The 57671-nt window shown below is 68.0% G+C and carries 46 protein-coding genes (1 of these 46 running past the window's edge); 22 read left to right on the forward strand and 24 right to left on the reverse strand.

Annotated features, from left to right (window positions below):
• Positions 1-610: 610 nt before the first annotated feature.
• Positions 611-1372: an alpha/beta fold hydrolase gene (locus HUW62_RS05915; RefSeq protein ID WP_240356294.1), complete on the reverse strand. Its 762-nt coding sequence runs from the start codon at positions 1370-1372 to the stop codon at positions 611-613.
• Between the two features lie 386 nt (positions 1373-1758).
• Here HUW62_RS05915 and HUW62_RS05920 point away from each other — a divergent pair, with 386 nt between their 5' ends.
• Positions 1759-2478: a hypothetical protein gene (locus HUW62_RS05920; protein ID WP_163864913.1), complete on the forward strand. Its 720-nt coding sequence runs from the start codon at positions 1759-1761 to the stop codon at positions 2476-2478.
• A 70-nt stretch (positions 2479-2548) separates the two neighbouring features.
• Here HUW62_RS05920 and HUW62_RS05925 read toward each other — a convergent pair whose 3' ends face one another.
• Positions 2549-3292 (reverse strand): SDR family NAD(P)-dependent oxidoreductase, encoded by a 744-nt coding sequence (locus tag HUW62_RS05925; RefSeq protein WP_176433832.1) that lies wholly within the window; start codon positions 3290-3292, stop codon positions 2549-2551.
• A 205-nt stretch (positions 3293-3497) separates the two neighbouring features.
• Between HUW62_RS05925 and HUW62_RS05930 the strand changes: the two genes are divergently transcribed.
• The 4 genes from HUW62_RS05930 to HUW62_RS05945 all read left to right on the forward strand — a co-directional run bounded on the left by HUW62_RS05930 (position 3498) and on the right by HUW62_RS05945 (position 7396).
• Complete coding sequence (locus tag HUW62_RS05930) at positions 3498-4082, forward strand: TetR/AcrR family transcriptional regulator (RefSeq protein WP_163864911.1); 585 nt, start codon at positions 3498-3500, stop codon at positions 4080-4082.
• Positions 4083-4395: 313 nt separating this feature from the next.
• A complete protein-coding gene (locus HUW62_RS48520) occupies positions 4396-4938 on the forward strand; it encodes a DUF418 domain-containing protein (RefSeq protein WP_368670351.1) in 543 nt (180 codons plus the stop codon).
• A 332-nt stretch (positions 4939-5270) separates the two neighbouring features.
• Positions 5271-6059, forward strand: coding sequence for a hypothetical protein (locus HUW62_RS05940; protein ID WP_163864910.1), 789 nt, complete (start codon positions 5271-5273; stop codon positions 6057-6059).
• 236 nt (positions 6060-6295) lie between these two features.
• The gene (locus HUW62_RS05945) at positions 6296-7396 is read left to right on the forward strand and encodes an alkene reductase (protein ID WP_176433833.1); all 1101 of its coding nucleotides are present in this window, start codon (positions 6296-6298) and stop codon (positions 7394-7396) included.
• A gap of 71 nt (positions 7397-7467) precedes the next feature.
• Here the strand turns inward: HUW62_RS05945 and HUW62_RS05950 are convergent, their stop codons facing one another.
• Together HUW62_RS05950 and HUW62_RS05955 are read right to left on the reverse strand one after the other, a co-directional pair.
• The gene (locus HUW62_RS05950) at positions 7468-7875 is read right to left on the reverse strand and encodes a nuclear transport factor 2 family protein (RefSeq protein WP_163864908.1); all 408 of its coding nucleotides are present in this window, start codon (positions 7873-7875) and stop codon (positions 7468-7470) included.
• A gap of 325 nt (positions 7876-8200) precedes the next feature.
• Positions 8201-8611, reverse strand: coding sequence for a hypothetical protein (locus HUW62_RS05955; RefSeq protein WP_163864907.1), 411 nt, complete (start codon positions 8609-8611; stop codon positions 8201-8203).
• A gap of 639 nt (positions 8612-9250) precedes the next feature.
• On the opposite strand from HUW62_RS05955, the gene HUW62_RS05960 reads away from it, so the two are divergent.
• Positions 9251-11344 (forward strand): PQQ-dependent sugar dehydrogenase, encoded by a 2094-nt coding sequence (locus HUW62_RS05960; RefSeq protein ID WP_176433834.1) that lies wholly within the window; start codon positions 9251-9253, stop codon positions 11342-11344.
• An 81-nt stretch (positions 11345-11425) separates the two neighbouring features.
• Here HUW62_RS05960 and HUW62_RS05965 read toward each other — a convergent pair whose 3' ends face one another.
• The 11 genes from HUW62_RS05965 to HUW62_RS06015 form a co-directional block, all read right to left on the reverse strand.
• Entirely contained in the window at positions 11426-12448 is a 1023-nt protein-coding gene (locus HUW62_RS05965; RefSeq protein WP_163864905.1) for a hypothetical protein, read from the reverse strand.
• A 258-nt stretch (positions 12449-12706) separates the two neighbouring features.
• Complete coding sequence (locus HUW62_RS05970; protein WP_176433835.1) at positions 12707-14128, reverse strand: hypothetical protein; 1422 nt, start codon at positions 14126-14128, stop codon at positions 12707-12709.
• Between the two features lie 81 nt (positions 14129-14209).
• Entirely contained in the window at positions 14210-16687 is a 2478-nt protein-coding gene (locus HUW62_RS05975; protein WP_176433836.1) for a carboxypeptidase regulatory-like domain-containing protein, read from the reverse strand.
• Between the two features lie 45 nt (positions 16688-16732).
• Positions 16733-17593 (reverse strand): EamA family transporter, encoded by an 861-nt coding sequence (locus HUW62_RS05980; protein WP_163864902.1) that lies wholly within the window; start codon positions 17591-17593, stop codon positions 16733-16735.
• Positions 17594-17911: 318 nt separating this feature from the next.
• On the reverse strand, positions 17912-18094 hold the full coding sequence (locus HUW62_RS05985) for a hypothetical protein (protein ID WP_176433837.1): 183 nt from the start codon (positions 18092-18094) through the stop codon (positions 17912-17914).
• A gap of 68 nt (positions 18095-18162) precedes the next feature.
• Positions 18163-20412: a hypothetical protein gene (locus HUW62_RS05990; RefSeq protein WP_176433838.1), complete on the reverse strand. Its 2250-nt coding sequence runs from the start codon at positions 20410-20412 to the stop codon at positions 18163-18165.
• A 142-nt stretch (positions 20413-20554) separates the two neighbouring features.
• The gene (locus HUW62_RS05995; RefSeq protein WP_176433839.1) at positions 20555-21163 is read right to left on the reverse strand and encodes a hypothetical protein; all 609 of its coding nucleotides are present in this window, start codon (positions 21161-21163) and stop codon (positions 20555-20557) included.
• A complete protein-coding gene (locus HUW62_RS06000) occupies positions 21160-21627 on the reverse strand; it encodes an SDR family oxidoreductase (protein ID WP_217911150.1) in 468 nt (155 codons plus the stop codon). The genes HUW62_RS05995 and HUW62_RS06000 overlap by 4 nt, the downstream gene beginning before the upstream one ends.
• Before the next feature lie 228 nt (positions 21628-21855).
• Positions 21856-22989, reverse strand: coding sequence for a hypothetical protein (locus HUW62_RS06005; RefSeq protein ID WP_255203265.1), 1134 nt, complete (start codon positions 22987-22989; stop codon positions 21856-21858).
• Positions 22990-23180: 191 nt separating this feature from the next.
• The gene (locus tag HUW62_RS06010; protein ID WP_163864898.1) at positions 23181-24086 is read right to left on the reverse strand and encodes an MBL fold metallo-hydrolase; all 906 of its coding nucleotides are present in this window, start codon (positions 24084-24086) and stop codon (positions 23181-23183) included.
• Positions 24083-24448 (reverse strand): cupin domain-containing protein, encoded by a 366-nt coding sequence (locus HUW62_RS06015; RefSeq protein ID WP_163864897.1) that lies wholly within the window; start codon positions 24446-24448, stop codon positions 24083-24085. The genes HUW62_RS06010 and HUW62_RS06015 overlap by 4 nt, the downstream gene beginning before the upstream one ends.
• A 53-nt stretch (positions 24449-24501) precedes the next feature.
• Here HUW62_RS06015 and HUW62_RS06020 point away from each other — a divergent pair, with 53 nt between their 5' ends.
• The 5 genes from HUW62_RS06020 to HUW62_RS06040 all read left to right on the forward strand — a co-directional run bounded on the left by HUW62_RS06020 (position 24502) and on the right by HUW62_RS06040 (position 38774).
• Complete coding sequence (locus HUW62_RS06020; protein ID WP_368670352.1) at positions 24502-25467, forward strand: LysR substrate-binding domain-containing protein; 966 nt, start codon at positions 24502-24504, stop codon at positions 25465-25467.
• Positions 25468-25552: 85 nt separating this feature from the next.
• Positions 25553-26326, forward strand: a complete 774-nt coding sequence (locus HUW62_RS06025) for a M57 family metalloprotease (protein ID WP_163864895.1) — start codon at positions 25553-25555, stop codon at positions 26324-26326.
• Positions 26327-26494: 168 nt separating this feature from the next.
• On the forward strand, positions 26495-28033 hold the full coding sequence (locus tag HUW62_RS06030; RefSeq protein WP_176433840.1) for a gliding motility protein: 1539 nt from the start codon (positions 26495-26497) through the stop codon (positions 28031-28033).
• Positions 28034-28220: 187 nt separating this feature from the next.
• Positions 28221-31496, forward strand: coding sequence for a hypothetical protein (locus tag HUW62_RS06035; RefSeq protein WP_176433841.1), 3276 nt, complete (start codon positions 28221-28223; stop codon positions 31494-31496).
• A 594-nt stretch (positions 31497-32090) separates the two neighbouring features.
• Positions 32091-38774, forward strand: coding sequence for an Ig-like domain-containing protein (locus HUW62_RS06040; RefSeq protein ID WP_368670353.1), 6684 nt, complete (start codon positions 32091-32093; stop codon positions 38772-38774).
• Between the two features lie 206 nt (positions 38775-38980).
• On the opposite strand, the gene HUW62_RS06045 is transcribed toward HUW62_RS06040, so the two are convergent.
• Positions 38981-39403 carry a helix-turn-helix domain-containing protein gene (locus tag HUW62_RS06045; RefSeq protein ID WP_163864892.1) on the reverse strand — a complete coding sequence of 141 codons (423 nt, stop codon included), beginning with the start codon at positions 39401-39403 and terminating at the stop codon, positions 38981-38983.
• Between the two features lie 122 nt (positions 39404-39525).
• Between HUW62_RS06045 and HUW62_RS06050 the strand changes: the two genes are divergently transcribed.
• The 6 genes from HUW62_RS06050 to HUW62_RS06075 all read left to right on the forward strand — a co-directional run bounded on the left by HUW62_RS06050 (position 39526) and on the right by HUW62_RS06075 (position 45798).
• Positions 39526-40302, forward strand: coding sequence for an SDR family NAD(P)-dependent oxidoreductase (locus HUW62_RS06050; RefSeq protein ID WP_176433842.1), 777 nt, complete (start codon positions 39526-39528; stop codon positions 40300-40302).
• A 191-nt stretch (positions 40303-40493) separates the two neighbouring features.
• Positions 40494-41804 (forward strand): general secretion pathway protein GspE, encoded by a 1311-nt coding sequence (locus HUW62_RS06055; protein ID WP_176433843.1) that lies wholly within the window; start codon positions 40494-40496, stop codon positions 41802-41804.
• 69 nt (positions 41805-41873) lie between these two features.
• Positions 41874-43157, forward strand: coding sequence for a radical SAM protein (locus tag HUW62_RS06060; protein WP_163864889.1), 1284 nt, complete (start codon positions 41874-41876; stop codon positions 43155-43157).
• Positions 43154-44122 (forward strand): aminotransferase class I/II-fold pyridoxal phosphate-dependent enzyme, encoded by a 969-nt coding sequence (locus tag HUW62_RS06065; protein ID WP_163864888.1) that lies wholly within the window; start codon positions 43154-43156, stop codon positions 44120-44122. Before HUW62_RS06060 ends, HUW62_RS06065 begins: the two co-directional genes overlap by 4 nt.
• A gap of 116 nt (positions 44123-44238) precedes the next feature.
• Positions 44239-45000 carry a hypothetical protein gene (locus HUW62_RS06070; RefSeq protein ID WP_217911151.1) on the forward strand — a complete coding sequence of 254 codons (762 nt, stop codon included), beginning with the start codon at positions 44239-44241 and terminating at the stop codon, positions 44998-45000.
• A 174-nt stretch (positions 45001-45174) separates the two neighbouring features.
• Entirely contained in the window at positions 45175-45798 is a 624-nt protein-coding gene (locus HUW62_RS06075) for a LysM domain-containing protein (RefSeq protein WP_176433844.1), read from the forward strand.
• 93 nt (positions 45799-45891) lie between these two features.
• Here the strand turns inward: HUW62_RS06075 and HUW62_RS06080 are convergent, their stop codons facing one another.
• Both HUW62_RS06080 and HUW62_RS06085 read right to left on the reverse strand, forming a co-directional pair.
• Positions 45892-46914, reverse strand: coding sequence for a deoxyhypusine synthase family protein (locus HUW62_RS06080; RefSeq protein ID WP_176433845.1), 1023 nt, complete (start codon positions 46912-46914; stop codon positions 45892-45894).
• Positions 46915-47109: 195 nt separating this feature from the next.
• The gene (locus tag HUW62_RS06085; protein ID WP_163864885.1) at positions 47110-47706 is read right to left on the reverse strand and encodes a TetR/AcrR family transcriptional regulator; all 597 of its coding nucleotides are present in this window, start codon (positions 47704-47706) and stop codon (positions 47110-47112) included.
• A gap of 91 nt (positions 47707-47797) precedes the next feature.
• Between HUW62_RS06085 and HUW62_RS06090 the strand changes: the two genes are divergently transcribed.
• On the forward strand, positions 47798-48187 hold the full coding sequence (locus HUW62_RS06090) for a DUF1304 domain-containing protein (protein ID WP_163864884.1): 390 nt from the start codon (positions 47798-47800) through the stop codon (positions 48185-48187).
• A gap of 64 nt (positions 48188-48251) precedes the next feature.
• Here HUW62_RS06090 and HUW62_RS06095 read toward each other — a convergent pair whose 3' ends face one another.
• The 3 genes from HUW62_RS06095 to HUW62_RS06105 form a co-directional block, all read right to left on the reverse strand.
• Positions 48252-49046 carry a hypothetical protein gene (locus HUW62_RS06095; protein ID WP_217911152.1) on the reverse strand — a complete coding sequence of 265 codons (795 nt, stop codon included), beginning with the start codon at positions 49044-49046 and terminating at the stop codon, positions 48252-48254.
• Between the two features lie 239 nt (positions 49047-49285).
• Positions 49286-50179, reverse strand: coding sequence for a hypothetical protein (locus HUW62_RS06100; protein ID WP_176433847.1), 894 nt, complete (start codon positions 50177-50179; stop codon positions 49286-49288).
• A 41-nt stretch (positions 50180-50220) separates the two neighbouring features.
• Positions 50221-51102, reverse strand: a complete 882-nt coding sequence (locus tag HUW62_RS06105; protein WP_163864881.1) for a hypothetical protein — start codon at positions 51100-51102, stop codon at positions 50221-50223.
• Between the two features lie 250 nt (positions 51103-51352).
• Here HUW62_RS06105 and HUW62_RS06110 point away from each other — a divergent pair, with 250 nt between their 5' ends.
• Together HUW62_RS06110 and HUW62_RS06115 are read left to right on the forward strand one after the other, a co-directional pair.
• Positions 51353-52090, forward strand: coding sequence for a class I SAM-dependent methyltransferase (locus tag HUW62_RS06110; protein ID WP_163864880.1), 738 nt, complete (start codon positions 51353-51355; stop codon positions 52088-52090).
• Positions 52091-52111: 21 nt separating this feature from the next.
• Positions 52112-52603, forward strand: coding sequence for a hypothetical protein (locus tag HUW62_RS06115; protein WP_163864879.1), 492 nt, complete (start codon positions 52112-52114; stop codon positions 52601-52603).
• Positions 52604-52670: 67 nt separating this feature from the next.
• Here HUW62_RS06115 and HUW62_RS06120 read toward each other — a convergent pair whose 3' ends face one another.
• On the reverse strand, positions 52671-54233 hold the full coding sequence (locus HUW62_RS06120; protein WP_163864878.1) for an adenosine deaminase: 1563 nt from the start codon (positions 54231-54233) through the stop codon (positions 52671-52673).
• 202 nt (positions 54234-54435) lie between these two features.
• Positions 54436-54741, reverse strand: coding sequence for a hypothetical protein (locus tag HUW62_RS06125; protein WP_176433848.1), 306 nt, complete (start codon positions 54739-54741; stop codon positions 54436-54438).
• A gap of 239 nt (positions 54742-54980) precedes the next feature.
• On the opposite strand from HUW62_RS06125, the gene HUW62_RS06130 reads away from it, so the two are divergent.
• Complete coding sequence (locus tag HUW62_RS06130; RefSeq protein ID WP_176433860.1) at positions 54981-55733, forward strand: serine protease; 753 nt, start codon at positions 54981-54983, stop codon at positions 55731-55733.
• 163 nt (positions 55734-55896) lie between these two features.
• Complete coding sequence (locus tag HUW62_RS06135) at positions 55897-57501, forward strand: LVIVD repeat-containing protein (RefSeq protein ID WP_163864876.1); 1605 nt, start codon at positions 55897-55899, stop codon at positions 57499-57501.
• A 59-nt stretch (positions 57502-57560) separates the two neighbouring features.
• On the opposite strand, the gene HUW62_RS06140 is transcribed toward HUW62_RS06135, so the two are convergent.
• Positions 57561-57671: the final stretch of an NADP-dependent oxidoreductase gene (locus HUW62_RS06140; protein ID WP_163864875.1), read on the reverse strand. It continues 795 nt past the right edge of the window; the window shows 111 of its 906 coding nt (coding positions 796-906); its start codon lies off the right edge, out of view; the stop codon is at positions 57561-57563.

Genomic DNA, 57671 nt, shown 5'->3' on the forward strand with positions numbered 1-57671 from the left:
ACCTTCGGCTGGGGCACGGCGAAGGGTGTCGGGGTGTCGGCGCGGCGAATCGGGGCCATGGACTCTCACTCTTCGGAGGCAGCCTGCGGTCGCGGGTAAAAAACCAATCGACCAATTTGTTTATCGGATTCTCCGCCCGTCCGGGTGAAAGTTGCTGCCAGTGGCCAATTTTCCGCCAGGGGCGGATGCCTTCGCCGTGTCCCGCGCCTTCCAGTGCGTCTCCCCCTGCTGTCACTGGGAACGGGCTGCGGCGGCTCGGAGCCAGTGGGCGCCCCGGAGGCAAGGCGCCCAGACGTGGAGCCTGAATCCCTCCAACACGGGGTGCTCAAGGGCGGCGTCAACGACTCCGACCACCAGTCCGCCACGCGCGTGGGCCTGCTCGCGAGCCAGGACGACCTGGCACGCTTCGACGAGTTCAGGGTCTACACGCAGGGGACGCGCGTGACGCCACGCCGCAGCCGTTCCGCTCCAGTTCGGTGTGGAACCCGCCCATCGGCCAGGGCGCGACGTACGCGGCCACGCCCAATGGCCCCGGCGCGCGCCGCGTGCCCATGGTGCCGGAGCTGGCGCCGCTGCCCTGACCTGAGCGAGGTGAGGCGGCAGTGCCGGCTCAGGGATGGTGCCGGCACTGCCCGAGGAAGCGGACGATCTCCGTGTGGAACCACTTCGCCGAGTCGAGCATCAGCCAGTGACTCGCGTGGGGCGCCACGGAGCGGGACAGGTCGGGACGCTGGCCCACCAGCGTCTCCGGGCCGGTGGAGGCCACCAGCGCGTGCGTGGGGCCCTTGAACTGCTCGAAGGCCGCGTCCGGGTCATGGACGAGCAATGACTCCAGATTTCCCGCGATGGCCTCGCGACGCGAGGTGCGCATCGTCTTCATCACCAGCACGCGCGTGGAATCCTTCGCGGCGAGGAGCTGGGGCGTGAGCCAGTGCTCGTGGAAGACGCCGTACTTCGCGGCGCTGAAGTTGTCGAGCCAGGCCTCCGCCTCGGCCTTCGGCATGCGGCGCAGGTCTCCCGGCGCTTCGACATACAGGAGGCCCGCCAGGCGCTCGGGGTAGTACGCGGCGAAGGCGCCGGCCACCGCGGCTCCGAAGCCATGCCCCACCAGGACGAACTTCTCGGGAGTCAGCGCATCGGCGACCGCGACGATGTCCTCCACCGCCGCCTCCACGCCGAAGGGGCCACGAGAGCCGCTGCTCTCACCCAGCCCCCGAAGGTCGAAGGCCACGCTGCGCGTCGCGAGGCCCGCTTGCGTCTCGGCCCAGTGCGTCCGGTCCGCGGCGACATCGTGCAGCAAGAGGGTGGGGATGCCACCGTCGCCCTCGACGGTCGCCATCAGCCGACCCGCCGGGCCATCGACAGACACCATCCTGGCTTCCTTGTGCTTCATAGGCTTGCTCCCGGCCCCTGGTACGGGCACTGCCCGTCCACCCACCGCGCCATCCGTGGCGCCGGGGCCCTCATCCACCGAGTCTGCCCTACTTCCCTCCCGGCCGCCCGACGTGTGGCCGCCAGAGGCCTGCACTTGTCCGCCATTGCATTTCCAGTGGGGGCAAGGAGACGGCAAGAGCAGCCTGTGACACGGCAGGACTTGCCGGCCGTCTTTGTCCTCGAGTGCCCCTGATTCCTCGCACTCCCCCTGGAGCCCGCGCGGCACGGCCGTTGCTCAAGGCATGGGAGCACGCCGACGGCGCGCGATTGAACCCAACCCCACCACTGGAGCAGCGCCAGGAGCGTTGCTCGGGAGAAGTCCCAATGAAGCGTTTCGTCCCTGGAGTCATGATGATGGTCCTCGCCGCGGGCTGCGGCACCGAGGGCGCCGACACCGCCGCCGCGGAGAAGGCGCAGACGCCCGCGTCGGTGCTGGCGCGCGTGGAGCGCGACAACGGCAACGTGGTCGAGTTCCTGGAGCTGGCGGACGGTGAAGTCATGGTCATGGAGGCCGGCATCTACCCGAACCCTCCGGCGGCCATCGACGGCGTGGGCCCCGCGGCGGCGTGGAGCAAGCTGACCGGCCGCGGCGACGTGCCCCAGGCGCTCGGCATCGCCCAGCAGCGCTATGAGCTGATGCGCACGTCCCCCGCCCCTCGCGACGCCGAGGGTGCGTCCGAGCGCGGTGAGTCCATCGTGAAGGACGGCCTGGCCTCCGGCAACACGAGCGCCGCGGCCTACGGTCCGTGCGACATCACCTGGTTCCAGGACAACTTCTGCAACGCGGCCTACGACTGGAAGATGTGCCTCACCAACTGGGGCGGTGGCGCCTACGCGCAGCGCGGCAACGTGGACTACCACAAGACCGCCGTGTGCCCGACCTCCGGCAACGTGACGCTCAACATCCAGAACCAGGTCATCCGCAACGTCGGCGCGGGCGGCTACCTCTGGTACTACCGCAGCGGCACCAACTTCGACTACCGCGCGGACGTGGATGACGCGTCCGGTGACACGTTCCACTTCGCGGTCAACCTGAACTACTGAGGTCTGTTCCTCCTGGCCTCGCGGCTCCGGGCAGGTCCCGGCCGCGAGGCTGGCTGGGATTCTGTCAGATCTACGCGATGCCTCCATCGACGAACAGCTCGACGCCGTTGACGAAGCTGCTCTCATCCGAGGCGAGGAAGGACACGACCTGGGCGACCTCATCCGGGCGCCCCAGGCGACCCAGCGGGATTCCGCTGGCCATCTCCTCCAGCAACTTCGCGCTCTGCTCTGGCCCTGGCGCCAGTCCGCTGAGCCCCGGCGTGTTGATGGGCCCGGGGCTGATGGCGTTGACGCGCAGCTTGCGGCCCTTCAAGTCGAGCACCCAGTTGCGCGCGAACGAGCGCACGGCCGCCTTCGTCGCGCTGTACACGCTGAAGGCGGGCGTTCCCGTCGACGACGTGGTGGACGCGTTGAGGATGATGGAGCCGCCCTCGCGCAAGAGCGGCAGCGCCTTCTGCACGGTGAACAAGAGCCCCTTCACGTTGGAGTTGAAGGTCTTGTCGAAGTGCTCCTCGGTGATTGAGCCCAGCGGCGCGAACTCCCCTCCGCCCGCGTTGGCGAAGACGATGTCCAGGTGGCCCTTCTCGCGCTTCACCGTGTCGTAGAGGCGGTCCAGGTCTTCGAGCTTCGCCACGTCCCCCCGCACGCCCGTCACGTTCTTCCCAATCTGCTTCACCGCCGCGTCGAGCTCTCCCTGCCGACGCCCCGTGATGAACACGTGCGCCCCCTCGTTGGCCAGTCGCTGCGCCGCGGCGAGGCCAATGCCCGAGGTACCGCCCGTGACGACCGCGACTTTTCCAGAGTGCTTGCTCATGACCCGTCTCCACTTCGTTCAAAAGAGCTGCTGGGAAGGAATCCCGTCGTCCACGGGCCCGACAGGCCGCCCGCTGCTTGCGGAGACCCTTGCCTGCCAGCCATAATAATGACGACCATCATTGAATCGAGACGATGAGTAATGAGCGGCATCCAACGCGTCAAGCGGACCCGCCGTGGACCCGCGGGGCTGGGAGGAGTGGAAGATGCGACTCACGAAGGAACAGGCGGCCGAGAACCGGCGGCACATCCTGGAGACCGCCGGGAGGCTCTTTCGTGAGCGAGGCTTTGACGGGGTGGGCGTCGCGGATTTGATGAAGGAGGCGGGGTTCACCCACGGCGGCTTCTACAACCACTTCGACTCCAAGGAGGCCCTGGCGGCGGAGGTCATCGCGGGAGCACTCGGGAGCGCCAACGCCGCGCTCGCCGAGGAGCTGCGGCAGTCGCGGGCCAGGGCCTGGAAGCGCTTCATCGAGCACTACCTGTCGCTCGAACACCGGGATGACCCGGCAAGCGGGTGCACCGTCGCCGCGCTGGCGGCGGATGCGTCACGGCAGGGCGCGGAGGTGAAGGCGAGCTTCACGGGCGGGCTCGAGGAGGTGCTCGGCATCATCACGGACCACCTGGCGGAGACGACGCCCGACGTGTCCTCCGCCGCGCGACGCGAGCAGGCCGTCAGACTCTGGAGCGAGGTGGTGGGCGCGGTGGTGCTCGCGCGCGCCGTCGCCGAGTCGAACCCCCGGCTCTCCAAGGAGATCCTCGACACGAGCCGTCGCAAGTTGCTCGGCTGAGGAATATGGGCAGGCGGGCTCAGGTTGCCCACGGTTTCTCCTGGCATGACGCCCTCCCCTTCCGAGGTCTCCACCCCCAGCGCCGAAGCCCGTCCCGTGGAGTCCAGCGAGCGACTGGCGCTGCTCGACACACTGCGTGGGTTTGCCCTGTGCGGCGTGTTCATCTCCAATGTGATGGTGTGGTTCAGCGGCTGGGCGTTCCTGCCGCGAGAGCAGGTCCTCGCGAAGCTGAACGACGCGTCGCTCGTCGACATCGCCACCTGGCAGGCGTTCTCCCTGTTGGTGGCCGGGAAGTTGCCGCCTGTTCCACGACGTGCCCCGACACCTGCGGCTGTTCCGCCAGTTCCTCGGGTGGGGGCTGGTGGCCGGGGTGATTGGCAGCGGCAGCGGCCTGGTGCTGCAGCAGCTCATGCTGAAGAAGGTCTTCACCCCAGAGACGCTGCCGACGTGGGTGCCCTTCGTCACCGCGCCGCTGCGGAACCTGGGCGAGCTGGGCTTCGCGGCCGTCTACGTGTCTGGCATCACCCTCCTCTTCCAGCGAGCCACCTGGCAGCGCTTCCTCGGTCTGCTCGCGCCGGTGGGACGCATGGCGCTGACGAACTACCTGTCACAGTCAGTCATCAGCGCGCTGTTCTTCTACGGGTACGGCTTGGGCTTCATAACGAAACTGGGCCCCGCGGCGTGCGTGGCCTACTGCCTGACGGTCTTCTCCGTCCAGGTGGTGTGGAGCCACCTGTGGTTGTCGCGGTTCCGCTTCGGCCCCGCGGAGTGGGTGTGGCGGTCACTGACGTATGGGAAGGCCCAACCGATGCGCCGTGATGACGCCTCAAGCCAGCGCACGACGGCGTCGGCGTAGCGCCCGCCTGTGACGACAAGTGAGCCCGCTCAGAAATACGGGGTGTACATCTCGGTGCGCTTCCAGAAGCTGGCGCTGTAGGTATACGGCTCATCCGCGAAGAGGCACGCGTTTTCCAGGGACGCACCTGCGTTTGCCTGAAACGCAAACCGCACGACCCTCCTCTCGCGACTGAGCGAGCCCGGACCTTCGAGCTCTCGGACGGCCCCGCCATCCCCCGCGTGCGGCCTGCTGGCCGCGCAATTGCAGGCTCGCAGCCTCGCCATGAGCCGCGGGGAGGGGCTGCGCTCGTCAGGCCCATCTCGCCCTCAGAACCCGGAACAAGCCAACCCATGTTGACCGGCCCGACCTACGGGGATTTGCTCTCGCAGAACGCCAATGCGTATCACCCCATGCGGCAGCGAGAGCACAACGGTGGGAACCTGTGCTTCGCCTTTGCCTGTCGATGGGCAAGGGAGATCCTGTCGGCGGATATCTGGATGAAATGGTCCCTCAAGCAGACCTCCGCTCAACGAATCGGCAAGATCCTCCTCGACCTCCCAGAAGTGACGAAACAGCATCGGGACTACCAGAACCAACTGGACTCCGATGCACACAACGTCAGGCAACTTCAGTTCTCGAGACACTCCGCGCAGCTGAATCGACGCATCGACTCCGAGGAGTTCGAACCTGGAAAAGACCCGGACAGCCTGAAGATCAATGCCATCACCAGGGGCCGGTTCTTCGACAATGGCGCATGGCTGACCCCCACCGAATCCAAGCTCGCCCTCGCGTTCAATCTTCACCTTGCCGGGGTCGGACACTGGGATTTGACACCCAACTCCCTCCCCGGCCTGGTCACCTCCTTCACGGACATCTTGTCCCGGGTCGCCAAGCAGACGGCCTACCTCCTCTTCTTCGCGGAGATGAACACGACCCGGGCGCACGCCGTCGGCATCTACCGGTCCCATGGAATGGCCTGGCAGGACTGGTATGTCTTCGACCCGAACCACGGCGAATTCAAGTACAACTCCTACACATACGGCCACGCGGCGCTGCTCGCCATCGCCACTCAACTGGGAATGGACTCCGTCCGCCTGATGCAGGTGTCGCCGCACACCTCGAAGGTGTTGGAGGTCTGAAGCACCGCGGGCGGGCGCGGACGATGAAGGGCACGTCGACGTCTTTGGAGCCCACTGCAAGCCAGTTGCCACCGCGCCCCTCGGGTCCATGCAGGCTGGCGGGCACGGAGCCCCTCGGCCCTCCGACTCGCCCTCGCGGGCCCGGGTCGCGACGAATCCCAGCACACTGGTCTGGTGGCGTGGAGGGCGGCTCGTTACGGTGGGCCGCCTCTCCCCCTCGGACTCACGACACGCACATGCCTACCCTCTTCGACCCGACCACCGCGGGTGACCTGCGCCTCGCCAATCGCATCGTGATGGCGCCGCTGACGCGCAACCGCTCCCCCAACGCCATCCCCCCGGACATCGCCGCCACCTACTACGCCCAGCGCGCCTCCGCCGGGCTGCTCATCAGCGAGGCCACCGCCATCAGCCCCCAGGCACAGGGCTACGCCGACGTGCCCGGGCTGTATGCTCCCGAGCAGCTCGCCGCGTGGAAGAAGGTCACGAGCGCCGTGCACGAGGCCGGTGGCCGCATCGTCACCCAGCTCTGGCATGTCGGGCGCGTGTCCCACACGGAGCTGCAGCCGGGCAACGGGGCGCCCGTCGCACCGTCGGCCATCGTCGCCAAGACCCGGACCGTGCTGTTCAGGGACGGAGTCCCCACGTTCGAGCCCACCTCCGTTCCTCGCGCGCTGGAGGCGGCGGAGCTCCCCGGCATCATTCGCGACTACGCCCGTGCCGCTCGCGACGCGGTGGAGGTCGCGGGCTTCGATGGGGTCGAGATTCATGGCGCCAATGGCTACCTGCTCGACCAGTTCCTCAAGACGGGCTCCAACCAGCGCACGGACGACTACGGCGGAAGCCTCGAGAACCGGGCCCGCCTGCTGCTGGAAGTCACGCGCGCGGTGATTGACGCCGTGGGCGCCGGGCGCACGGGCATCCGCCTGTCCCCCGTCACCAACGCCAACGACGCGTTCGACTCCGACCCGCAGCCGCTCTTCGAGTACGTCGTGAGGGAGCTGGCGAAGCTCGGTCTCGCCTTCATCCATGTCATCGAGGGCGCCACCGGGGGGCCGCGTGAGATGGAGGACCGCCCGTTCAACTACGCCGCGATGAAGAAGGCGTACCGCGACGCGGGCGGCAAGGGCGCGTGGATGGTCAACAACGGCTACGACGGAGAGCTCGCGCGCAAGGCCGTCGAGGCGGGAGAGGACCTGGTCTCCTTCGGCCGGCTGTACATCTCCAACCCGGACCTCGTGCGCCGGTTGCGTGAGAACGCGCCCCTGACCCCGCTCGACAAGAAGACGCTCTACGGCGGTGGCGCCAAGGGCTACATCGACTACCCCACCCTCTGACCCGAGCAGCACACCGGAAGGACCCCGCGCGGAAGCGACCTTCGCGCGGGGACTGTCCGGCAGGGCCAGCGCTATGAGGTCGCCGCCGCGCCCTGCTGGAGCTGACGGGCGTACTCGTTCGAGTCGTAGCTCCCCGTCGCTTCGATGACGCGCCCGTCGTCTCCGAGCGTCCACGCCTCGAAGCCAGAGATTCGGACGGGCCTCCCGGTGCCGCCAGGCCCCGTGTTCGTGCCGGTGAGGGTCCAGTGGAACTCGACCGTCTCTTCCTTCACGATGACGTCATCCATGAACACCTGGATGTCGGGAAACGCGTCCATGAACGATCGCGCCGCCTTCGTTATCTCCGTGCGCGCCCCACCATTGATGGCAATCACCCCGCCGGGTACATAGTGGGCGGCGACTCTCGTTGGATCGCCGCTGCACCACGCCTCCGCGTACCTGCGAGCAAACTCCCGCACCCGATCTTTATCAGACGTCATCCATGCCCTCCCACGTGGAACGTGCCTCGTCGTGAGAGCCTATTGCTCGGGGCACAAGCCAGACAGCGTCCGCATGCGAGAGCGTTCAAGAGTCTTCGTTGAGCAGCGCCCGCAAGCGCTGTCGCGGTGCGGGCCGCCGTGGGAAACGGAAGGCCTCTCGGGCGGGAATCCCTCGACGGCCGGGTTGGAGATCCGCGCCACGCGTCTCTGTCAGCCCACGAGCGCCGGGGCCGCGCGAACAGATGACTGTCCGCGCGGCCCGCGTCGTACCGAGGCCGTCCGTCACCGTCGGCCCTGGATGGAGGTCAGCAGAGCCTCGTAGGGCCTACGGGTCCTCGTTGGGGACGGTGCACGTCCAGACGTTGCTGGTGGTGCACTGGCAGTTGCCGAAGGGCTCGTCCCCGATGCAGCACTTGCGCCGGGAGCCCGGGGGCGAGCAGCCGGTGCCCAGGACGTTCACACAGGCCTGGCTCGACCAGCTACAGTCGATGGCAGGCGGGGGCGTGGTGGGGCAGTATTGATAGACGCCGTCACACTGGACGTAGCTGTTGTTGGACGCCGAGCACGAGTTGCCCCAACAGGAGAGCGACGGGCCCGTCGAGCACTCCGTGGAACATGAAACGAGGGCGCTCGAATCCTGACCGAGCGACTCGGGCGCCTCGACGGGCGCCGTACCGCCACAGGCCACCAGGGTCGAGACGACAAGTGCCGCGAAGACACCAAGAAATTGCTTCATGACGGGCTTCTCCTTCGACAGGGATTACTGGTTGCAGCAGACGCCGTGGCCACCGCGCCAAGGGTTCGAGAAGGCGGAGTGAAAGCAGGGCCCCACGTATTCGACGCCGCCCAGGCTCGCGCAGAACTGCTCTCCCTGAGACCGGGCCATATCGCAGGCATCTTGTTGAGAGACGTAGGACAATGCGTCGAAAACCTGGCACGTCTGCAGGCCGTTCTCCGCCTGGGAGAGCTCCTGCTCTCGCGGGTCCATCGGTCCGCACGCCACGAGCCCAGCTGCCGCCAGCGCGAAATACGCCGCACGCTTCAACGAAATCATCGGGCCACCCTCTGGATTTCGCCTCCATCCGTTGGAGGCGGGTTGGAGAGGAATTGAAACACGCCACGTCCCAGAGACGCCATGGCATTGCGAATGCCTTCACATTGCCATATGCCCCCGCCATATATTTATGGCGAAACCGCCCCCTCCTCACCGAAGCAGATCCGCTCCTGACGAAAAGGTGCGAGCTGGCTGCGGGGTGCCGTGCGCTCGCGGGCTCCTGCTGATTGGGTTTCAACATCCGTGGGTGTCGGCGCGGAAAGTTCACTTGAGCCGAATCCGGAATACCAGGAAGGAGATGGAACACCCAGGAGCGTGTCAATGCACCTTCGTCACCTGCCCTTCGCAGCTCGCCGCACAGCCCTCGCCCTGCTCTTCGTCACCGCCGCTGCCTGCGGGGAGAAGGCGGGGAGCGACTCGGAACTCTCCACGCAGACCGCCGCGGTCACGGCGGGCACCCGGCTCATCGGCGTGCAGTCCGGCCGCTGCCTCGACGTGTCCCAGAACAGCCAGACATCGGGGCAAGGGCTCAACATCTACGACTGCCACGCGCAGGCGAACCAGCGGTTCCTGTTCACGCCCGAGGGCGAGCTGCGCGTGTTCGACGGCGCCTGGTGCGTCCAGCCTGCTACCGCCAGCGCGGGAGGCCGAGCCGTCATCAGCGCCTGCACCGGCGCGGCGAACCAGCGGTGGGTCCGCAACTCCAACGGCACGGTGGTCCATACGGCGACCTCGCTGTGTCTGGATGTGTCCGGTCAGGCCACGGCCAACAGCTCTCCGGTGGCGGTCTGGAATTGCAACGGCCAGACGAACCAGCAGTGGTCGCTGCCGCCCGACACCCAGCCTCCCACCGTGCCCACGGGACTCGTCCTGTCCAACGTGACGTGCGACTCGGCCACGCTCACGTGGTCGCCCTCCACGGACAACCAGGGGGTCGCCTTCTATGACATCTACCACGACGGTCAGCACATGAAGGCCGTCTCCGGCGCCGTGGTGTCCACCGATTTGACGGTGGTCCCCGGGGCGACGTGGGGCCTGTATGTCAATGCGCGGGATGCCGCGGGCAACGTCTCGCAGGGCAGCGCCACGCTCACCATCACCCCTCCGCCGTGCCAGGTGGACACCCAGGCCCCCAGCATTCCGACGGGCGTCACCGCCACCGCCCTGGGCACCAGCGTGACGGTGAGTTGGAGCGCGTCGACCGACAACGTGGGCGTGAGCGCCTACGACGTGTTCCGAGGGGGCGTGAAGATTGGAACGGTGTCCGGCGCTCCGCCGGGGACGACGTTCGTCGACAGCGGCCTCTCCCCGAACACGGCCTACGCGTACACCGTGGTGGCCCGTGACGCGCAGGCCAATGCTTCGGCCCAGAGTTCGGCCGCCACGGTCACCACCGGACAGGCCTGCGCGAACGACGTCTGCTCCGTCGCCCAGGTCGCCACCGACACGGACATCCCGTGGGGACTGGTGAACCTGCCGGACGGGACGGTCCTCTACGGCCGCAGGGACGCGCAGAACATCGTTCGCCTGGACCCGGCGACGGGCCAGAAGACGTCGGTGGGAACCGTCCCCAACGTGCAGAGCACCGACGGCGAGGGCGGGCTGATGGGACTGGCCTTGTCTCCCACCTTCTCCACCGACCGCTGGCTGTACGTGATGCACACCTCTCCCACGGACAACCGCATCGTGCGCCTCAAGTACGAGAACGGTGCCCTCACCCTCTCCTCGCTCCAGGTGCTGCTCTCGGGCATCGGCCGCAACAAGTTCCACAACGGCGGGCGCCTGCGCTTCGGACCGGATGGGAAGCTCTACGCGTCGACGGGCGATGCCCAGAACGGCGCCTATGCCCAGGACCTCAACAACCTGGCTGGCAAGGTGCTGCGCCTCAATGCGGACGGCACCATCCCGTCCGACAACCCGTTCGGCAACTACGTGTGGAGCTACGGCCACCGCAATCCGCAGGGGCTGGCGTTCGATTCCCAGGGCCGCCTGTGGGAGCAGGAGTTCGGCAACTCGGTGATGGACGAGACGAACCTCATCCAGCGGGGTGGGAACTACGGCTGGCCGAACTGTGAAGGCACGGTGTCCCAGGGCGGCTCGGGCTGCGCGACGGCCGGGTACATCGCTCCGAAGCGGACCTACTCCACGGCGGAAGGCTCCTGCTCCGGCATCGCGGTGGTCCGCGACGTCCTCTACGTGGCCTGCGCCCGTGGCACGCGGCTCTACCGCGAGGTCATCAGCGGCACCGAGCTGACCAACGTGCAGCAGTACTTCGTCGGCACCTACGGCCGGCTGCGCACCGTCGAGCCGACCCTCGATGGCAACCTGTGGATGACCACCACCAACCAGGGCGACAAGGACAGCATCCCCGACAACAGCAACGAGCGGATCTTCCGCGTCGTGCTCGGGCAGTAGCGAGCGTTCGATGCCCCCGGTGCCCAGGAGGCGCCGGGGGCATGGGCCGGAAGGAGTCGCCCGGCTCCGGGGCACTCGCGGCTACTTCTGGTGGATGCGGATGAAGTTGAGCTTGTTGTTGGCGGAGCCTGGCGCGCTGCGAACAGTGAGCCGGCCGTCCGACACCGCCACCACGCCCCAGCCATTGGTGAAGCCGTACCCCGTCGGCACACCACTCAGCAGCACCGAGTCCTCCACCTGGATGCGGTACGAGCCGTTCTTCGTGCTCGGGTCTCCCGCCATGAGCTCCACCTCATAGACGCCGTTGGGCACGGCAATCTCCCAGACGCGGTCGCCTCCCTGCTGCATGCGCGCGTGACGCTGCGCGAGGATGTCGATGTCGTAGCCCGCGTCCACCATGTTGGCCGTGTTGTCCACGTTCCATCCATAGATGAAGCCGTAGGCCCGACTCCCGTACACCTGGCCGTAGTCGGTGAGCATCGCGTAGATCTCCACCGGCGAGGCAGAGGCCGGCTGGAAGTTGATGTCCACCCCGAACTTCCGCTTCACCTCCACGAAGGCCAGCTTGTTGTTCACCGCGGCGCTGTCATTGCGAATCGTCAGCCGGCCGTCATTCACGTCGACGGTCGTCACCGCCTCGACGAAGCGGTTGTCGGTGGTGGGCGTGCCCTTCAACACGTGGCCGTAGTACTCGACGCTGAAGATGTAGTCGCTGTCGAAGAAGCTCGCGTCTCCCGCCACCAGCCGCACCTGGTAGTAGCCGTTGGGAACGGCCAGCTCCCAGGTGAAGTTGCCGCCATTCTGCGTGCGGATGACGGTGTCGTAGGCCTGGGACGGCGTGTTCGCGTCATCGCGGTCTCGCGTGTTGGCCGTGTTGTCCGCGCTCCATCCATACGTGTGGCCATTGCCCCGACTCCCGAACACCTGCCCCGAGTCCGCGACGAAACCCGCCGGCACCGCCACGTTGGCGGGCTGGAAGTTCACCCGCAGCTCGAAGGGCGCGAAGGGAGAGAAAGGCACGGTCTGCGCCACGGCCGGCGCGCCGACCCACGTCAGGGCGCCCAGGGTCACCAGGCGCAACGTCTTCGAGAACAGTGTCTTCATGATGTGACCTCGGGGTGTGGGGACCGCGCCATGGCGGACCGCATGAGAGGCCCACCGCTAACATGTCCCTCCCGCCTCATCGCAAGCCACACATCCACCACGCGCTACCCGTGCACGGCCCCGCGCAATTCTGCCGCGAGAACGGACGGCCGTTGAACACCGCGCACACTCTTGCAGCCGGGGTGCACCGCCCCCTGGAAGCTCGAGTGGCCCGTGCCATTGCATTGCCAGACACGGGCCCTCACTCATGCAACCAGGTTACATCGACACGGCCAATCCCGGCGGGCAGGAGAACGAGGCTGGCACGGACCAGAGCTGTTGCAGGCCGGTCTCATCGATGGCGGGGAAGAACACGCGACTGCCCGCGCGGACGAAGGGATCTGGATCAAGTCCAAGCACCACCGGGACGTTGACGTTCGCGAGCCGTCCGGTCGTCGCCACCGTGCCACGGGTGAACCAGGGCCTGTTGCGCGTACCGTCGGGTGAGCCGGTGAAGAAGACGTCGCCCGCACCGGTGGCGAAGACGGGGGAGTAGGAGTCGTCACTGCGATGAAGCGAGCGGAACAGTTCGCGCGTCCCCGACGCCGTTCCATTCGTCACCCAGAGCCTCACGTCGTCAGGCACGGGACTCGAGCCCTCGAGCGCCACCGAGAAGTAGAGGGAGCCGCCGGAGGCCACCGCCCGCAGGACCGAGGGGCGCTGGTTCGCGTTGTCGCGCGACAGCGTGGTGACAAACGTCCTGCCACCGCCGCTCAGCGACAGGCTGTAGAGCTGCGCGCCCCTGGCCAGGTATACCTTCGAGCCCAGTCCGCCAATGAGGCGGACGGACTGACCGAACGTGTCCAACCGGAGGGTGCCCACGGCCGTGCCATTCGTCTTCCACACCTCGTGGTTCATGCCATCTCGCAGGACGAACAAGCCCTGGTCCCCTGCCCGGCCCACCTGCGCGATGCTCACCGCTCCCGCGTCCAACTGCTTGAGGAACGTGGTCCCCGCCACCGTGCCGTCGGTGCGCCACAGCGTCATGCCCCCGCCTTGAGCGCGGAAGAAGAGCAGGCCGTTGCCCACCTGCAATGTGTTTTTGAAGTAGAGGTCGAGGACACCGGTGAGACTCGCCACCTGCACCGTGCCCGCGCTCGTCCCGTCCGAGCTCCACAGCTCCGCCACCGACGGGGACAGGTGGAAGAAGACCAGCCGACCATTGATGGCGGTGGCGCTGAGCAGCGCGGGGCCATTGAAGCCCGGGGTGAAGGCCCTGACGAGCCGGGTTCCACTGGCGCTCCCGTCGCTGACCCAGAGCTGCGCCATCCCGGTGGGTGAGTCATGAAGTTGGAAGAAGAGCTTGTTGCCCACCGCCACCGCGTCTCCCTCCGCGGAGACTCCCGCTGGAAACACCTTCACCTGGACGGTGCCCGCATCCGTGCCGTTACTGCGCCACAACACCGCGCCCCCCGTCCCCACGGGGGTGACGGTGAAATAGAGCGTCCCCTCGACATCGACGAGGCCGCTCAGTCCTGTATAGGGATTAGCCCCCGGGGCATTGACGACCTTCGTCCGCGACGCCACCCCGGCAGGGCAGGCCTGGGCCTTCACCTCCTCACCGGCGTCCTCATGCAAGGCACCACAACCCGCCAACACCATGCCCAGCAACAACAGGGCACTCTGATTCCTGACATGCATGTCCGCACCTCCAGCCCAAGGGGCCGGAAGGTGGGGTGCGAGGCATTGCTTCTCAAGGGGCCCCCCGGGGCACCTCGGCCGTCAGTGGATGATTCTCGTGATGGGCACCCAGACAGGCTGGATGTCGCGCGTCAGGACGCCCACCTCGGGAACCACCAGCACTTCGGAATGCACCACGTAGGGGGGGCGTCCCTCGGGATTCCTGCCCACGAGCAGGTACGTGTAGCGGCCCCCGGGGAGAGCGTCGTACACGACCTCGGGAGAAGCCAGGGGCGCCGGGCAGGGAACCCCCAGGTCACGTCCGAGCCCCTCCACCCTCCCGTAGCTGCGCACCTGGGGCACCGTCCCTGGAATGAGCACCGCCAGGTCGAGGGCGATGTTCTCCGGGGCAATGCCCGTGAAGCGAGGCATGCGCAGTCGCAGCGTGGCGCGCCCCTCCTTCTCCTGGAACTGAAGCACCCGCCGCTCGTCGGGCGCGAGCGTCACCCTGCGCGGGACGTATCGACTGGAGTGGGTCTCCGACCAGGGGTTCCCCAGCAAGTCGTACTGGGTGGTGACCTTGATGGCGTACTCCCCGGGCTCGAGCCCTCCCACCTCGAAGGCTCCCTCCTTGACCCGAAGGAGGCCCGTGGAGTGACGCTCCTGCTCGCCCATGGGCATGACTCGCAGCACCCCGTTCGCGGGCCGCCCGTCGCGGTCCTTCACGGTGCCCTCCAGCCGAGCCCCCGACGAGAGCCGCAGCTCCAGCGGCGCGTCACCCGAGCCCAGCTGTTGTTGAACAGGCAGGTAGCTGGAGTGGGCGACGTCCAGGGACAGCGGGCCCGACTCCACCGGCTCGAGTTCAAAGACACCCGACGCGTCCGTCTGGGCGCTCGCCAGTTCGGGGACCCCTCCCCCTTCCGACCCGGCCACCCGTGCGGGCCGCGTGAGTCGGACGGTGACTCGTGCCTTCGCGATGGGAGCGGAGGTCGTCGCGTCCACCACCCGTCCGCGCACGCGCCGCCCCGCCTCGAGGACGAGGTCGCCCAGGTCCACATCCTGGCCAGGCTCCACCTGGACCTCGCGGACCGTGCGCGTGTGCCCCGGGGCGTCGAGCGTCAGCCACATCACGCCTGGCTCCTCGATGGGGAGCCGGAAGGCGCCATCCTCGTCTTGAAAGGACGTGTCATTGACGGTGAAGCGGGTGATGGGCGTGCCGTCCGGACGCCTCAGCCTTCCACGAAGGCCGCCCTGATAGCGCAGCACCAGCCGCACGTCCGTCGCGCCCGCGGTGACGACTTTCTCCCTCGGGGCTCCCTCCTCGCCCGTGTCTCCCCGCAGCACGTATCCCGGCTTCTCGACGCTCACGAGGCTCTTGCCGGGCAGCAGGTGGGCGACGGTGAAGCGGCCCGAGGCATCCGTGCTCGCGACCGACTCATCGACGCGGATGCCGCGCTCCTGCTTCTCCAACGCGGCGTAGGTGTCCCGCTGGGAGAGGGCCTTCACCTCGGCATCGGGCAGGGGCTGCCCTGCCTCATCCACGACGATGCCGGACACCGTCAGCCCGGTGTCCATCCGCAAGGTCACCGTCGAGGGCTCTCCGGGCCGCACCTCGACGACCTGCGAGGCGCGATGAGGGCCCCCGATGTCGAAGGCCGCCGTGAGCGTGTATCGACCGGGCTCCACGGTGCGAAAGCCGAAGCGGCCCTGCTCATCACTCGTATCGCTGGGGGAGTCGGTCTGCGTTCCGTCCGCCTTCAGGGAGAGGTCCACTTCCCAGAGCGGCTCACCGCTGGCGCTCACCACGGTGCCTGTCACCTGCCCACCCGCGCGCAGCACCAGTCGAAGTCCCTGGGCCGGCGCCTCCACCTCCACACGAGTGGTGACGAAGCCCTCAGCGGAGGCGACCAGGGAATGGGGCCCTCCCTTGGGCAGCTTGAGCACGAAGAGCCCTGACTCGTCCGTCTCCGTTTCGAACCGGGCCAACTCGTAGGTCCCCAGCCGGTGGAGGGTCCCCCCAGCCTGCTCCATGGCGAGCGACTCGGCGGAAGGTTGCGACGTGTCTTCCACCTGCCAGGGCGGAGTCATCGCCGCCACCCATGCCGCCTCCAGCGGCTCGCCCGCATCGTCGACGACGATGCCCTCCAGGAGGACGGCCGGCGCGAGCGTGAAGTCCAGCGCCAGGCCCTCGCGCGGCACCTCGTGGGCCTGGGACAGGATATCCAGGTGGCCGACGGCGGACACCGAGAAGACGCGAGTGCCCGGCGCCGTCGTCTCGAGCACGAAGCTCCCATCCGCCTGGGTGACGGCGTGTTCGGAGGTGCCGTCTTCCTCCAGGGGCTCCAGCCGCACCTCCGCGCTCGCGACGGGCTGGCCTGTCGAATCGCGCACCCGGCCTGTCACCCGGGTGACGGAGGCCTGCTCCGCGTCGAGCGGCACCGCCAGCGACTTCCGCGCCGGAGACTCGCGAACCGCGGGCGCGGCCCGCTCGGCGACAGGAGTCCCGAAGAAGAGGAGCGCCCCGGCGAGGCCCAAGGCAAGCACGCCCAGGGTGATTGCCACCACGGATGGTCCGCGCATGAGCCCCTCCCTGGAGGTCATGTTAGCAGGGCCGGGGCGCGGACTTCACTTCGACGAGAGGGCACTGCCCGCCGACGCCAGGACGATGAAGCCAATGGCCAGGCCCTGCATCAGGGAGAGCCGCTCGCCCAGGAACAGCAGCCCCGCGAGCGCCCCGAGCGCGGGCTCCAGACTCATCAGGATGCCGAAGGTCCTCGTGGGTATCTGCTTGAGCGCCACCATCTCCAGTGAATAGGGCAGCGCGCTCGACAGCACGGCGATGCCCAGCACGAAGGGCAGCAGCGAGGCGTCCAGCAACGCGGTGCCCGCCTTCGCCACGCCAAAGGGAGCGACGAGCAGGGCCGCGGTGAGCATTCCCAGCGACGTCGCCGTCCCTCCGTGCACGGCCGCGCCCGCCTTCTGGCCGAACAGGATGTACAGCGCCCAGCAGAGGCCCGCCACCAGCGCCCAACCCACGCCCACCCAGTCGAGCGCCTCCGCTGTCCCCGCGAGCGGGAGGATCATCACGACGCCCGCCACGGCCAACGCCGCCCAGATGAAGTCGACGGCCTTCCGCGTCGAAAGGAGCGCCACCGCGAGCGGGCCGGTGAACTCGATGGCGACGGCGATGCCCAGGGGAATCCGCTCCAGCGCCAGGTAGAAGGTGAGGTTCATCACCCCGAGCGCGGCGCCATAGATGAGGATGGGGCGCGCCTCCGCGAGGGTGAGGCGCTTGCGCCAGGGGCGCCAGACGACCAGCAGAATCAGGCTGGCGAACAAGAGCCGGAGCGCCGTCGTCCCCTGTGCACCGACGACAGGAAACAGCCGCTTGGCCAGCGAGGCACCCACCTGGATGGAGCTCATCCCGAGCAGCACCATGAGCACAGGGCTGGTGCGCGGACGGGTCAACCCTCCGAGTCGAGACATGCCGCCCACTGTCGCACAGGCGCGCTGGGGCAGGTCATCGAGAACGTCCGCTGGAGGTGGAGCGGGGCTCCAGAGTCGCGCGGCCCGTCCGCTCGCAGCGGGTGCGGCCAGGCGCGCGCGCTCTGGATGGCCGACCGGGCTACTTCTTCTTGTCGGCCTTCTCCTTCTTCTTCTTCTGCTTCTCCTTCGTCGACAGCTTCGGCTTGTTGTCCTTCTTCGCCTTCTCTTGACCCTTGGGCACGGTATTGCTCCTTACGTTCGACTACGGCGAACCGCATCCTATCGCAGTTCCGGCCCGTAGCGCCTTCAACCTGCCCCTCACTCCTCGACGCAGCTGAGCGACAGCGGACCCTTGGTGCAGGTGACCTTCACGAACCGCCCATTCACGCGCGGCCCGGAGACGGTGATGGCCTGGATGCCGGGCTCGGTCGCCGTCGCCACGGGCCAGCGCGCGCTGAACTGGGGCCGCTCTCCCGAGTCATCGACGAGCCGTGCCGCCACCGCATGCACCGGTCCCCTGTTGACGTCATAGGGGTGACGGAGGGCGCGACGGGGCGCGCGCCCTCCCGCTACTGGTAGAGGCGGACCTCACACACGTGGGAGTAGTAGCTCACACCGGTAAACGTCCCGGACGTGTAGAACCGCACGTGTTTGGCAATCAGCCCACCACCCGGGCGCTGGCTGTAATCCGCGACGAGCGTCTGGTTGGGCGCATAAGTCATCGACCCGCTGTCATTCATGCTCCAGGTGGTCCCGTTCAGGCTGATGCCCATGTACCAGGTCCGAGGGTTCCACAACCCGAAGTCGACCTCCATCCGCTTGATGAGGTACTCGCGCTCCATGTTGATGTACACCGACTGCTCGTTCCCGTTGCTGGACCACCAGCATGAGCCCTTGTTCCTGTCTGTGACGGTGTAAGCCGCAATGGCATTGATGGTGGCATTGCCCGAAGTCACCCGAATTTGATTGGAGACGGGGATGGCCGTGGAGACGCCCTGGTAGCTGGAGTCGTGGCGGTCCACGACCTTCAGCAGCACCGTCGAGCCACCCAGGCCCGCCGTGTCGAAGGTCCACGTCCGCGACGTATAGCCCCAGCCCTCCTCTCCGACCTTGTTCCACGTCAGGCCGTTGTCCCGCGACAGGTAGTAATCAACGAACTGTGGCTCCGGGTGCGCCCAGTGGACGCTGATGTCATCCCCATCCAGGACGGGCGTGAAGGAGGTGGAGGCCGACACATCAATGACGTCCGTGACGGTCAGCGTCGCCGTATTGGAGACCACGGTCTGCTGGTAGGGGTCCACGACCCGCCAGTGGGTGACTCGCGGCTGGCTGCGGTGGTCGATGGGATAGAGGAAGGTATTGGTGATGGTCGCGACGGTCTGCCACGTGTTGGGGGCCTGCGCTGTCGCCCGCTGGAGGAGCAAGCTGTCGCCTCCGCCGCTGATGGCCAGGAACGGGTATTGGGAGCCACGGCTGACCACCGGAGACTCAAAGTGGATGGTCGGCTTGCTGACGGGGTTGGTGACCCAGATGGGCGCCATGATGACCTCCGCTTGCCACCATTCCTGCCGAAGCGTGACGACGTAGATGGACTCGTAGGGCGTCAGCGAGAAGACCTCCTTCAGGTCGATGAGCTGGTCGTCGTCATATGGAATCGACTTGATGGGTTCCGACTGGAAGGGGCTCCAGACCTGGAGCTCCAGCCAGTGGTTGCCGCCGCCGGTGCCATCCTTGGTCGTCCCCCACACGGTGAAGTCGAGCCGCCGCTCACTGGGGCCGAGCGCGAACTCGGACCCCATGGGACGGCCATTGGCCATGAAGAAGCCGGAGGCTGGCGGCAGGGCCGTGCGGAACACCGAGCGGTTGCGCAGCGCGGTCAGGAAGTTCTCATAGTTCCACGGCGTGCCTGGAGGTAGGACGACACCCGCTCGTCCCTGGGCCACATCGAAACCATGGGTCTTCTCACGGGGTACACCGGGCTCGTCGATGTAAGGGAGCTTCCAGGAGCCATCCGGGTTCTGCTCCTGAAAGTCGGGGCCCAGTTGCCCGCGGATGGAGGAGTGCGAGTCGGTGTTGGAGACGGGGGCGACACGGAAGCCGCGCCGCAGCAGCTCGAAGTACTTGGGGAGCCCGTTGAACTCGGCGAGTTCGACGACGTCGCGCACCTTCTGGCGGTCGACCGGGTTTGTGGGCAGCGTGAAATAGACGTCGTCGTTCGGATGGTTGAGCTGGACGTGGGTGCTCAGGAGCGGATTCGCCGAGTAGTTGTCGAGAATCGCGTTGTACATGCTCCCGATGTTGGACGAGTTGACCTCCAGACGCCGGTTGAAGCTGTTGAAGTGGTGGTCATGGCTGGAGCCCGTCCCGTCATCGGGCCCCACATGGGACTCCCTGCCCGTGAGGATGAGCAGCTCCGGTTGCCCGTTCGCATCCAGCTCAGGGCTCAGCTGGGAAATGGGGTCATCACTGTCGTAGTCCTTCCACGACGTGGTGTGGTTGCTGGTACCGAAGAAGTCATAGCCGTGACGGAAGGCAGACAGCAGCACCTCGCTTCGGATGATCTGGGGCGTGAAGCTGAGTGACACTCCGCCCATGGAGTCATGGCCGCGGGGGTGGTTGTGCAGGTCCCCCACGAAGGTCTGCCAGCCACCACCTCCCAGCTCAGTGGCGATGCGATTGCGGTACTTGCTCTCTCGGACCGCGGGGACCGGATACCGGTCCGAGGCGAGCACGTTCGTCACCTCCGCGGCGAGGCCAGGGGTGGAGACCAATGCGGCGGCCAGCAGCATGCCGCCGCCAAGACGTCTGTTTCGAGCCATGTGAACCATTTCCTCGGGAGGGACTGGGCCGGGGGCGACACATCCAAGGTGCGGCGCCTGGAGTCTCTACGGAGGAAGAGGCCATTCCTGGTCGTTGCGGGACGGCCGGAGGACCGCATGGCCTTGGCCGAGGTCTTTCGCCTCACTGCATCCAGCGCGCCTGAATCCGGCCGTTGGCCACTTCGACGCCCATCCAGGCGTCCGCGAAGGCGGCGGAGCAGTCGCACCGCACTTCCTTCAGGTGCTCCCGAATCAACTGGAGCTTGAAGCCGCGCGGCGTCTTCAAGATGGCGATGACGCGCTCCTTCGACTGCCCGAGCCGCGACTTCACGTCGAGCACCTTCCCCGTCGCCGCGTCGATGAGCGCCACGCCCACCCATTCGTATCCGGGGCGGTCATCCCGGGTGAAGAACGCCAGCGCGCGGTGGGCATCCACCGCGAAGACGGAGACGCCACCGGAGTCCTTTGCTCCGGCGAGCCGGCAAACGGACTTCCCGTCCGCGGCATTGAAGATGGGGCCGTACCAGGCCTTCTCCAGCGGCAGCTCGGCCTTCCCTTTCGAGGTCTCCACGAAGGCCTTCATGTCGTCCTCGATGCACTCACCCGAGGCAGAGTCGAAGACCAGTGAGAACACGTGTGCTCCGACCTGGCACTCCAACCGGAAGTCACAGTCGGCGACCGCCGGCTCGGCGGCCTCCACCGTGAGTGCACCGCAGCACAGCATCAGCGCTATCCAACCACCGCGCGTCATCGAGACCTCCGTGAAGGCCCCCGAGGAGCCGCTCGGTGGACAGCGTCATGGACCGCGTCGCGGAGGGCAATGGTGAAGAAGCCCCACAGCCGCTCGATCGGGATGTGGGTGAGCGTCTCCTCCGACAGGAGGCTGGCGATGACCCGGCCGACGTCGTCAGGCTCGCCGACGCGGCCCAGCGCGGTCTGCGCCGCCAGCACGGCCTCGAACTCGGCGGTGAGCCCGCCACCCAGCTCCGTGCGTATCGCTCCGGGCGACACCGCGTTGACGCGGATGCGCCGCGCGCCGAACTCCCTGGCCATGTACCGCGTCAGCACTTCCATGCCGCCCTTGAACGCCGCGTACGGCGCCACACCCGTGGTGGCGATGCGCGTCGTCGCGCTCGTCAGGTTCACGATGCCCGCACCCTCGGCGAGCAGCGGGAGCAACACCTGTGTCAGGGAGAAAGGGCCCTTCAGGTGCACGTTGCGGTGGGGGGCGATACGGCGAGCTGTCTATCGTGGAGTCCCCCGATGGCCCCCACTTCGAGGTGACGCTCCCGCCGTGGCTCGCCTCGCGGCGGGAGCTCTCGAGCTTCAGGCCGCTTCGACCAGGAGTTCTTCATCCTGATGGTGCGGCGACCTCAAGTCGGTGAGCGGCCTCTCGCCGCCCACCTGCCTCGGGCTGAGGGCCTCGCCACGGGCCCTCCGGCATCAGGGACAGAGCAGTTCGACGGACTTGATGCGCGTCACGCCATCGACATTCGGGTCGTTGGTCTGGTCACCGATGGCGATGTTCCCGTTCGTCGTGAAGTTGTTCCGCGTGAGCTTCGCGACACCGTCGATGCTCACCGTGGCCACCTTCGCCGCATCCACCGAGAGCCCGTAGACGTGGTACGCGCCGTCAGTCACCGCGAACGCGGCGGACTGCGTGTCATCCGCCCAGCCGATCGCCGCGCTGTCGAGGTAGATCATCTGCGCACGGTCCACGGAGTTGCCGACCGTCGGCGTGAAGCTCCCCAGGATGGCGGCGCCGCTGTCGAGCTGGTTGTGGCGGCTCGCCGACTCGACCTGCATCGTGACCTGGAGCTTGAAGGGTTTCGTTCCATCGATTGCATTCGCCTTGGAGAGGAGCAACTGCCCGCTCGTCCTCGCGCCAGTGTTCGTCGACGTCTCCAGGCGAACGTAGTCCGCGCCATACGTGAGCGTGTAAGGCGACTGGGGGACCACCGTCCAACCTTGCGCCGTGATGTCGGCACCGCCGACCAGCAGGGGAATGCTCCCGCGCGCCGACCACTGCGTCGTCGACGTCGCCGGCAAGCACGCCTGGCAGGGGTTCGCCGGATTCGGCTCGCCTTCGGCGTGGAGGACACCGTCGATGAAGCACTTCGGGCCACACACGCCCGCCGAGCAGACCTGTCCCGAAGCGCACTGCGTTCCATCCGCGCGTTGCGTCCACGTGGTCGCGGAGGTCTCCGGGACGCACTGCTCACATGCGTTCGCCGCGTTCACCGCCCCGGAGTCGACCTGCTGGCCGTCAATCTGACAGCGCGAGACGCAGACGCCTGCTTCACAGGACTGGCCACTCGCACAGGCATTGTCGCAACCACCACAGTGCACCGGGTCGACCTCGGTATTCACACAGGCGCCGCCGCACCGCGCGGCACCGCCGCCGTCGCACTGCTCCGGCACGGACGCGTCGGGGGGATCGACAGGGCCAGGAGGAGAGTCCTTGCCACAAGCAACGACAAAGCCGAGCACCACGAGACAGGAGAGCGCAACAGAACGAACGGACACCATGGAAGCCGCCACCTTGCGAATCCACACGCCCGCGTGACGTGTGCTCATGAAGCTTGGAGCGCACGCTCGCGGGTGAGGCAAGGCCTTTTCCAGGGAGCGGTCGTCGAGCAGACAGGAGCGGGCGTCGAAACGACAAGGCAAGCTCACGAGCGCGGCCGTGAAAGCCATTCTCGGTGTCCCGACGCGCTCCCAGTGGACGAAACCAGAACCTGGAGTACGTGACGCAGCCCGATAAGGAATCAGGTCCGAGCCTGCCAGGTCAGCCACTCACCTGGACGCGCCAGCTCCACGTTCACCTTCCGTTTCCGCGCCATCGCCAGGAGCAGCGCCTCCGCGCCAGGAACCTCCTGGTAGTCCTCGGAGGGCGCGACGCCGTAGTGGATGGGCACGAGGAGTCGCGCGCCCAGCACCACGGCCGCGGCGACCGCCTGCTCCGGTGTCAGGACGCCCTGCACGTCACTGACGGGCTTGCGCCAGCCGAAGCGCGCCCCGTTGATGGGCAGGAAGGCCGCATCGAACGGACCGAACTGACGGCCGATGTGCCACCAGGAGCCGTGCCACAACGTGTCGCCGCAGTGGATGACGCGGCGGCCTCCGCCAGAGACGACCCACGACACCTGAGGATCTCCATAACCGTCCGCCGCGGGAACGGCGGTGGCGGTGAAGTCATTGAGGAGGATGGGCTCGTAGAGCGGAGCGGACCGCACGCGGAAGCCCGACGCGGCGGCGGCGGCGGCCATGTCCGGGGGGCACACCAGCGTGCCGGTGTCCCCCAGCGCCTGGCGGACGGCCATCCGGTCGAAGTGGTCGGGATGGCGGTGCGTCACCAGCACGAAGCGCCCACCGTCACTCACGTCCATCGGGACCAGTGGATCCTTCAGCGCGGCCCCCCACACCGTAGAGTCACTCAGCGGATCCAGGAAGAGCGTGTCCTGTCCCAGCCGCAGCCGCACGCCGGCCCACGCCAGCCGCTGGGCGCGCAGCACCGCGCTGTCCGCGGGCTTCGTCGCGCCGCCCTTGCCAGGAGAAAACAGGACCGCGCCCGCGGAGAGGGAGACCGCCGCTCGCAGGAAGTCCCGGCGCCCCGTCCGTGACGGCCGAGCCAGCGCGTGCCCGCGCTCGAGGTTCGAAGAGTCCCGGCTCATCGAACCACCGGGGAGGCCACGAGGTTGATACCGAAGAGACGCACGCCCGTCTCCGTCCTCGGCTGATGCTGGCTCGCCGGAGGGAAGAACAGGTAGGTGCCCGGCCCCAGGCGCTGCTCACCTTCGATGAGCTCACCGCTCACGACCAAGACCTCCTCACCCGTGTCGTGGACGTCCACGCTTGGCCACTGACTCCCGGGGGCCATGTCCACCACCCAGACCCTCACGTCACGAGTGCTCGGCAGGTCCCTTCGCAGGCAGCCAGGACCGATGACGACCGGCTCGACGTCGTCGATTCGCACGGACGACATCGGGGGTACGACGGGGTGCTGCGTCCTCGGGAAGCTGTCTGGGTGGGGCATCCGTCCGCGCTCCTTGCAGTGGGATGTCCACGTTAAGGAGGCGGCCGTCCTGAGTGCAGCGAAACGATTTCGCGATGATGATGAATCGCGTTCATGTGAAGCTGCCCGGCATGCTCGAGCTCCGTCACTTCAAGCTGATTGCCGCGGTCGCCGACACGGGGAGCCTGGCCGCGGCGAGCCGACAGCTCCACCTCACGTCCTCGGCGCTGAGCCACCAACTCCGCGACGCCGAGGAGCGACTGGGTGTCCAACTCTTCCAGCGCCGGCAACGACGCCTCCTGTTGACCGGCTCGGGCGAGACGCTGCTCCTCTCCGCGCGGCGGGTCCTGAGCGAGGTGGCCCACGCCGAGGCCCTCTGCCGCGAGAACCCGCAGGACGACCTGCTCCGGCTCAGCACGGGCTGCTACACGGTGTATGGCTGGTTGCCGCCCATCCTGGGGCGGTGGCAGGCCGAGCACCCGCGCGTCGAGCTGCGCATCGTCCTGGAGGCCACGCGTCAGCCGCTCGGGGCGCTGCTGAACGGCGAGTTGGATCTCGCGTTGACCACGGACGTCCCCCGGCAGGCACGTCTCGCGCAGACAGCGCTCTTCACGGATGAGCTCCGGCTGGTGGTCCCCGAGCACCATCCGCTGGCGCGACGGAGTCACGTCACCGCGCAGGACCTGGTGTCGGAGCAGTTGCTCACCTATGCCGCGCCTCGCGAACAGCTCGACATCTTCACGCGCGTGTTCTGGCCCGCGGGCCTGGAGCCGCGGCGGGTCTCCCCCGTGCCGCTCACCGAGGCGTTGATAGAGCTGGTGCGGGGCGGCATCGGCGTGACGGCGTTGCCCGAATGGATGCTGCCGGCCGAGCGCCATGGGCTGCACACGGTCCGGCTCACCCCTCGGGGAATCCGACGCCGCTGGAGCGCTGTCACCCGCGCATCCCGCCAGCGCCCAGCGCCGCTGACCCACTTCATCCAGCTCCTGCGCGAGCGCTTCACCCGCCAGGGCAAGGCAGAAACCGGGTTAATTGATTAATCCTGATTTGACGTGGTTTGTTGCCCATCGGCGCTCCCGTTCCGGGGGCGCGCGGACCCGCTGCGGGACGCGAGGGGAAACGACCATGTTCAAGAGAGCGGCAGTCGTCGTGGTGAGCTGTGGTGCGCTGCTGGCCGGCTGTGGGCAGGACTCGCCGGGAGACGGAGAGGAGATCACCTCCAACCTGATTGAAGCCGGCTTTCCGGCCCGCGACATCCAGGCCATCGGGGATGACGTGTACGTAGGAGGCGATGCGCACGTAAGCCTCCAGGCCTCGCGCGAGATGCTCCAGACCGAGGGAAGCGCGGAGCAATACCGGACGACCAATCTGGTCAACACCGGCACCGTGACGCGGATCTGCCTCAATCCCACCGCCACGTTCAACACCTACGCCCGACTCAGCCTGGGCCTGGACCAGGCCATCGTCAACTACAACGTCCTGGGACTCTGTTTCTCCATGGTGCGGGGGCCGAGCGCGAGCTGCGACGCGAACATCAGCGTGACGACCACGACCGGCGCCAGCGGCTCGTCCGGGTTTCCCTCGGGTGGCAGGCCCTACAACACCATCCGCATCGGCACCGGGTTGAACACCGCCACCGCGGACGTGGTCGAGCACGTCATCACCCACGAGCTGGGCCATGCGCTGGGATTGCGCCACTCGGACTTCTACAACCAGGCCAACAGTTGCGGCACTGGCGTCAACGAAGGGGCCGCTGGCGTGGGGGCCATCCTCATCCCTGGAACGCCCAGCACCTCCGCGCCAGGGGGCTCGATCATGAACGCCTGCTATCCGCCAGGCACCCCCGGTGAGTTCACCAGCACCGATATCATCGCGTTGAAGTACCTCTACGGCTGCTGAGCACGGCCGGCCCACACGGGACACCCCGAGGCTGGCACCGAATCACGAGCGCATCCACCCCAGATGGGCGCGGCGAGGGCGACCTCATGCGCCCAATCCGGGAGGGTGACATGGGGGGCCGTGCCCTAGACTGGGTCCCTTCCCCCACTTGCACGGATCCGCTCGAACATGAAGCCCACGCCTGGAGACATCCTCGCCGTCTATACCCCTCGGCTCGACGCCTACACCGCCGTCCAGGTGACGGCCCTGAAGGTCGAGGGGAAGAGCGAGCTGGCCTGCGTGCTGGCCTTGGATTGGGTGGGCCCCGCCCTGCCCGACGCCGCGGCGGTGGCGGCCATGGTGCCCGCCACCTTCAACTTCTTCTTCTGGAAGGACCACCGCGTCCACGTCTGGGTGTCCGCCGAAATCCCTCGCGGCTACACGCGCGTGGGCCACCGGCCGCCCCTCGTCGTCGAGGACGTCAACAGCTACAGCGGCTGGCCCTCCGGCAGCGCCACGTACAGTCAGCGGCGCTGGGAAGCCATCCCCCAGGCCGAGCGCGTCCTCTTCAAGCAGATGGACGCCGACCCCGACAAGAGCGCGGTGCTCATGCTGGGCGACCTGGAGGTGCGTCGTTCCACGCGGCGGCTCGACACGGACCGGCTCGCGGCGGTCCCTGACCTGAAGGTGTTCGAGGCACTGCCCATCCTGACGTCCGTCAACGCCGACGCCCCCATCCCCGGCCTGTTCGACTTCATCCGCCGTCGCCCCTTTGTCCATGAGTCGGACGTGCGGAACCACGGTGGGCGCCACGTCGACCTGCGTGGCGCCAATCTGTCGCGGCTCACGCTGGAGGTGACAGGTGTCCACGAGGTCTTCCTCAATGAAGGGCTGGAGTACCTGTCCCTCGTCGGACAAGCCGGGCCGGAGCTGAGGATCCACGCCGAGGCCGACGGACGCTGGCTGACGCTCATCACGAGCAACCCGGCCATGGGCTGGTCCGGACTGGATGCCCTCGGCGACCTGCATGTGAATTCCGCCCGGGACGTGGATGCCCTTGGAATCGTGAGACGGTTTCCGAAGCTGACGGGGCTGCGCATCTGGGGAGCGCCGGGCTATCTGCGGAACACGGCCGAGTTGGCGGCGCTCCCCGCACTGGACACGCTGACACTGAGCGACATGTTTGGAATCACGCCGGACGAGTTCCCTGGCCCGGAGCGCTTCCCGAATCTGGGGATGCTCTGGTTGACGAGCATCCCCGCGGAGCTCGCCGCCGAGGTGAAGAAGGCCTACAAGGCCGCGGCTCGCGACGGGTTGGACCTGTCCGTGCGACAGCCACGCAAGGCCGAATGGCTGGCGGAGAACCTGGACAATCCCTTTCGCATCTGGGACGGGGCCGACAACATCAGCGCGGCCCAGGCCAAGAAGGCAGCGGCGCTGTACCGACAGGCCCGGTCCGCCGCGCTCAAGGCCGCGTCCGAGGAGACCAGCGCCGTCGCACTCGTGGCCGCGCTCACGCCCATCGTCACGACCTACACCGAGGGCTTCAACAAGCTGGATGCTCGCAAGCCCTTCCTCTTCACCGAGGAGCGCGAGCACATCTATGTCGCACTCATGGGCATCTTCGACGCGGTGGACGAGAAGCTCGGGTCCACCGGTGGGACTCCCGCCGAGCCCCTGAACCGAGACGCCCTGGTCTCCGTGATGGACTCGATTCGGGATTTCTAGCGTGCGAACTCCCCACCCGAGGGGATGGGCAGTCCGGCCGCCCCCTCGGGGCCCGATTAAATCGAGTTAAATCTTCGGGGCGCCCCTTGGAAGCCAGGGGCGCTCCGAAGCAGCCTGGGTCATCGAGGCACGGAAGGGGCGTAGGCGACTCCACCCCTCCGAGCCGGCCTTCACGAGGGGGATGACCATGAGCACCATCAAGCGCGACCCGCAGCCACTGCCTCTTCCACCACCGCCACCTCCCAAGCCCAAGACGGCGGCGAAGCCTCCCCCACCACCTCCGCCGCCTCCCGCCCCCACGGTTCAGCGCGGCGGGTTCTTCGGCGGCGACACCCTGTCGCTGTCCACGCAGGGGAACACCTCCCAGAAGCCCCGGAGCCAGCTGCTCGCCATGGATGGCGTGGTGGCTCCCTCCACGACGGCTCCCGCCACCACCCTGCTGACCGAGAACACCCGCGACGGACAGCGCAACTGCCTGGACGCGGTGGGCGACTGGCTGGCCCTCGCCACGCCGCAGCTGCGCGCGCGCAGTGAGGTGCTCATCCTGCGCGACACCCGCTCCGGCGCAGAGGGAACGACGGGCCACGCCGTCATGCGTCAGGGCGAGTCCATCTTCGACCCGTCCACCGGCCGCAGCTACGCGAACTTCAAGGAGTTCAACGCCGCGGGCCACTACCAACTCGTCCACACCACGAGCGGCGCGGCCATGCAGCGCGTGCTCAGCACGCCCGCGGGCTCCGCCGAGCGACAGCAGGCCCTCGACGCGGCCCGCATCCCCGCCGCCGTGCAGAACATGCTCGTGGCCGACACGAAGGAGGGACGCCCCCTCACCGCCCAGCAGCAAGCCGCCCTCGACGAGGCCGTCCAGGCCCTGCCGCCCAACCCCACCGCTCAGGACATCGGCGCCATCATCGACGACCAGGATGCCTTCTGGCTGGACTCCGGCGAGCAGAATCCCCAGGCGCTCGCCGCGCTCACCACCGCCATGGTGTCGCGCCATGCGCCGCCAAGAGGCCCCCAGGCCGACCTCATGGGCTTCTCCATGGCCATGCAGCAACTGTCCACGGCGGCCGGTGGCTTCACGCCGGAGATGTCCGCGGCCGTCGCGAGCGCCGCGATGAATCCGGCCCTCGCGACGCGGGGACTCCACACGGGCGAAATCGCCGCCTGGGCCCTGCAGTCCGCCACCACGCCGGACGCCGCCCAGGCCGTGCTCGACACGGTGGGCCCGGAGCGGATGGAGTCGTTCGTCGCGTCGCTGGGCCTCAACCCGACGGACTCCAGCGACCCCACGTTCCTCAACAGCGGCAGCCGCATGCTGGCGCTCAATGACTTCATGAACGTGGCCTCCGGACTGCCCGGCACCGAGGGCGTCCCCAATGGAGCGCAGGCCCGCTTCTTCCTCACCGTCGCGCGCCAGGCGGGCCCCCGCCCGCTCGAAAACGCGGACTTCCGCGAGGCGCTCGGCAAGGGGCTGGGCACCGTCTACGCCATGGGTGATACGGCGCTGGCCCGCACCGAGTCCGCCCGCATGGGCGAGCTGCTCCGCAATGGCCACGTCGGCGACCTGCTCCAGAGCGCCACCGCCGAGCAGCGCGATGGCCTGCTGGTCGCGTTCCTCGACAACCGCCAGCTCACCTCGGAGCTGGTGGACCACCACAACGGCAACCTCGCCACCGCCGTCGCCTTCATCCAGCTCGAGTCCGTCACGGAGGGCCTCACGGGGGCCTTCGGTCCCGACGGACAGGTCCCCATGGGACCGGATGGCATGCCGCTCATCCTCCCCGATGCGCTGATACCCGCGCCGCCTCCGGACGTGCTGGCTCGGCACCCCGCCGTGGCCGCGCTCGGCGACCCGCTGTCCGCCGGGACGGTGGCCCAGGCGGTCCAATCCGGACAGCTCACGCCCGCGCAGGCGGCGGACTATCTGGACGACCTGGCGGGCCTGTCGAGCAACCTCGCCAACCCGGACATGGGCCGCTACGGCGCGGATGGACTCACCGCCGGCGTCATCCACGTGCTCAACGGCGGCAACCCCATCGAGAAGTCCCGGCTCAACGAGTACGCCGCCCTCAACGCCGACAGTCTGTCGACCCTGGCGGACCTGGTGCGCGCCTCCGACGACCCGGCCTTCGTCGCCCAGGCGATGACGGCGGCGGGCGCGCAGGACGCCACATTCCGCGCGAGCCTCCCTGGTTATGGCGACTCCATCGCCGCCATGGGCGAGAGCGTGCAGGGCCGCCGCCGCCTCATCATCGCCGGAGTGGGCATGGTGGCGTCGATGGCGGCCCCCATCCTCGCGGCGGCGGCGATTCCCGCGACCACCACGCTCGTGGTGGGAGGCGTCACCCTGGGCACCGCCACGCTCCAGGCGGGCGCGGCGGGCCTCACCAGCACCCTGGTGAGCACCGCCCTCAACGCCGGCAATCAGTATGACTCCACGGGCGAGCTGCACCTGGGCAACGCGGTGGCGGGGGGCGTGGTGGATGGGCTCACCACGTACTTCGGCATGCGCATGTCCATCGTCGCCGCCGCGCGCGGCCAGAGTGGCCTGGGCAACGTGCTGCGCGGCGCCACCCTGGACGGGCTGGGAGGCGTGGGCGCCTATGCGTTGGGAACGCCTGGCGCGCTGGAGGGCATCTTCAAGGGAGACCCCCAGTTCGTGAATACCGCCGCGCTCCAGGGGGGCGTGAGCTTCGGCTCGTCCTTCGTGTTGAGCAGCCTGATGGAGCTGCCCGGCGTGGACACGCAGCCGCGCCCGGCCAACATCGTGCTGGATGGAATGGGCGTCCTGGCGCCCATGCCTCGCTTCGGGGCCTCCGCCGCCGGCTCCCGGGTCCACGGCTACCGGGGCATGCGCGACATGACCATCGAAAGCCTGGAGACCATCATCACCACCGGGCTCCACCCGCGCATGGTGCGCACGGGACAGTTGGAGGCGGGGGCCATCGAGAGCATGCCCTTCTTCCAGCGCTTCTGGCTCGCGGTGCGGGAGTCCGCGGGGAAGACGGGGACCGTGGGAGAGAGCGTGGTGATGCTCACGCGCCACCCGGGCATCGCCGAGGCCTGGGCTCGCAACACGCCGGTGAGCGCCGAGGGCAACGTGGCCTGGCAGAGTTTCGCGAAGTTCGTGGCGGGGCTGCCCAAGCCCGCGCGCGCGGAGTACTTCACGCCGCGGCAGTTCGAGCTGCTCCAGGCCCAGCAACTCGCGGCGGGCGGGCCGCCCATCTTCGTCAAGGACACGTCCGGGAAGACGGTGCAGATGACCCTGGATGAGGTGCGCCAGCTCATGGGCGACACCCCGTTCGACCTCACCGCCGAGGTGGCGGCGCCCGTCGAGAGTCAGGTGGGGCTCGCGTCGTTCTACATGAGCCCCAAGCACCAGGAGGAGCCCATCGTCGGCTCCATTGGCGCCGATGGCATCATCTCCCTCACCGTCCTCTATGAGGGCACGCTGCCTTAGTCTCCCAGGGTGATGCGCGCGTCCCCGCGCAGCCGGACGATGTGCTCGATGGCCGCGCCGGGGGTCCAGGCCTTCGGCCTTGCACATCGCCGCCGCGTGGAGGACCGCCAGGGAGCCTCCGTATGCACGTATCACCGTCTCAACGGCTTGAAACATGCCCCACTCCACGTGACGACGCGATGCGGTGTCGACGGAAGCGTTAGTCAGTAATCCCAGACTTCCGCCCACCGAGCCTGCCCGCCGGTCGTGACGTCGTCTGTCCGGATTCCAGAAACTGGATCCAGCCCTCGGACAACCGAGACAGCGGACGGTTCCAGCTGGCTCCAAATCCAGACAACCGAGCGGTGAATTCAATGTTTCAAGCTGGCACCCTCGTTGCTTTTTCGCGAGGCCGTGACAGCGCGAGCGGCATTCCCCCACGAGCCTTCTCCCCAGCGTGAAACATCTGGCTGGGATTCCGCGCCCCCCGGCCAATCCCCGGTTTCTGTCGCATCGCTCCTGGCGGGTTCGCCCTCCCGTCGTGTGCCCCCTCTCCTCGCCCGCCCTGGTACTCCCATGTCCTCCACGTCTCCTCGTCCCGGCACCAGGCGCGCCGTGCGCCCGCGATGGCTGCTTCCCCTGTTGTTGCTGGTGGCCTCGGGCTCGGCGATGGCGGCCCCTGTCCTTCGCCACACCGCGAACCAGCGCGGCGACCTCTTGATGGTGGGCAACACGCTGGCCCACGACTGCGCCAGCGGTGTGCCGACCCCGCTGGTGGGAACCGTGGGAGCCTGCGGGTCGAACACCTCGGATGACGCGGTGGACGTCTTCTGGACCATCCAGTCGGGCGTGGCGACGGCGAACACCTCGGTGAGCCCCACCAATGCCCGGAGCCGCGCCGCGCTCAACGTCCCCGCTGGCGCCATCGTGACGTATGCCCGGCTGTACTGGGCCGCGCACCTGTCCACCACCACGTCGCAGCGGAGTCCGGACACGACGGCGGAGTTCAGCCGCCCCGGGGTCTTCTCGCAGATGCTGACCGCGGATGTTTCGCACACCTACACCCCGAACAACGCCTACATCTACGAGTCCTCCGCGGACGTCACCAGCCTGGTCGCCACCCACGGCACGGGCGTCTATGAGGTGAGTGGCGTGGACGCCGTGCCGCTCACCAACCTCAACAGCACGAACCCGTTCAGCGCGTGGGCCCTGGTCATCTTCTACCGGCACCCGGATTCGCCCCTCCGCAACCTGACGCTCTTCGACGGCATGGACTACGTCAGCAGCGGCAATCCCCAGACGGTGACGCTGTCTGGCTTCAACGTCCCTCCGGCCGGCTTCGATGCCAAGCTGGGGGTGCTGGCCTTCGAGGGAGACGCCACGCGCAAGGGCGACCAGCTCCTCGTCAATGGCGTGAGCATCTCCGACGCCGCGAACACCGCGAACAACTTCTTCAACAGCACACGCTCCGTCCTCGGCGTGCCCTCCACCCATGCCAATGACCGGCCCCGCCTGACGGGCGCGGAGGCGAGCATGTCTGGGGTGGACATGGACGTGGTGGACATCACCCACCGCGTGACGGGAGGCGCCACGTCGATGACGCTGAGAGCCACGTCCACGGATGACACATACATCCTTGGCGCCTTCGCGACGTCCATCGCCACGCTCCGGCCGGACTTCACGAACACCTACAAGACGGCGACGGCGGTGAACCCGCGTCCGGATGGCTCGCTGCGCGGTGGCGACGTCATCGAATACACCATCGTCACCACCAACACGGGCGACGACGTCAGCATCGAGACTGTCTTCAGCGATCCCCTTCCCTCCCAGCTCACCTACCAGCCGGGCTCGCTGCGAATCGTCTCCGGCCCCAACGCGGGCGCGCTGACGGACGCCCTGGGCGACGACGTGGGCGAGGTCAGCGCGGCGGGTGTCATCACCGTCCGGCTGGGCACGGGCGCGACGGCGACGCTGGGGGGCTCCCTTCAGCTCCAGCAGAGCACCGCCGTCCGCTTCCGCGCGGTGGTGAACGCCGCGGCCTCCGGCGTCATCGCCAACCAGGCCACCATCACCGCCTCGGGTGAGAAGGGCGCTCCCGCCAGCTCCGCGACCAGCGCTCCCTCGTCGACCACCACCGGCCCCACCCACATCACCGTGTCCGTCCCCGACGCGCCCGTGGTGACGGCTCCGGCGAACGGAAGCACCGTGGCGACGAACACCCCCGTCTTCTCCGGCACGGCCGAGCCCGGCAGCACCGTCAGCGTGGTGGTCAACGGCGTCGTCGTCTGCACCGCTCCCGCCCACGCGAGCACGGGCACCTGGTCCTGCACCAGCAGCGCGCTCCCCGAGGGCTCCACCACCGCCACGGTGACGACCCGCGACGCGGCCGGCAACGCCAGTCCGCCCACGCAGGTCAGCTTCATCGTCGACACCGTCGCGCCCGACACCACCATCGTCAGCGGCCCATCCGGGCTGACGACCTCCACCAGCGCGACGTTCACCTTCAACGCCACCGAGACACCGGTGACGTATGAGTGCTCGCTCGATGGCGCGGCCTTCACGGCGTGCGCGACGCCCGTGACTTTCAGCGGCCTCGCCCAGGGCAACCACACCCTCGCGGTGCGCGCCCGCGACGTGGTGGGCAACCAGGATGCCTCGCCCGCGACCCGGGCGTGGACGGTGGATTCGGTGGCTCCGGAGACGACCTTCGCCAGCACCCCACCGGCCGTGAGCAACTCGGCGGCGGCCGCGTTCGCCTTCAGCTCCAATGAGAACAACGTGACGTTCGAGTGCAGGCTCGATGGCGCGGTGCTGTTCTCCCCCTGCCCCAACCCCCAGACCTTCCTGGCGCTGGCTCAGGGTGGCCACACGCTGCAGGTCCGCGCCGTGGACAGCGCGGGCAACGTGGACCCGACCCCCGCGACGTACACGTGGACCATCGACACGTCCGCTCCGGACACCCTCCTCTCCGGTGGCCCCACGGGGACGACGGCGGCGACCAGCGCGACGTTCTCATTCACCGCCACCGAGAGCCCCGCGACATTCGAGTGCTCGCTCGACGGGGCGACCTTCATCTCCTGCACGAGCCCCGTGACGCACACCGGGCTCACGGACGGGAGCCACACCTTCGCGGTGCGCGCGGTGGATGCCGCGGGCAACGTGGACCCGACCCCGGCCACCCGCACCTGGACGGTGGACACCACGGCGCCGGACGCACCGCACATCGAGGCCCCCGCCAACGGCGTCGTCGTGCCCACGCAGCAGCCGGTCATCTCCGGCACCGCGCAGCCGGGCACGCTGGTGACGGTGACGGTGGATGGCATCGTGCTGGGCACCGCTCCCGTGAATGCCCAGGGTGACTGGACGTTCACTCCACCCGCGCCGCTGGACCAGGGACCTCACACCGCGACGGCGACCGCCACGGACTCCGCGGGCAACGTGAGCGACCCCAGTTCGATGACCCACTTCACCGTGGACACCGAGGCGCCAGAGGCCCCGGTCATCAGCGCGCCCGCAAGCGATGTCATCCTCGCCACCGCGACGCCTGTCTTCGAGGGCACCGCCGAGCCCTTCGCCCAGGTGACCGTGGTGGTGGATGGCGAAGTGCTGGGAACGGTGACCGCGGACATCGACGGCCACTGGAGCCTCCCCAGTCCGGACGCGCTCGCCGAGGGCCCTCACACCGTGGAGGCCACCGCGACGGACTCCGCGGGCAACACCAGCGAGGCGACCTCCCACGACTTCGCCATCGACCTTTCCGCGCCGGAGACGTACATCGACTCCGGTCCAGCGGTCTTCACGAGCGAGACGTCCGCCTCCTTCGTGCTCCGCATGGACAACGGCGGCGTCCGCTTCGAGTGCGGCCTGGACGGCGCGGCCTTCACCGATTGCACCAGCCCGGTGGCGTTCAGCAACCTGGCGGAGGGCAGTCACACCCTGTCGGTGCGTGCCGTCAACGGCCTGGGCACCGCGGACCCGACGCCCGCGACCTACGCGTGGACGGTGGACACGGTGGCGCCCATGGCACCCACCATCGTCTCGCCCGTGAGCGGCGCCGTCGTGGGCACGGCGACGCCGACCCTCACGGGCACCGGTGAGCCCGGCGGCTACGTCTATCTGGAAGTGGGGACCGTCACGTATGGCCCCATCGCCGTGGATGGAAGCGGCGACTGGAGCTTCACCCTGCCGGTGGCGCAGCCAGAAGGCCCTGTCACCGTCTCCGCCACTGGCGTGGACGCCGCGGGCAACAGCTCCGGTGCGACGTCCCACGGGTTCTTCATCGACCTGACCGGGCCCGAGACGTTCATCGACTCCGGTCCGGAGCAGCTCACGCGCGAGACGTCTGCCTCGTTCGAGCTGCGCTCCGAAGGTGGCGCGGTGGGCTATCAGTGCAGCCTGGATGGCGCGGCCTTCGCGACCTGCGCTTCTCCGCTGACGACCTCGGGCCTCGCGGAGGGTGACCACCTGCTGCGCGTGCGCGCGGTGGACGCGGTGGGCAACGTGGACCCGTCACCCGCCGAGTACACCTGGACGGTGGACACGACGGAGCCCGATACCCTCGTCACCTCCGGCCCCAGCACGCTCACCCACGAGTCGTCGGCGACATTCGAGTTCGCCGCCAGCGAGCCCGGCTCCACCTTCGAGTGCAGCGTGGACGGCGCGGCCTATGCGGCGTGCACCAGCCCTGACACCTTCGAGGGATTCACGGAGGGCGAGCACACGCTGGCGGTCCGCGCGGTGGATGCCGCGGGGAACATCGACAGTTCGCCGGCCCTGTACACGTGGACGGTGGACATGACGCCTCCCAATGCTCCGGTCATCACCTCGCCGGCCCAGGGCGAGGTTCTCCCTGACGGCATCGTGACGCTCACGGGCTCGGCCGTTGGCGCGGAGACGGTGCACGTGACGGTGGGCGGTACGACCCATGGCCCCATCCCGGTGGACTCCAGCGGCAACTGGACCTTCACGCTCCCCGTCACGTTGGCGGATGGCACGTACACCGCTGTCGTCACGGCGAATGACGCGGCGGACAACACCAGCGCCTCGACGAGCGTCACCTTCACGGTGGACACCACGGCGCCGGACACGCGCATCGACAGCGGTCCGGAGGCCCTGACGAACCAGGCGCTCGCCGCCTTCGTCTTCTCCTCGAACGAGGCCTCGGTGACCTACGAATGCGGCCTGGATGGAGCGGCCTTCGCGCCATGCACGACGCCGGCGGAGCTGGGGCCCCTCGCGGACGGTGAGCACACGCTGGCGGTTCGCGCGCGTGACGCCGCGGGCAACGTGGACGATTCGCCGGCCACTCACACGTGGACGGTGGACACCTTGGCGCCCGTGGTCGCCATCACCTTCCCCGCCCAGGGCGAAGTGCTCGACACCGCGACGGTGACGTATGCCGGCACCTCGGAGCCGGACAGCACGGTGACGGTGGTGGTGGATGGCGTCACCCTCGGCTCGGTTGAAGTGGGCAGCTCGGGACAGTGGACGCTCCCGGGCGGCTCGGTGCTCGCGGACGGTCCGCACACCGTCTTTGTCACGGCGACGGACGCGGCGGGCAACACCAGCGCAGGGGTCACCCACACGTTCAACGTGGATGTGGAGCCACCGGAGACGTCCTTCACCCAGACGCCTCCCTCGCTGACCCGCCAGACCTCGGCGACCTTCGGGTTCGGCTCGGACGAGTCCCCCGTGACGTACGAGTGCAGCCTGGACGGAGCGACGTTCGCGGCCTGCGCGAACCCGCTGGAGCTGCTCGGCCTGACCGATGGCGAGCACACGCTGGAGGTCCGCGCCCGGGATGCGGACGACAACGTGGACCCCACGCCCGCTTCCTACACCTGGACGGTGGACACCACGGCGCCGGACACCTTCATCGCGAGCGGCCCGCCGCTCACGGAGGCCCCTGCCCTGGCCATCTTCGACTTCGATTCCAACGAGGCGGGCGTCACCTATGAGTGCAGCCTGGACGGAGCGGCCTACGCTCCTTGCACGGACCCGGTGAGTCTCACGGACCTGGCGCTGGGAACACACGTGATGAACGTGCGCGCGGTGGACTCGGCGGGCAACGTGGACGACTCGCCGGCCAGCTACACATGGGTCGTCACCGCCGACGCGGATGGAGATGGGCTGACGGATGCCGAGGAAGTGGTGCTGGGCACCGACCCGAACAACGCCGACACGGACGGTGACGGCCTGCCAGACGGCATCGAGGTGAATGTCGCGGGGACGGACCCGCTCGATGACGACACGGATGACGATGGCCTGCTGGATGGCAATGAGGACGCCAACCACAACGGCGTCGTCGACGCGGGTGAGACGGACCCGAAGAACGCGGACACTGACGGCGACCTGCTCGCGGATGGCCTGGAGCTGGGCCTCACCGAACCCCAGGGCACCGGCACGGACCTGACGCGATTCAGACCGGACGCGGACCCGACGACGGTGACGAACCCGCTCAACCCGGACACGGATGGCGGCAGCGTGCGCGACGGCATCGAGGACGCCAACCACAACGGCCGGGTCGAAGCGGATGAGACCAACCCCCTGCGGCCCGAGGACGACCTCGACTCCGACCTCGACGGCATCGACGATGCGACGGAAATCGCGCTGGGCCTCGACCCACACAACGCGGACACCGACTCCGACGGTGTGCCAGACGGCCTGGACGGAATCACCGACACGGATGGTGACGGCCTCATCGACGCGCTGGACCCGGACAGCGACAACGACGGCCTGCTGGATGGCACCGAGCTGGGCGTGACGCTGGAGAGTGCGCCGGCGGACACGGACCGCGACTCGCCCCACTTCCGTCCCGACACGGACCCGAGCACCACCACCGACCCGAAGAAGCCGGACACGGACGGGGACGGTTTGAATGACGGCGAAGAGGATGCCGACCACGACGGCCGCGTCGACGCCACGGAGACGGACCCCAACAACCCCGATACGGACGACGACGGGCTGAGCGATGGCGTGGAGGTGAAGGGCAGCAACCCCACCGACCCGCTCACCCCCGACACGGATGGCGACAGCCTGGCGGACGGTGTGGAGGATGCCAACCACGACGGCGTCTTCGGCAACGGCGAGACAGACCCGAACAACGCCGACACCGACCTCGGTGGCGCCGACGATGGAGAGGAAGTCTCCGGCGGGACGAACCCGCTGGACGGCAACGATGACTTCGTCATCGCGGGCCGTGGGTGCAGCGCGGGCGGCGCGGGCACCTTCGCTCCGCTGGTGCTGCTGCTCCTGGCGTTGCCCCTGCGAAGACGTCAGGGTCGCGTCCAGGCCCGCTGAGCGCGGTGCTACCCGTCATCCTGGCTCCAGCGGATGCGGCTGCTCGACACGACTCGAGCAGCCCATCCGCCGGGGACCATCCGCGCTGCCGCCAGGCGCCGCGCCAGTAGCCCCTCGGGCGCCAGCGGATGCGGCTGCTCGGCACACCTCGCACAGCTCATCCGCTGGGGTGGCATTCCCCCTGTCAGTGAATCAGCGTGCCCTGCTCACGCCGGGGAACGCAGGCGCGGCTCCGGTCTCGCGCGAGTGTGAGGCCCCGGCTTGCGAGAGCGACTCGGGGTGGACGTCACGGGCTCGTCGAGCGCGCGGAGCTCGGCGGCATGGAGCCGGCCCCAGTCACAGAGCGCGCCCACGATGGGGCGCAGACTGAGCCCGAGCGAAGTCGCCGTGTAGACGACCCGCGGCGGCACCTCGGCGAACACCTCACGACTCACGATTCCGTGCGTCTCCATCTCACGGAGCTGCTGCACCAGGACCTTCTGGCTCACCCCCGGAATCACGCGCCGCAGCTCCGAGAGCCGCTTGGGGCCCTCGAAGAGGAAGTACAGCACGAAGACCTTCCAGCGCCCGCCAATCACCTTCAGCGCGCGCTCCGCCGGAACCAGCGGGAGCTCCTTCATGATCGGCATGGTTACCTCCAGGTGACCAGGGAACGAAGACGTCCGTATAGGGGGAACTTGTCTGTAGTAACGACGAGGGAGCGTAGGAACAATCCGTGCCAGAAATCACGCGACACCTGAAAGGAATTCTCATGTCCGTTGGCACGAAGCCTTCCCATGCCCCTATTGCCCTCATCACCGGAGGAAGCCGAGGCCTTGGCCGGGCCACCGCGTTGGCGCTCGCCGACCGAGGGGTGGACGTCATCCTCACCTGGCGCACGGGCCGCGAAGAGGCGAACGCCGTCGTCACGGCCATCCAAGCCAAGGGACGCCTGGCCGTCGCCCTTCAGCTCGACGTAGGCAAGGCAGGCACCTTCGCGGCGTTCGCCTCGGAGGTCCGCGAGGCGCTGAAGCAGACCTGGTCTCGCGAGCGCTTCGACTATCTGGTCAACAACGCGGGCATCGGCGGCTACACGCCCTTCATCGAGGCGTCCGAGGCCACCTTCGACGAGCTGGTCGACGTGCACTTCAAGGGGCCGTTCTTCCTGACGCAGAAGCTCCTGCCGCTGATGGTCGACGGCGGGCGCATCGTCAACATGTCGACGGGGCTCGCGCGCTACGTGTACCCGGGCTTCTCCGTCTACGCCGCCGTCAAGGGCGCCGTCGAGGTGCTCACCCGCGCGCTCGCCGTGGAGCTGGGCCCTCGCCGAATCGCCGTGAACGTCGTCGCGCCGGGAGGAATCGTCACGGACTTCGGAGGAGGCGTCATGCAAGACCCCGCACTCCAGAAGGTCGTCGCGGCGGAGACCCCGCTCGGGCGCATGGGCCAACCCGACGACGTCGCGGGTGTCATCGCGATGCTGCTCGCCCCCGAAACCGGCTGGGTCACCGGCCAGCGCATCGAAGTCACCGGCGGCTACCGGCTCTAAAGTGGCAGCGCTCACCCAGGAGCCTGTTCGTGTCGGCGTCGACAACACACGGAACCACAGGGCGCCTCCCAAGTTGAAGGGTGAGTCATGATTCACTGAGCCCCGCTCCTGGCCGTGCACGGGCCCTCTCCGAGAGCCCTCGCGTTTGCTTCCAGTGGACGCGGAGGTGGGACAACGCCTTGAATCAACCCATGACGCGGAGATTCGGGGAGCGGCTGGTGCTGGAGGGCGTGCTGACGCCGGAGCTGTTGTCCCGGGCGCTCGCCCATCAGCAGGAGACCGGGCAGAAGCTGGGTGAGTGCCTGGTGCGGCTGGGCGTGGACGAGACGCCCATCCTGCGCATGCTGGCACGGGAGCTCGAGACGCGGTTCGTCTCCACGGAGAAGCTGGCCCAGGCGACGGTGAGCCCCGCCCTGCTGGAGCAGGTGCCGGTGCGGCTGGCGGAGGGCTTCGACTTCATGCCGCTGCGGCTGGCGCAGGGGGTGCTCAGCGTGGCCATCGCGGAGCCCCAACGACAGCGCGCGCTGGAAGAGATTGCTCGCACGGTGGGCGTCACCCAGGTGCTGCCCTTCGTCGCGATTCGCAGGTCCATCCGCGCGGCCATCCGCAAGCACTACTACGCCGTGGCTGACGCCTTCGAGCACCCACCGGAAGACGACGCCTGTCCCCACTGCGGCGCGCCGACGCTCCCCAAGGACTTCCAGTGTCCGCGCTGCGAGCTGCTGCTGGTGCGCCACGTCGAGGACCTGCCTCCTCGCGACAACGTGTCGCTGGTGCGCGCCCTGCTGACCCAGCCCGAGCCGAATGGAACCTCCGGGACGCCCCGAGCGCCCCAGACGGAGGCCACCCGCACCTCGACGTTCGATGCCCCCACGGGAGGCGCCAACGCACGGCCCTTCATCGTCGGAGGGCTGAAGATTGCGAACCTGAGGCTCAGCCCCTTCGAGGCATATGTGCTGTCGCTGGTGGACGGACACACGTCCCTGGCGGACCTGTCGCTCATCACCCAGCTCGCGGAAGTGGAGCTGCGCGCGCTCTTCGCGTCCCTGGAGGAGCGAGGTGTCACCCAGCTCTACGAGGTCCCTCCTCCGATGGCGCGGCCCGCTCCCACTCCCGCGCCCAGCCGGGGAGCCGCTTCGGAAGCAGCGCCGCCGCCGCCACCCGCGCCTCGGCCGGTGACGCACGCCCCTGTCCCTCGCGCGGGGGACGCGAACGAGGACCTGCTCCAGCGCGTCATCCGGATGGAGCAGGAAGGTCGGTGGTCGGAGGCCGTCGAGCTGCTGGAGCGGGGCATCGGCCTGCTGCCCTCACCCGCGCCGCTCTACAACCGGCTGGGGATGATCGTCGTCAACCACCACCGCGACTACGCGCGCGCCACCACCCTGTTCCAGAAGGCGGCGGACCTGGAGCCGGAGAACAACCTCTACACGATGAACCTCTACTCGGTGATGTGCCTGCTCGCGGATGCCACCAACGCGGGACAGAAGAAGGCGCGACACTGAGCCGGGCTCCGCCCGGAAGCTAGGTGTATTGTTGACACGAAGCCAGGGTCCAGCGACACTGGCTTCGCCATGGACACTGCCTTCGTCGCCTTCATCCCGCTTTCGAACTGGCTGCGTGGATTCGACCGCTACCGCATGCGGTACTCGAAGGCGTCCATCTCCGAGTCGACCTTCCCCGACGCGTTCTACATGTTGAGGGAGGACGAGCCCTGGACGCCCGGGCTCGACAAGGCGCGGCGACTGGTGGCGAAGCTCGGTCGCGCCAAGGACCGCGTCGTCGCGTTGCGCGCGCGACTTCCGACCTCCGGGACGCGGGCGATGCGCCCCAACGACACCACCGGCACGGGAATCGGCTGGCGCTGGCCCGCGCCCGACGTGCCGCTGAGCGGCGTGGCCTGGGTCGACGACGCCGGCACGCTGCGGCCCACCCTCCACGAGGAGGTCACCGCCCAGGCCTTCCTGCTCGACGACTCGGGCCTGGTGCCCTGGGCCGAGTGCCGGCCTCGCACCTTCTCCGTGCTGCCCGTGGCGAAGGCCTGTCAGGCGAAGTGCGCGTTCTGCTTCTCGAAGGCCAGCGCCTCCGACCTCGCGCGGCAGCGAAGCGTCTCGCTCGAGGAGCAATTGCATTGGGCGGACCTCGCGCGCTCGCGCGGGGCGGAGCGCGCCGTCATCACCGGAGGCGGCGAGCCGACCCTGCTGGCGCCTGGACAGTTGCGCGCGCTGGTCCGGGGCCTCTCCGAGCGCTTCTCGAAGACGCTGTTGATCACCAACGGCGCGCGGCTCGACGCGGAGCAGTTGCACGCCTTGCGTGACGAGGGACTCGCCACGCTGGCCGTCAGTCGTCATGGCGTCACCCGGGAGGACGACGCGCGCATCATGGGCCTGTCCGTCGACTCGGGTGCGCTCGCGCGCGCCTTTGGCCTTCGCAGCCGGGCCATCTGCGTGCTTCAGCGCGGCGGAGTCGATGACGTGGCCAAGGTCCAGGCCTACCTCGAACGCAGCGCGCGCGAAGGCTTCCACGAGGTCTGCTTCAAGGAGCTCTACGTCTCCAGCCTCTCCGAGAACGCCTGGGCGCCCAGCGCGGTGAACCGGTACTGCGAGGCGAACCAGGTGCCGCTCCAGGTGGTGCTCCGCGCGATGGACGCGGCGGGCTTCACCCAGGTCGCCGAGCTGCCGTGGGGCAGCCCGGTGTTCGAGGGAGAGGTGGCGAATCGCGTGCTGCGCGTCGCGGCCTATACCGAGCCCTCCGTCGGCTGGGAGCGAACCCATCGGCTGGTGCGCTCGTGGAACCTCATGAGCGATGGAACCTGCCTGGCCTCGCTGGAAGACCCGGCCTCGGAGCTGCGCCGATGAGACACGACGCCTTTCTCTCGCTGCGGGACGAGTGGCGGGCCAGACGTCCCGAGCTGGTCGACCTGGCGGAGCTCAACGTCTATCGCAGCCTCGCGCCGGCCTTCGCCGCCATCGAGCCGTCGACCCATCCCGAAGCACCGTATCGGTGTCACCTCGCCGAGCGGTTCCTCGCGCACCTGGGGCTGGATGCCCAGCTCAAGTCCCGGACGCAGGTCAGTCACGGCGTGCGTCGCTCCTTGAGCGCGCTGTTCGGCTGGCTGGCCTCACGCAACGCCCGCGTCGGCGTGCCCGACGACGTGTATCCGGTGTACCTCCAGCTCGCGGAGGAGGCCGGCGTCGACGTCGTTCGATTCCCCGCGCGAGACGGGTTGCCCGCGCTCGAGGCAATCGATGCGCTCCTCCTCTGCGAGCCGCTCAAGCCCTGGGGCCGCACGCTTGCGCGCGAAGAAACAGAACGCGTGGAGCACTGGGTTCGCGCCGGGCCCGAAAGGCGCGTGCTGCTCATCGACTCCGCGTACGCGACACCGCCGACGGCGTGGACGCAACGGCTGGTGCACGAAGACCTCGCGTTCGTCCTCGCCTCGCTCTCGAAGGGCTGGCTCCTCCCCGACCATGTGGGGCTGTGCATCACCCCTTCGCGCTGGCGGCAGGACGCACGGGCCGTCTTCGCGCCGCTGCCGAAAGACGAACGGAAGCTGCGCATCGGCTACGCGGCCCTCACGGAGCATGCCTCGCGGCCCGCACAGGTCAGCGAACTCCTGGCCGGGCGCGCACGCACCCTGGATGCGTTCACCACCGGCCGGCCCGAGCTCCGTGTTTCACCGTGCGTCGGATACTTCTCCACCTCACGGTGCTCCTTCGACGAGCTCCTTGAACAAGGTGTGCTCGGAGTGCCCGCCTCGGTGTTCGGCGGCCCCGCGCGAATGAGCATTCTTTCGAGCCTGCCCGCGCCCGGCACCCGTTAGGGAACCTCTCCACGGGACGTCTGTCCTACCCGCTCCATGTGTCGGATATGTATCGGGAACGACATCAGAGAAATGATTGGGAAACGCTCAAAGCATGCGTGCTATCCTGCTTTGCCATGCGAACCACACTCAGCCTCTCTTCCCTTGTCCTCGCATCTTCCCTCGTTGTCGGCTGTCTCGGTCCCGAGACGGACACCGACACTGAAACCCTCCAGGCCGCCGAGCAGGAGGTCACGGACCCCAACTTCCGCGTCTACAACATCGTCGAGTCGGTACGCCCGGCCGGAAACTACGACGGCGTCGCCGGCAACGAGTGCATCGCCCTGCTCAACCCCGAGCACCGGCTCCGGAAGATCATCCTCGTGACGCCCGCGGCCCCCAACGGCTCCTGCGCGCTCAGCGCCTACACCGCCGGTACCGCCCTGAGCTTCACCTGGGGTGACACCGCCGTCTACCAGGGCTCGGGTGGCATCGCCGCCATCCGCGCCGCGCTCTCCGACACGGACGGCGCCGTGCACAACCTCACGGGCGTCATCACCTCCGAGGCCGCGACGCTGGCCCACCTGCAGGCCTTCCTCACGCAGACCGACGCCCAGCAGGCCACCGTGCTCGGCCCCCTCGCCAACACCCGCGTCCACTCCCTCTATGACTTCGAGGGCCAGGAAGAGGTCTACGCCGAGGCCGCCTACCAGTCCGTCCGCGTCACCCAGCCCTGCGAGAACCCCGGCACGCCCACGCTGTCGGCCAAGTTCCGCAACGGCTTCGTCTACGGCTACTACGCCACCAACACGGGCAGCTGCCACAGCGGCTGGTTCACCCGGAACCGCACCTACAACCGCGACTGGCGGCTGGTGGCCCAGTACGAGTACTCGGAGTGACGCACCGCGTAGAACTCCGCTAACCCGCTGAAACCGAAGGCCCTGCCCCACCCGGCAGGGCCTTTTTCGTTGGGCGGAGGGCTGGAACGTTACAGTTCTATAAAAATACCAAGATTCGAGGAAGTGGGGCGCAACTCAGTCATGGAACTCCCGAGAATTGTCGCAGGAGCCACCATGTCCAACTACAAAATCCGTCCTGGCGACACCCTCTCCGGCCTCGCGGCGCGCTTCGGCACCACTGTCGACAAGCTGGCCCGCGACAACAAGATCTCCAACCCCGACCTCATCTTCGCGGGTGCCAACCTGAGCATTGGCCACTCCACGCGCGACACGTTCGACGCGGGTGGGCGCAAGCAGGGCGTCAACGGCGGGACGGACGTGGGCGGTCCGACGGGAGTGGGGCCCAGCAACGCGTCAAACAAGATGCAGCGTCTGGCCGAGGCGGCCCGCGCGGCGGCGATGGGCATGGGCGGCTACAACAGCCAGGGCCTCTGCGCCACGGGCGTGAGCCGGGCCATCAGCAACGCGCTGGGCATTGGCGTGTCGGGCAATGGCAACCAGATTGATAACAACCTGCCGCGCGACAAGTTCAAGCAGGTCGACATGACGCTGGAGGAGGCGCTGAAGATTCCGGGCCTCGTCCTCACCTGGGAGAGCACCTCCTCGCGTCTGGGCAGCATCTACGGCCACACGGCCGTCACCCTCGGCGACGGCCACTCCTCCGCGAGCGACTTCATCGAGCGCAACACGACCAACAGCGGTCGCACGGGCTTCAAGGTCTTCATGCCCATCGAGTAGTGCCCGTCACCCACCTGTGACTCCCGAAGCCCCTGGCCCCGTAAAAGGCCGGGGGCTTCGTCGTTTCACGATGAGTCGCTCGTGAAAGTCCGCTCAGCTCCGGTGCCGGGCGATGAGCGCGGCCGCCGCGGCCGGCTGGCCCTGGCATTCGAGCAGCGCGCGCAGAATCAGCGGAGCGACGATGGTGGCATCCGACTCGATGACGAACATCGGCGTCGTCTCCGTGAGCTTGTCCCAGGTGATCTTCTCGTTGGGCGTGGCCCCCGAGTACGAGCCGTAGGACGTCGTCGAGTCGCTGATCTGGCAGAAGTACGCCCACGGCTTCACGGGCTTCTGCAAATCGTACTTCGTCGAGGGGACGACGCAGATGGGGAAGTCCCCGGCGATGCCGCCACCAATCTGGAAGAAGCCGACCCCGTGGCCCGAGGAGAGCTCCTCGTACCGGTCATAGAAGTCCGCCATGTACTCGATGCCCGACTTGACGATGCTGGCGCTGCACTCGCCCGTCTTCACGTAGGACGCGAAGATGTTGCCGAAGGTCGAGTCCTCGTAGCCCGGCACCACGATGGGGAGCTTGCGCCGCGCCGCCTCCAGCAGCCAGCAGGCCTCGGGGTCCCCCTCGAACACCGAGGGGTCGATGGCCTGGATGAACTCGTAGAAGTACTCATGCCAGAAGCGCCGCTCGCCGCGCGCGCTCGCGTTCTTCCACATGGGCACGACGAGCTTCTCCACCGCGCGGAACGCCTCGTCCTCGGGGATGCTCGTGTCGGTGACCCGCCGCATCCGCTGCTCGAGGATTCGCGTGTCGTCCTGCTTGGTGAAGTAGCGGTACTCGGGGAAGTCCTTGTACGCGGAATGCGCGACGAGCCGGAAGAGCGACTCCTCCAGGTTGGCGCCCGTCACCGACAGGCCATGAACCAGCCCCGCGCGGATGGCGGGCGCGAGGGTGATTCCGAGCTGCGCGGACGACATGGCGCCCGCGACGCTCCAGAACATGCGGCCGCCCTTCGCGATGTGCTCCCAGTAGGAGAGGAGCGCATCGCGCGTCGCGCGGGCGTTGAAGTTCTTGTAGTTCGTGAGGATGAACTCCAGCACGGGAGTTTCGGATGCGGGCATGCGGGCCTCCAGCAACGACGTGGTCGAAGCTCGGGCGGCACCCATTCGAGAGAAAAGCCACCCGAGGACACCCTACGGTGACGACGAAACGTCGCACCGCCATCGGAGCGTCAAGTGGCTGCCGGCTGGCTATCACGCGGGGGCGCGCGCGGCTACGGCATTGGCGAGGGGGAGAACCCCACCGCGCTCTGTCCCCTACCCCTCCGCCCAGGCGTCCACCTCGCCCGCCGCCGCGCGCGCGAGCTTCGCCGCGGCCGCGGGGTCCAACCGCGCGGTGACGAGCACGCCGATGACGGACCCCACCAGCAGCTCCACCCGGCGGGCCACCGTCTTCCTGGGAATCACGCCGGCCCGCGCCGCGGCGTCGAGCGCCCGCATCAGGTGTCCCTGCAGGAGGGCCCGGTAGTCCTCCACGGCGCGATGGGCCTCGGCGTCATGCGGGGCCAGCTCCGTGGCCGTGTTGACGAGCAGGCACCCCCGCCGCGTCAGCGTCGGCGGCGCGGTGCCCATCGTCGTCGCGAGCGACTCGAAGTACGTCGTCACCTGCGTCAGCCCCGCCGGCCCCGTGGAGAAGACCGTCAGCCGGGGCGCAATCACCTCCTGGAGGTACAGCGTCACCGCCCGCGAGAACAGCGCGCGCTTGCTCTCGAACGCCTGGTACAGGCTGGAGCGGTTCAGCCCCGTGGCCACCTCCAGGTCCGCCAGCGACGTGGCCTCGTAGCCCCGAGACCAGAACACCCCCAGCGCCTTGCGCACCGCCTCCGTCTCGTCGAACGCACGCGTCCGCGCCACGTCACCCTCCTTGACAATTCTGGACCGACCGTTTCAATATGAATTCGGAACCGACTGGTCCAGAATACCGAAATCCCGGAGGGGAGTCATCATGTCGTCCTTGGCGCAGGTCTTCGCGGTCATCGCAGCGCTCATCCACGTGTTGTTCTTCGTGATGGAGAGCATCGTCTTCTCGCGGCCGAAGGTGTGGAAGCGCTTCGGGCTGAAGTCGCAGGCGGACGCGGACGTGGTGAAGCCGATGGCGTTGAACCAGGGCTTCTACAACCTGTTCCTCGCGCTGGGCGTGCTGGTGGGCGTGGCGCTGGTGCACACCGACGCGGTGGCCTCGGGCGTGGCGGCCGTCGTGTTCGGCTGCGCGTGCATGGTGCTGGCGGCGCTGGTGCTCGTGTCGAGCAACCGCCACTTCCTCAAGGCCAGCCTCGTCCAGGGCATGCTGCCGCTCCTGGCCATCTGCCTGGTGGTGACGCAGTCGCGCGGGTGAGGCCACGAGGCGCTTGCGGAGAAGTCCCATCCGAAGCGCCCCATGGATGCTTCAAGTCACGGCATCAGGGCAGCTTCACCTCGATGAACGCGACGGGGGTGCCGCCATTGGACCAGGAGAGGGCCTGGTCACAATTGAACGCCCACTGCGCCGCGGCCCAGACGGGATAGAGGCCCGGCTGCTGCGGAGCGATGAGCGTGAAGGACTGCTCCGTGACGTTCACCACGCCCCCGCCATTGTAGATGCACGCCTTGGAGCCCTGCTCGATGCCGAGGATGACCTGGGAGATGCAACCCGGGCATCCACCCGCCGCCGCGTCGATGGAGTAGTTCGTGGTGATGGTGACGGGCGCGCCCGGGAAGACGTTGATCTTGTGCGAGGTGTTGCCGTTCAACTTCACCTTGGACACCGAGCCCCAGCTCCACACCATCGGGTCTCCATGGACGCCCACCAACCCCAACACGGGCCCCCCGTTCGAGACGGAGACCGCCTTGTCGCAGTCCGGTGTCCGCGCGGGGGTGGCCCACAACGGGTAGATGCCAGGATTGGGCGGCGCGAGCAGGTTGAACACGGCGTTGCTCTGAATCGGCCCCAGCCCGCTGTAGATGCACTGCCGGGTTCCCTCTGGGATTCCGAAGACGAGCTGCGTCTTGCAATCGATGCAGGGGTCGGCGACGGCTCCCACGAAGAAGTCCGTCGCCACGGTGACGGGCATGCCCGGGCCGATGGCCACGGTGCGGTGTCCCAGCCCCAAGGTGACATCCGTCACGTTGATGAGGGGCCCGAACTGGGCGGAATTGAAGGGCGGGAGGGGAACGACATCCTGGGCGTGTCCCACGCCCGCGAGTCCCAACGCCATGACGGCAATCCAGCGCGCTACGCTTGTCTTCAACAAGGACATACGGCCTCCTGGCATCTGGCCAGTCACGGACGAAGGGGATTCCCCATCCGCGAGAACTGCATCCCTCCGACTTCGGCCGTATTTCCTTGTGATTCCAAGCAGACAATTCCTGGCATTTCTCCCGCCAACGCGAGGCGCCAGCCCATGCCAGGATTTGCCAGGACCCGAGGGACAACCCCGGGTCCATGACCACACCGCTACGGCACCGGACTCACGTCCACGTCGATGACGCGAGGCTCCTCGGTGTGAGTGGTGCCAGTGCCGGCGGCCATCGAGGCCCCCACCACCAGCGTCAGCGCCCAGCCACCCGTGACGAGCCGGGTGGGCACGTACTTCCAGGCGAGTCGCACGGCGCCCGTGGTCTCCCCCTCGGCGACCAGGGCGGCGGTGGCGCGTTGCTGGATGTCCGCCGTGCTCAACCGGGTGCGCAGCAGGTGGCCCGTGCGTGCCAGGGGCGGCCAGGAGATGAGCGCGCGCTGGAAGGTGCCATCCACGCCGTGGGACACCACCGCGCGGTGGCCCTGGACGCGGATGCCATTGATGGCGCGCATCACGAAGGTCTTGTAGCGGTGGAGCTCCGGCACCGCGGCGACGCCGGTCTCCTCCGTCTCCAGGTAGGATTTCACCTGGAGCACGGGCCCCACCTCCGAGGCGGGGATGCCCCAGCGCTGCAGCCGGGCGATGGCGGTGCGCTGCATCACCGCGGGCTCCTGGGGGACGGCGGGGCCGCTGCCGAGCTTGTTCAGCACCAGCGCCTGCCCCTCGGAGGGGTCATTCTCCAGCGTCCAGGTGCGCGACTCCAGGTCCCTGCGAGAGCCGAGCGTCCCCGTCGTGGTGAAGGTCTCGGTGGTGCCCACCAGGCCCCCCTGCAGCACCGAGTCGTTGAAGGCGGTGCCAGGAAGCAAGTCAGTGGGGAGGCCTCCGGTGGGCGGCGTGGCAATCAGGGTGGTGTCGAAGACGAAGCCCGTGGTGGTCGCGGACGCGACCTGCGTCTGGGGCTCAACGGGCTCGACGACGGGGACCGGGCTGTCGCAGCCGAGCACGGTGGCGAGTGGAAGGGCGGTCAGGAATCGGATGAGTTGGGTCTTCATGGCGTTTCGTTCTCTCTGAACAGGGGCGAAGGGGACGGGGGTCAATCCGGCAGTTGCTGGCCGCCGGAGGGGTCACAACCGCCCACGTAGAAGATGGTGGAGGCGACCTTGGCGCCGGTGTTCTTGCGGTCCCTCCAGCCGCCCGCCTCGTACATCGCGACCCGCTTCGCCTTCGTCTCGCCGAAGACGATGGACACGGGGCAGTCGTCGTTGTCCGCGCCCACGTCCTTGTCGTACGCCTCGTCGATCCAGTTCTCCCCCACGCCATCGGACCTCGACTGGGACGCGTAGCGCTTCACGTAGTCCTTCACGAAGCTGCCGCACGACGAGTTGCCGTGGAAGGCATTCCACATGGTGAAGCCACTGGTGCTCGTCACGAGCGCCGTGCGGTAACCGCCTTGCTTCCAGACCTGGTAGTCGCCCGACTGGCAGGCCTTGATGACGGCGATGTTCAGCTTCCCGTTGCCCAGGCTCATGTGGGTATCCGTGATGGCCGAGCACGCGTCCAGGTTGCTCCCCATCACCAGCCAGCTGTTGAGGTTCGTCTCGCTGTGGCCGCCGTGCGTGTGGACGTAGAGGACATCCGCGTCGTCCACGCCCGCGTTGACCTGGGTGTCCTTCGCGTTCGCCGCGGTCCCCTTGGACGCGTCCGTCCAGAGGTCCGTGCGCGCGCTGGTGTTGTTGAGCGTGTGGACATCCGTCCACAGCCCGGCGCTCATCAGCGTGGTGAAGTAGCTGGCGAACTCCCCCGCCGTCTGCGTGTGGACGGAGTGCGATTCGGCGTTGCACTGCCCGCTCGCCGCGCCGTTGAAGTTCGCGATGCCGTAGACATGGGTCTCGTTCGCCAGCACCGCCGCGGGCAGGAGCAGCGCCCCCGCGAGGGTGGCACCCGTCCACTGCCTGGTTTGCTTCCGGAGCTTCATGGTCCTGCTCTCCCCCCCGTGTGGGGTGTCGATGGTGGGCCTGTCACGGCGGGAGAGGCGCACGCGATGGCGCCGGGCGTTCTCCGGCCTCGGCTCATCAACGAAAGTCGCGGGGATTTCCCCTCACCGCGTCCGTGTGTGGCTTCCCACATGGACGCGATGCGGGGTGCGGTGACACGATGCCCGGGTCGCCCGGCCCCTCCTCCGGCACCTCGGGCGCCTCGAACGTCACCTGGAAAGGTCGTGGGCCATGTCGGCGCAGTATGACCAGATTGGAGAGAAGGTCGCGGACTGGGACGTGCTGCCGGTGCGCTCGGAGTACATCGAGGGCTACACCTTCTTCAAGGCGCTGGGCCCGGTGGACGGACTGGACGTCCTGGACCTGGCGTGTGGCGATGGGCTCTACACGCGACAGTTCAAGGAGCGAGGCGCCAGCCGGGTGGTCGGCGTCGACATCTCCGAGGAGATGATTCGCTCCGCGCGGCGGCTGGAAGCGGAGAGACCGCTGGGCCTCGAGTACCACGTGTCGGACGTCGCCGACCTGGCGTCCCTGGGCACGTTCGATGTCGTGACGGCTGTCTATCTATTGCATTACGCGCACTCGCCCGAGCACATGTCGCGGATGTGTCGGAACATCCATGCCCACCTGAAGCCGGGGGGCAGCTTCGTCACCTATTCGTTCAACCCCGAGTTCAGCGCGCTGGGTCCCAACAGCACCCGGTATGGCGTCACGATGTTGGACTTCCCGGAGTCCCCGAGCGAAGGACAGACGCTCTTCCTGGAGCTGCACACGAAGACGCCCTTCACCATCCACTTCCCCTACTGGAGCCGGGCCACGTACGAGGTCGCGCTTCGCGAGGCGGGCTTCCACACCCTCACGTGGATACGCCCCGAGTGCTCCCCCGAGGGAATCGCCCGATATGGCCGGGAATTCTGGCGGGACTATCTGGAGAACCCTCACGCGATGGCGCTGCGGTGCGAGCGGTGAGCCCCGAAAGGAATGTCACGAATGTCACCTCCCTATCTTGTCCTGCGGGTGGAGGATCCCCAGGAAGGAGCCCGCGCCCGGCTCCACTACAAGCGCGACCAGCCCTCACGCAGTTGGATGACCGGCGTGGCCTTCTCTTCACCTCCTCCCACGCCCATCACCCTGGAGCTGCGTGGGACGGATGAGGAGGGGTGGGTGCTGGGAGATTTGTGGCTGACGCCCATCTGCGTCATGTCCCATCGCCTGCATGCGGTGTTGAAACAGGCGGGCGTGGACAACCTCGCCACCTATCCCGCCATCCTGAGAGACCCGGTGACGGAGACGGACCACACCGACTTCGTCGCCTTCAATCTGGTGGGCAGGCGTCCGAAGGCGGACCCGGGCGGAGCCCTGTTGTTCCGGCTGGAGGAAGCCGTGAATGTCATCGTGATTCACGACACGGTCCGCCGCGCGATTGAAGACGCGGGCATCGACACCTTGACCTTCCTCGAGCCCGAGGACTTCGCGGGCTGAGGCAGGCATCGAGGAGCCCGGATGGACAGGCCGGGGCTCCTCGACAGCCTTCAACCAGGGGCGTCGCTCAGTCCGCGAAGCGGTCCTCGAAGGTGGCCAGCTGACCCTCCAGCCGCCACTGCAGCGCGGCGCGCTTGTGCGTACCAAGGTAGCCCTGGCAGGCGGAGGACGGGTTGGCCCCGCCAGGGACGTCCTGGGCGCAAGCCGGGACGCGCCTGGAGAAGTCATCGCGCTGGGCCCAGAGGCTGTCTCCCTCCACGAAGGCGTGCTCCATGCTGGCGCGCGCCAGTTGCTTGAGCGTCCTGTAGTCGAGCCCCTGGACGGTGGCGGCGGCGATGTATTCCTGGGTGATATCTCCGCGGAGGATTCCGGAGTCGTCCGTCGCCAGCGTCACGGGCACCTTCTCCACGAGGTATGCGGAGAGGGGGTGGTCAGTGCCCTTGATGCCGAGCAGGACGTTGTTGGAGGACAGGCAGATCTCCACCAGGACGCCAGCCTCGTGCATGTCGCGCAGGAGGGCCTCGACGCCCTCTCCGTCCGTCTCGCCCAGCACGTCCACGCCGTGGCCGATGCGCTCCGCATGGGCCAGCTTGACGGCGTTGCGGATGTGGAAGCGCAGATGGCCCTGGTCCTCGGGCGCGAGCACCTCCGGAATCAGCTCGCCCGCGTGAAGGGAGACGTGGACCTCCTTGCGGCCGACCGTGTTGTCGTTGTGGTCATCCAGCGTGCCCAGCGCGAACATCTCGTCGTTGTAGTACGCGAGCGAGTTCGGGTGCTCCTCGGGTGACACCAGGTTGACGCCGACAATCTCCGGCACGCGCTGGGCCAGCTCGAAGGCATACACCCACTGGCCGAAGACGTTGGCTCGCGTCGCCGTGCGGTTGGCGGAGACGAGCAGCCGCACCTCCACGTCACAGCCCGGGTCCGCCTGGGGCGTGTCACACTGGAGCAACCGCCGGCTTCCCGAAAGGGTGCTGGCGATGCTGCTGGCCTGACGCGCCAGTGCCGCCTGGAAGTCCGGCAGGGCGATGAGCTGCTCGCGCTTCGCCAGCAGGGTCGGGGCATCCCAGACGTCCGTGGGCGAGAACAGCGGCTCCACGAGCCGGCCGCCGGTGCTGGCGCCGAAGCCCTGCATCAGCTCCACGTACACCTGATGGTGATGGCCCGCACGGGAGATGATGTCCGCGTAGCTGTCGTCACTGCGCGCATCGGTCTGCACCGCGCCGTACTTGCCGAAGGCATCGAAGAAGTGCTGGTGGGCGGCGAGCAGCGGGCCGGAGAAGCCCTCCATGGACCAGGCCCCCATCACCGCGTCGTAGAGGGCGCGGTCCGTTCCGGTGTTCGCCAGGGGCGTGGCTCCCTGCGCGCAGGGATTGCTCGCCACATAGGTGGTGGTGTCGACGCACGCGCCGTCCTCGGCGCCCCACTGGATGAGCTTCTCCGTGGTGATGGCGCCGGAGGTGTGGCTGTGCAGATCTCCTCCCTTGGGCATGTCGCGAAGGAAGGCGGCGAGCGCGGTGGGATTCCTCCGCAGGGACTCCATGTGCTCCTGGGTCCGCTCCTCGGGGTCATCCTTGCACGCACTCAGGCCCAACCCCACCACGACGGCGAACACCGGAAGCTTGCTCATGCGGAAGACCTCACAGGCGGAAAAAGCCTGATGAGAGTCTTTTCTGGAGGGCCGGTCTCTGACCTCCCGGGGCAGGTCTTCGTATGGATCTCCACGAAAGAGGCCCAAGCCGAGGTCAATCACACTCATGGACAGGGATGATGTGGCCAGAATCTCCGCGAACACGGGACGGGGCGCCCCCAGTCCCTGGAAGAGGTCCTCCTCACTTCGACGGGCGCACCATCCGCGCTCGGACCGGAGCACGTCGGCTCGCGCGGCGACGCAACATCCGCCACAGCACCACGGGCACCCCGAGGAGAACCACCGCCGCCACCAGCACCGGCCACCAGACCTGCAGCAGGATGAACAGGAGGAACGGCCACGTGTAGAGCTCCATGTCGCCGTCAGAGGACGCGCGCGCCGGGAGGGCGGTCAGCACGGCGGTGAGACATCCGACGACAACGGCTCCATTCACGTGTCGCACGAGGACGCGGGTGAAGACCTCCCTCGCAATGCCAAGACACCGCATGACCGCTCCCCAAGTGGATGGGCCCCTGAATCTGCGTTCATTGACCCTGCAACTCGAACATTCTAAGAAGTTCAGGGTCCGCCCGATACGCCAGTGAAGGCGCGTCGGAGCCACCCCCTCAAGACACGAGGCACCACGCGATGTTGACGGAGACGGGCGAGTCCATCCGCGGCGGCATCCCCGCGCTGAACGAGCTCGACCGAGCGACGAGGCGTGGGCCCCCAGGTTCAACGATGACGATGACGACGTGGCGCTCGCTCCTGACGGGCACCCTGCTCCTGGGCCTGTCCGCCTGTGGAGGCAAGACGACGCCCCCCGAGGTGGAGCCTTCCGTGTGCGAGGCGCCGACGGAGGCGAAGGTGAGCGGCTTCACGCAGTGCGGGCCGACCAACGACGTCACTCCCGTCAACGGATATCAGGGCGAGTTCGCCGCCCTCCAGGACACCGAAGGCGCGGTCGTCCTGCTCGACGGTCGCTGCACCGGAACGTTGATCGCCGCGAGCGCGGGGCCAGTGGTGCTCACCGCGGGGCACTGCGTGGGACTCGGGGACCGGTCGCTGGCGGTCTTCAACTTCGAGGACCAGCCCGATGGCGAGGAGCTCATCACCGAGGGCACCGTCATCGAGCAGTCGATGGAGCCCGACTACGCGCTCATCCAGCTCGACGTGCTTCCCGCCGCGATCGCGCCGCTGCTGTTGACGACCCGGAGCAGCGAGCGGTTGGCCGTCATCCAGCACCCCCGGGGCCGCCCCAAGGTCATCGCCGAGGGCACCTACCTCGATTCGTGCAACCAGCTCGTCTACTACAAGGATTTGGACACCCTCGTCGGCACCTCCGGCGCGGGCGTGCTCAACCGCCAGGGACACGTGCTGGGTGTCCACACCGACGGCGACTGCGATGCGTCCGGCAAGGGCGCCAACAGGGGCTGGACGGCGGAAGCGATTGTCGAAGCGTCCGAGTACCTGCAGGCCGCGGATATCGCCGACCGCTGAAGCCAGATGTGACGCGTGAAGCCATGTCAACGCGGCTGAACACAGCCGCGCGGGTGCTTGTCATGGCGCAAGTACTCCCCAGGGAATGAGGGGGTTGGGACCTAGAGCTGTCTGAATGGGTGCCCCGCGAATTCCGCGGGGTGCTCACCTCGAAAGGTCCCCCATGACAGTCACCCTTCGCTCGCTCCGGGCGCCGCTGGCCATCGTGCTCCTCCAGCTCCTCTCCGGTTGCGAGGACTCCCCCTCCCCTTCGACACCCGACGCGGGACCGTATGTCTGGGATGGGACGTACACCGAGCTCGAGGACCACGGGGACTGGCAGGATCCAGGTCCGCTCGCCCCGTGCTCCTCCAGTGCGGTCGCCGCGCAGGAGGGCGCCTGCGATGACCTGTCGCTCTTCGACCTGTCGCAGTGCGATTCGCAAACCCTCTCCACGATTGCGCCGGAGGGCATCTACCTGGCCGATGGCCGAGGCGAGCGCCACTTCGCGGACGGCGGCGTGAGCATCACCAACCTCCCCATCGGCTTCCTGCTCAAGGAGGATGGCGGGACGATGTTCGACGAGCCCCTCCGGCTCAAGGAGACGCAGGGAGGACGCTTCTCCCTCATCGGTCGGCTGACCCGCTCGGACCTCACCGTCTCCGTGGTGGGCTGCGAGGCGCCCGCTCCGAACGTCATCACCGGCTGCTTCGCCTACTGCCGCCGGGGGAGGCTCAGCCTCAAGGGCACCTTCGAGGCCCACCGGGTCGCCCTGTCGACCGGGGAGCCCGAGTCCTCGGGGGGGCTCCAGCTCGTCTCCGAGCGCTTCGTTCCGGTGGGTCTGCCCGCGGACATCTACGTCGCCAAGGGCCACGCCTACGTCGTCTCCCTGCCGGACAAGGGCCGGGCCGGTGGGCTCACCGTCATCGACGTGCGGAACCCCACCTCCCCCGTCGTCACGACGACCATCACCCTGCCCGAGGACAACTCCTGGAACGGGGTCTGGGCCAAGGGCGATGCCCTCTACGTGGCCAGCAACGGCACGGGTCCCATCGTCTACGACATCTCCAACCCCGCCCTCCCCACCTTCGTGAAGAGCCTGCCGACGGGGGACTTCGGCGCGCACACGGTGCTCGTCGACAATGACCGGCTCTACGCCATGGTCCCCAATACGGGCACCCACGTCTATGATTTGACGGAGCCCCTCAATCCCATCCTGCGCACCATCATCTCCCTGCCCGAGGACGCGGAGCTGGGAGGTCCGCACGATGCCTTCGCGTACGAGAACCGCCTGTACATCAGCAGCTCCTTCGGCGGCTACAACGTGGTGGACGTCACCAACCTGGACAACGTCAGCCGGCTGGGTCGCTACGAGCGCTCCATCGATGAATACGCGCACCACAGCGCCGTGGGCACCTTCGGCGGAAAGACCATTGCCTTCGAGGGCGGAGAGTTCAACGCCTCTCACGTGCGCGTGCTGGACGTCAGCAATCCAGCCCGCATCGTGAAGATTGGCGAGTTCCGCATGCGCCATATCACGTCGATGCACAACCTCATCCTGCGCGGCAACCTCCTCTACGTGGCCTGGTATCACGAAGGGCTGCGCGTGCTGGACGTGTCCAATCCCACCAGGCCCAGACAGGTGGCGCACCACCACACCTTCCGCGAGAGCGACCCGTTCCGAGGCGACAGCCTCTTCGAGGGCGCCTTCGGCGTCCGCATCCCCGGCGACGGCTACGTGTACGTCGTCGACTCGTCGCGAGGCCTGCTCATCTTCAACGAGCTGTAAGGGCCGGAGGAGCGTCATGCCCGGGCACGCGAGACACCCGGGCTGACGCTCCTCGGGGCTCAGTTGACGAGCAGGACCTTGCCCGTGCCGCCCTTCTCGGCGTGCTTCTGGGCTTCCTTCGCCTCATCCATCTTGAATGTCTTGCCAATGGGGATGATCAACTCGCCCTT

This window comes from Myxococcus sp. AM011, from assembly GCF_013372595.1.
Lineage (GTDB): Bacteria > Myxococcota > Myxococcia > Myxococcales > Myxococcaceae > Myxococcus > Myxococcus eversor.

Coding starts and splice junctions, on each gene's coding strand:
- HUW62_RS05955 (WP_163864907.1), bottom strand. CDS start 8,611: ATGAAGCAATTTCTTGGTGTCTTCGCGGCACTTGTCGTCTCGACCCTG.
- HUW62_RS06125 (WP_176433848.1), bottom strand. CDS start 54,741: ATGCGGTGTCTTGGCATTGCGAGGGAGGTCTTCACCCGCGTCCTCGTG.
- HUW62_RS05960 (WP_176433834.1), top strand. CDS start 9,251: ATGCACCTTCGTCACCTGCCCTTCGCAGCTCGCCGCACAGCCCTCGCC.
- HUW62_RS06090 (WP_163864884.1), top strand. CDS start 47,798: ATGTCGTCCTTGGCGCAGGTCTTCGCGGTCATCGCAGCGCTCATCCAC.
- HUW62_RS05995 (WP_176433839.1), bottom strand. CDS start 21,163: ATGACGCGCGGTGGTTGGATAGCGCTGATGCTGTGCTGCGGTGCACTC.
- HUW62_RS05940 (WP_163864910.1), top strand. CDS start 5,271: ATGTTGACCGGCCCGACCTACGGGGATTTGCTCTCGCAGAACGCCAAT.
- HUW62_RS06055 (WP_176433843.1), top strand. CDS start 40,494: ATGACGCGGAGATTCGGGGAGCGGCTGGTGCTGGAGGGCGTGCTGACG.
- HUW62_RS05965 (WP_163864905.1), bottom strand. CDS start 12,448: ATGAAGACACTGTTCTCGAAGACGTTGCGCCTGGTGACCCTGGGCGCC.
- HUW62_RS05930 (WP_163864911.1), top strand. CDS start 3,498: ATGCGACTCACGAAGGAACAGGCGGCCGAGAACCGGCGGCACATCCTG.
- HUW62_RS05990 (WP_176433838.1), bottom strand. CDS start 20,412: ATGGCTCGAAACAGACGTCTTGGCGGCGGCATGCTGCTGGCCGCCGCA.
- HUW62_RS06070 (WP_217911151.1), top strand. CDS start 44,239: ATGCGAACCACACTCAGCCTCTCTTCCCTTGTCCTCGCATCTTCCCTC.
- HUW62_RS05945 (WP_176433833.1), top strand. CDS start 6,296: ATGCCTACCCTCTTCGACCCGACCACCGCGGGTGACCTGCGCCTCGCC.
- HUW62_RS06115 (WP_163864879.1), top strand. CDS start 52,112: ATGTCACCTCCCTATCTTGTCCTGCGGGTGGAGGATCCCCAGGAAGGA.
- HUW62_RS05915 (WP_240356294.1), bottom strand. CDS start 1,372: ATGGTGTCTGTCGATGGCCCGGCGGGTCGGCTGATGGCGACCGTCGAG.
- HUW62_RS06030 (WP_176433840.1), top strand. CDS start 26,495: ATGAAGCCCACGCCTGGAGACATCCTCGCCGTCTATACCCCTCGGCTC.
- HUW62_RS05975 (WP_176433836.1), bottom strand. CDS start 16,687: ATGCGCGGACCATCCGTGGTGGCAATCACCCTGGGCGTGCTTGCCTTG.
- HUW62_RS05980 (WP_163864902.1), bottom strand. CDS start 17,593: ATGTCTCGACTCGGAGGGTTGACCCGTCCGCGCACCAGCCCTGTGCTC.
- HUW62_RS06080 (WP_176433845.1), bottom strand. CDS start 46,914: ATGCCCGCATCCGAAACTCCCGTGCTGGAGTTCATCCTCACGAACTAC.
- HUW62_RS06095 (WP_217911152.1), bottom strand. CDS start 49,046: ATGGCGTTGGGACTCGCGGGCGTGGGACACGCCCAGGATGTCGTTCCC.
- HUW62_RS06130 (WP_176433860.1), top strand. CDS start 54,981: ATGACGACGTGGCGCTCGCTCCTGACGGGCACCCTGCTCCTGGGCCTG.
- HUW62_RS06025 (WP_163864895.1), top strand. CDS start 25,553: ATGTTCAAGAGAGCGGCAGTCGTCGTGGTGAGCTGTGGTGCGCTGCTG.
- HUW62_RS06050 (WP_176433842.1), top strand. CDS start 39,526: ATGTCCGTTGGCACGAAGCCTTCCCATGCCCCTATTGCCCTCATCACC.
- HUW62_RS06105 (WP_163864881.1), bottom strand. CDS start 51,102: ATGAAGCTCCGGAAGCAAACCAGGCAGTGGACGGGTGCCACCCTCGCG.
- HUW62_RS05970 (WP_176433835.1), bottom strand. CDS start 14,128: ATGCATGTCAGGAATCAGAGTGCCCTGTTGTTGCTGGGCATGGTGTTG.
- HUW62_RS06120 (WP_163864878.1), bottom strand. CDS start 54,233: ATGAGCAAGCTTCCGGTGTTCGCCGTCGTGGTGGGGTTGGGCCTGAGT.
- HUW62_RS06135 (WP_163864876.1), top strand. CDS start 55,897: ATGACAGTCACCCTTCGCTCGCTCCGGGCGCCGCTGGCCATCGTGCTC.
- HUW62_RS06045 (WP_163864892.1), bottom strand. CDS start 39,403: ATGCCGATCATGAAGGAGCTCCCGCTGGTTCCGGCGGAGCGCGCGCTG.
- HUW62_RS06110 (WP_163864880.1), top strand. CDS start 51,353: ATGTCGGCGCAGTATGACCAGATTGGAGAGAAGGTCGCGGACTGGGAC.
- HUW62_RS06060 (WP_163864889.1), top strand. CDS start 41,874: ATGGACACTGCCTTCGTCGCCTTCATCCCGCTTTCGAACTGGCTGCGT.
- HUW62_RS06005 (WP_255203265.1), bottom strand. CDS start 22,989: ATGAGCACACGTCACGCGGGCGTGTGGATTCGCAAGGTGGCGGCTTCC.
- HUW62_RS05925 (WP_176433832.1), bottom strand. CDS start 3,292: ATGAGCAAGCACTCTGGAAAAGTCGCGGTCGTCACGGGCGGTACCTCG.
- HUW62_RS05920 (WP_163864913.1), top strand. CDS start 1,759: ATGAAGCGTTTCGTCCCTGGAGTCATGATGATGGTCCTCGCCGCGGGC.
- HUW62_RS06075 (WP_176433844.1), top strand. CDS start 45,175: ATGTCCAACTACAAAATCCGTCCTGGCGACACCCTCTCCGGCCTCGCG.
- HUW62_RS06010 (WP_163864898.1), bottom strand. CDS start 24,086: ATGAGCCGGGACTCTTCGAACCTCGAGCGCGGGCACGCGCTGGCTCGG.
- HUW62_RS06035 (WP_176433841.1), top strand. CDS start 28,221: ATGAGCACCATCAAGCGCGACCCGCAGCCACTGCCTCTTCCACCACCG.
- HUW62_RS06100 (WP_176433847.1), bottom strand. CDS start 50,179: ATGAAGACCCAACTCATCCGATTCCTGACCGCCCTTCCACTCGCCACC.
- HUW62_RS06015 (WP_163864897.1), bottom strand. CDS start 24,448: ATGCCCCACCCAGACAGCTTCCCGAGGACGCAGCACCCCGTCGTACCC.
- HUW62_RS06065 (WP_163864888.1), top strand. CDS start 43,154: ATGAGACACGACGCCTTTCTCTCGCTGCGGGACGAGTGGCGGGCCAGA.
- HUW62_RS05950 (WP_163864908.1), bottom strand. CDS start 7,875: ATGACGTCTGATAAAGATCGGGTGCGGGAGTTTGCTCGCAGGTACGCG.